The sequence below is a fragment of the Pseudomaricurvus alcaniphilus genome (assembly GCF_011440395.1).
Classification (GTDB): domain Bacteria; phylum Pseudomonadota; class Gammaproteobacteria; order Pseudomonadales; family Cellvibrionaceae; genus Pseudomaricurvus; species Pseudomaricurvus alcaniphilus.
The window spans coordinates 230,686-288,356 of the sequence record NZ_JAAOIX010000001.1 but is presented as its reverse complement, the minus strand read 5'-3'; the positions used below and the strand labels follow the sequence as shown (position 1 = coordinate 288,356).

Below are 57,671 nucleotides of genomic sequence, written 5' to 3'. Positions count from 1 at the left end.
ACGAGTGTGCCGGGGGCGTTGAGCCGCAATATCGACAGCACCGTGGGTGAGGATGAAACCGCCAATCCGGACTGGCCACCGGCGAACAAGTTTTAAAGGGCCGGTGATAAATGGTACGTACTTAAGCAAATGATCCAGCTTGTCGTTCCCGCGCAGGCGGCGGTCCGGCGTCCCGGAATCCAGGTGCTGCGTTGTAGTTCCCCAGAAACTGGATCCCCGCCTGCGCGGGGATGACAGGTTTATACGCGAGATCATCGCCCCTAGGCCTCTGGATCCCCACCTGCGCGGGGATGACAGCCTAAAGTAAGTGGCATTCGAGTCGGTGATTGGTTCGGATAGGCGTCATGACAGTGTTAATGATTAGGTTGCAAGGTTCAGCCCGGCTCAAGCCGGGTTAAGCCAGCATTACAGGCTGCCGGGTCCCCGGGAGTCGTCACAGGAGAAGATTGATGTTAAATAGCAAGGATTTACAGGATGTAAAAAGCCAGCAGCGCACACTGAAGCAGGCGAGCGGCCCTGAACCGGCACTAGGGCCGCTCGAGCACTTGCCAGGCACCTGGAAAAGCGACGGCATGGGCTGGAATATGATTGCGCTGCCGTTTGCTGCGGGCCCGCTCGGCTACCGCCTGTTGCTCAATCAATACAACGAGACCTTGGAGTTTACCTTGGTGGACAAGGGGGTACCGAATCGCGGCGTCGGCGCCAACGGGCAGACCGATCAATTGATCGCCACCCTGGACTACACCCAACAGATCGTCCAGGTTGCAGCGGTGGACTCGCCACTCAGCGGTGAAGCGGGTGGCGCGAACCTGGCCATTCACCATGAACCGGGGCTGTGGCTGCACATGTTGAACGAGACCCAGCCCCATGTGGATATCGCCCGCCTCAGTTCGATCCCCCACGGTGACTCCGTACTCGCGTTGGGCAGCAGCGAAGTGCAGCAGGGGGGCGTTGATATTCCTGAGGTCAACGGTCTCCCGGTCGGTGTCAGCCATGATCTGGCTTCCCCCTACCTGGCACCCTACAAGCAATTCAATGACGCGCCTTTCAAGGGTAATGTGACGGCAGCGGGCTTTCCCGGATTCAATCCGCTGCAGCCGAACGCATTGCTCAGCCTCGCCAACCAGGGCGTCGATATCGTTGAAACGACCACGCTCATTGTTGATTCAACGGTCGCCACGGCGGGGGTCACCAATATCCCGTTTATCGTCAAGCAGGCCAACGCCGACTCGATGAAGTCCACTTTCTGGATTCAACGGTTGGCCGACGGCAGCAGGCGTTTGCAGTATTCGCAGATTGTCATGCTCGATTTTTTCTCGAGAGGGGATGGATTGCCGGGGCGCATTCGCTGGCCCCATGTGAGTATTAATACGTTGACGAAAGAGTAGTTGGCAGGGTAGGGAGGATACAGCTAAGCAGTTCTGCCCGCTTATTAAATGCCTGGCCTTCAGTGAATGGCGGTTTATAATAGCAAAAATACGACATTTAAATTAAGTTAAAGTATAAAAAAGCTATATATATCAGGATATTAAACGATATTGGTGTCGTATTTATGTTCTTGAAATATGTGCCTGGGATAGTTTACTATGTAGTCAATTCTCAGGTGTCGGTGATATGAAAAACAGCCCCCTCAAACAAAAGCTTGCTCTCCGCCTAAAGCGTTCCAGGAAAGAGGTTTTTTTGCGCTCGGATTTTGCCGATTTAGGTGGTTACGACCAAGTGGGCCGAGCTCTGAAGCAGCTGGTGGATGCAGGGCAGTTGGTGCGAATCGGCAAGGGGCTGTATACTCGCGCCCGGCCGTCTGCGGTTACTGGTAAACCAACCATCGCTGTTCCCGGGGGGTTTAAGGCGGCTTCCCGCGCGGCCTTAAACCGTCTTGGTTATCAGTGGAAGCCTGATGTTGCCGAGCAGCGCTACAACCAGGGTGAAACAACCCAGGTCTCTGCATCAGCGGGGGTAATTGTTCAAGGTCGGCTAAACCGGAAAATCGGGTTTGGTAACCAGTCCCTCAAGTACCAGACCAAACCATAGCTAAGGAAAGCCTATGGAAGTGACGAGGGAGTTGGTGGAAGACGTTGCTGCCGAGTTGGGCATCAACGAACCCTCCCTGGTTGAAAAAGATTTTCATGTCGTTCAGGCCCTCTCGCTACTGGCGAATTACCACTCTCCCAATTTTGAGCTCGTTTTTGCTGGTGGTACTTGCCTTACCAAGATATTTATTGGTCTGCAGCGGATGTCGGAGGATGTTGACCTCAAAGTACTGCGAACTGAACAGGGGCGGGCGTTGGGTCGAAATGCGCTACGCAAGGAGTTAAGCGCACTTAAGCAGGATGTACGAGATATTTTTGAAGCTGCTGATTTCACCATTTCTGACGAATCGGCACGCAATGAAAACCACTTCATTGGTTTTGAGTTGGCGTACACGGCTATTTTCGATGTCATCGACGCTCTACGGCCCAATATCAGAATTGAGCTGACTCTCTGTGATTATGAATGTCTCCGTGAGGATCGGGCCATTGCTTCCCTGATTGGCCAGGCCATGGGTGAACCTCCTGAAATAGGAGCGCTTGCCTGTATTGATGTCGTTCATACCTCAGCTGAGAAGCTGGTATCCCTTTTGCGACGTACTGCTGCCGATTTGCGCGGCATAAAAGAATGGACGGATGACGCTCTGATTCGCCATGTTTATGATTTACACATCATCAACAGTAAGGCAGCCTTGGGAGCTGATTTCGTTCAATTGGTGCATCAGACTGTGACGGGTGATGCTGAACGGTTTGGCAGTAAGCACAAAGAATTTCTGGATGATGCCAAAGGCGAGCTAAAAGCGGCTCTGGCGGCGCTGAATTCACAAGCCATATATCGAGAGCAGTATACAAAGTTTCTGGGGCCACTAGTGTATGCGCAACACAAGCCGGATTTTGACCAAGGGCTGGCAACTCTCAACAAGCTGTCGGAGTTAGTATGGGGGGCTGATGTTGTGCCGGGTGGTGGATTTCTCGGCAGCATTGATAAAAAGCAGCTGGACTCCCTTGTAGATCCCAACCAGTTATAAGATAGGCGCTTCGAGTTGTAACCAGTAAGGTTGGTACTTTCTTTTGGCGGCTATTTTCTTTCGTCTTGTTAAGCGATGTTCGGCTATTGAGGTCAGCAAGGGTGCAGCGCTGCTCGTACCCAAAAAATAATCGCCTTCGCCAGTTCAATCCATAATAAATTAGAGCCCCATCCCCTTTTTCAATCCGGTGTACACTCACCCTTTTAAGGCCCGCTGGCAACCAGCGGCAGGGGAGGTGCATTGGACGTCGCGGTTTTTTCCATCGAGCTGTTGTTATTTTTATTTCTGGTTGCGGCCGTTGCCGGGTTTGTGGATACCCTGGCCGGCGGCGGCGGGCTGTTGTCGATTCCGGCGCTGATCTTGAGTGGTGTGCCGCCGTTGGCGGCGCTGGGCACCAATAAACTGCAGGGCAGTGTGGGTACGGCGACTGCAACCTTTATGATGCTCAAGAAGAAGCGGGTGGACTGGGGGAGTGTGAAGTATTTAATGCTGTCTGCCTTTATCGGCTCTGCACTTGGCACCGTGGCGGTACAGTTTATTGATACAAGTATTCTGTCGTTTATGATTCCGCTGGTGCTGGTGTTTATTGCTGTTTACATCCTGATCTCACCGAAGCCCGCAAATACTGCCGGTGAAGGGTTAATTTCAGCGGTGAAGTACCGGTATTTTGTTGTGCCCGGTATCGGTTGTTACGACGGTATGTTCGGGCCCGGCACCGGGTCGTTTTTCGCCTTGTCCGGGGTTTCTTGTCGCGGCTTTGATTTGATCTCCGCCACCGCGGTCGCCAAGCCGCTCAATTTTGCTACTAATATCGCGTCACTGATGGTGTTTCTGATGGCCGGCCAGGTGGTTTGGGTCATCGGGCTGTTGATGATGCTGGGGCAGGTGGTGGGTGCTTACCTGGGGTCACATTGTTTATTGGCAATCAAACCCGTTTATTTAAGGCGACTTATTGTGCTGATGTGCACGGGCATGCTGCTGAAGTACAGTCATTCCATGGGCTGGCTGACGTTTGGTTGAAGTGCCAGTCTCTTTCGGGAGGGATGGGTTAGGCAAAATTCCATTTCTGGACTAAATTGGCATATTGGTCTAATATGGGGCTTGAGTTGAATGATGCCATGAGGTGCAACCATGACCTTCGCTGCGCAAAAATTGCCTGAAATGGCGCCCGCCGTCGGTGCCAAGGGGCTGAAAGCGGTATTAAACATCCTCGACAAATGGAAATGCACGCCCGAACAGCAGTGGCGGATGCTGGGGATGAAGAAGTCCACTTATTATCGCTACCGGGAGGATCCGGGCCAGGCCCGTTTGAGCGGGGATCAGCTGGAGCGACTGAGCTACATTCTCAACATGCACGCCGCGCTGCGGGTTGTATTTGATAACCCGGAAAACGTGTATGGCTTTATGTCCATGCAAAACAATAACCCGTTCTTCAACGGTGCCAGCCCTCTGGAAATCGCCGCTACCGGGAGCTTTGGGTCGCTGTATGAAGTCTATAAGCGCGTGGATGCCCTGCGCGGGGCCGGGCTGTGAGCAACAGGATTGCTGACCTGGCTGCCTTCTCGGATGAGGAGGTGTCCGGTTACCGGCTGATCAATGCCAAATTTCCGCCAATTGATTTGTTTGACGATGTGGCCGATCCGGATGAATTCGAAGCCCTGTACGAGCTGCAGGCGCTAACCAATCCTCGCCTGCAGACTGAAATCGGAAACTTGCGCCTGCTGTCAATAAATGAAATCCCGTTCAGTATCCGCGGCTGCAGCTACGCCGCCGCTTCCTTTACCCACGTCAATCCTGACGGCAGCCGGTTTTCGGATGGCAGCTATGGCTTGATGTATATCGCAGAGAGTAGCGCCACGGCGATTGCCGAAGTCACCTATCACCAGCACAAGTACTGGCAGAATGTCACCGGCCTCCGCTACGACAGGTTTGTCTTCAAGGAGCTTGTTTGCACCTTTGGAGTTGGCTCGGGGCTCGATGCGACCAATCTGGCCATGGAGGATCCAATCTACGCTCCAGGGGATTATACGGCCTCCCGAGCCCTCGGCTGGGAAGTAAATAATGCCGCAAAATTCACCGCCCTGAAATATTCCTCGGTCAGGCGCAGTGGTGGTGTTTGCCACGCCTTGTTTACCCCCAGGGAGGTGCGGGATGTCATCCAGGCCCGGCATTTTGAGATGATCTGGGATGGGCAGGCGATAAAGTCAGTGAATAACGTCAGTTAATACAGTCACTTGTTGCTGTCATCTATCGCAGTGCTCTGGCTGGGGCTGGTTAAAAAATAATCCCTCCGTCCCCTTTTTAGGGTGAGTTGACAGTTGGATCGTCTATATATTTGCTGCTGCCAGGGAAGTGTTGGGCCCTTACTGGCGGTGATATCAAATCGTATTAATCAGTTTGCCGCTTGTCTTCTCGGGCTGCAGGCACTTTCGCTGGCATTTACGAGCCTGTTCGTGAAAGCAGGAAAGTGCAGGTTTTCAGCCGGACCGTCCATTCACTTGCGGCGGCGCTGCCAGCATACTCTGCGAATAATAAATCAATAGGGCTTTATGTATGAGTAACCTCGAGTTTACCCACAGACGACGCAACCAACTCACCGGTGACTGGGTACTGGTGTCGCCACACCGCAACAATCGACCCTGGAAGGGGGCTGCGGAAGCCAGTGCTGCTGCACCAACTGCAGATCACGATCCCAATTGCGCCCTGTGCCCCGGCAATACCCGGGCCAACGGTGAGCACAATCCTGATTATGCCGATACCTTTGTCTTTGCCAACGACTTCGGGGCCCTGATTCCAACCCAGTCAGACAGTGCCGAGATCAGCGCAGAGGAAGAGCTGTTTACCGCCGAGGTGGCCAACGGTGAATGTCGCGTGATCTGCTTTTCCCCTGTGCACAGCAAGACGCTGCCGGAAATGACCCAGGCTGAGATCGGCAAGGTGGTGGATACCTGGCAGCAGCACTACAGCGAGCTGTCTGCATCCTACAACTGCGTGCATATCTTCGAGAACAAAGGCGAGATCATGGGCTGTTCGCAGCCCCATCCTCACGGCCAGGTCTGGGCCCACGATCACTGGTCCAGTGAAATAGCGGCGGAAGACAGAAACCAGCAGCTGTATTTTGACAAGCACCAGTCAGCGCTGCTGGCGGATTACGTCGACCGGGAAATCGCCGAGCAGGTGCGGGTCGTCATCGACAGCGCGCACTGGTTGGTGGTGGTGCCTTTCTGGGCCGCGTGGCCGTTTGAAACCCTGCTGCTCAGCAAGGATCCGGTCGCCAGTATGGCGGATCTGGACGCCGGCCAGAAAGACGACCTGGCCGGGGTGATCAAGGAGCTGACCACGCGCTATGACAATGTTTTCAAGTGCAGTTTTCCCTATTCCATGGGCTGGCACAACGCCCCCAAAAACCTGGACAGTGACAGCCACTGGCGCTTGCACGCACACTTTTACCCGCCCCTGTTGCGCTCGGCTACGGTCAAGAAACATATGGTGGGCTACGAGATGCTCGCCGAAAGCCAGCGTGATTTGACCGCTGAAACCGCGGCCAAAATTTTGCGTGATGTCAGTGATATACACTATAAGAAAGGCTAAGCCGATGAACACCGATGAATTGAAATCCGAATTTGAGCGTATTTTCCAGCAGCCGGCACAGGGCTGCGCCCGGGCACCGGGCCGGGTAAACCTGATCGGCGAATTTACCGATTACAACCTCGGCTACGTGATGCCGGCGGCACTGGAGTTTTGCACCACGGTTCTCTATCGCAAGCGCGACGATAATCGGGTGGTAGTTTACTCCCACAACTATCCGGGCGAGAGTGATTCCTTCAGTGTCGGCACAGAGATTGTGGCCGGCGAGTCCCAGTGGGGCAATTACGTGCGCGGTTGTGCGGCGACCGTGCAGGCCGACGGTGGTGTGTTGGGCGGGCTGGATATACTGATTGCCAGCGATGTGCCCCAGGGGGCGGGACTGTCTTCCTCCGCGGCGCTGGAAGTGTCCGTGATCGGCGCTCTCAATCACGCCTTTGGACTCGGCTATTCACTGGAAAAAATTGCCACCTTGGGCCAGTCGGCCGAAAACGATTTTATGGGTTGCAGCTGTGGCATAATGGACCAGCTTATCTCTGCCAAGGGGCAAGCGGGTCACGCCTTGCTGATCGACTGCCGCAGCCTGGAATCCAATGCAGTGGCCATGCCGGATAACCTGGCGCTGGTGATCATCAACTCCAACTACCCGCGCAAGCTGGTAGACAGCGAGTACAACCAGCGTCGCCAGGACTGCGAAACCGCCGCCCAAAAGCTGGGGGTAGAGACCCTGCGGGATGCCGACCTGGCCACCCTGGAACAGGCCAAAGACTCACTCTCCGCCGACGAATACAAGCGGGCGCACCATATCATTACGGAAAATGCCCGGGTGCTGGCGACAGTCGGCGCGCTGCAATCTGGCGATATTAAAGCCCTGGCAGAATCGATGACCAGTTCCCACCAGTCGCTGCAGCGGGATTTTGAAGTTACTGTGCCGGCGACGGACACCCTGGTGGAGATTTGTAACTCTGTGCTGGGCGAACGCGGTGTCGCGCGGATGACCGGGGGCGGGTTTGGTGGTGCCATTGTCTGCTTTTGTCCGCCCGAGGATGTGGAGTTGGTTAAAATCGCGGTGGCTGAGCAGTATCCACAAAAATGTGGCCTTGAAGCCGATATCTATGTCTGTAAAACTGGCGCTGGCCTGCAGGTGGAAAGCCTTAAGGGTTGGTCAGGCCACGGCAACGGCTAACGGGCCAGGATTTGGTAGCGAAAGGGGTCGCTGATCTCCAGGGCGGCCGGTGAATCATTTCAGGGAATAAAGAATGAAAATTTTGGTAACAGGCGGGGCGGGCTATATAGGCTCGCATACGTGTATTGAATTGATCGCGGCAGGCCACGACGTGGTGGTAGTAGACAATCTCTGCAATGCCAGCGAAGAGGCGCTAAAGCGAGTCGGCGCCATCTGTGGTCAGGACATCGATTTTATCGAAGCCGATATTCGCGACTTCAACGCACTGGATGAGGTGTTTAGCAATCATGCAGTGGATGCGGTTATCCATTTTGCCGGCTTGAAAGCAGTGGGTGAATCGACCCGGATACCGCTGGCCTACTACGATAACAACGTCAATGGCTCCCGGGTGCTGTTGTCGGTTATGGAAAAGCACAAGGTCAACACCCTGGTGTTCAGCTCCTCGGCGACCGTCTATGGCGATCCGGCCAGTGTGCCGATTCGCGAAGACTTTCCCCTCAGCGCCACCAACCCCTACGGCCAGACCAAACTGGTGGTGGAGCAGATGTGCCGCGAGACTGTGGCCGCCAATCCGGACTTGTCGATCGTGCTGCTGCGCTATTTCAATCCGGTTGGCGCCCATGCCTCGGGGCAGATAGGCGAAGACCCCAAAGGGATTCCCAACAACCTGATGCCGTTTATCGCCCAGGTGGCGGTGGGCAAGCGCGAGTACTTGTCGGTGTTTGGCGACGACTACAACACCCCCGACGGCACTGGTGTGCGGGACTATATCCACGTGGTGGATTTGGCCCAGGGCCATGTGGCCGCCATCGAGAAGTCCCACGGCAAGGCGGGCTGTCACACCTATAACCTGGGTACCGGGCAGGGCTATTCGGTGCTGGATATGGTGAAGGCATTCGCACAGGCCAGCGGCAAGGAAATCCCCTACAAGATCGTGGCGCGTCGCCCCGGCGATATCGGCCAGTGCTACGCCGACCCGACACTGGCGAAAGAGAACCTCAACTGGGCTGCGAAGAAGTCCCTGCAGGAAATGGTAGAAGATACCTGGCGCTGGCAGTCCAATAACCCGCAGGGTTACAGCAGCTAAAATATGGGGGGGGCAGCAATATTTTCCTGCTTTTTGATACCTTTCAAATTTTTTGTATCCGCGTCCCGCGCATTTCTGTCCCTCAATCGTCTAGTAAGTGCGACCGTATCATTGGGTAATGGCTGGGTTGCGCCATGGATGGCGGCGCATTGGGTGCCCAGTGAGCGCAAAACGGCATCGGTAGAGGATTTGCGCCGTGCTCACCCTATCGGGAGGGGCATTTGAGTTGAGAGAATCTACAAGAGGCTTGGCCAGAGCGCCGGGCGGGTTGTGGCAGGAAACCGGTGGAACAGAAAGTGTAAAGATACGCGCGCCGGAGCCGGGCGAAAACCAGAGATTTGGTGTATGTAGAGGGTAAGGCAGCGAGGGACGTGGATGATCAAGAATAGTGCCGTTCCCCAGCTGCCGGGAACCTCAGCCCCGAGAGGGCAAGTTCGCGCCAATCTTTACATATGGAAAAATAGGGGATACCATTTTGCCTTTTACCTTTGCGCAATTTGCGGGTGTGACTTGAGCGAAAATAAGAAAAAAGATCGCGCGCGCAGGCAGCCGGAGTGCGATCCAGAGGGCTGGAGTTCGGAGGAGAGAAATCATAGCCAGAAGGAATCCGCACATATTGACTTCTTGTACAAGGAGAATTTCAAACCACTTTGTTGCTACCTGGTTGCAAAATTCAGAGTAGACCTAAGTGATGCTGAAGACGCTGTACACAATGCTATGCTGCGTTATTCCAAGCTCAGCTCACCGGAATCTGTACAAAACTTTCGCGCTTTTCTTTATAAAGTAAGTAGCAACATCATTTTAGATGCGAAACGCCACCAGGTAGTGAGAAACAAATTTGCTCAATCTGAAACTCTCTCAGTTGAGGAGAGTTCTACGGTCATCGGCCCTGAACGCATTCAAGAGTCTCGTCAACACCTGTCAATTCTAGCGCGGATATTGCGAGGGATGGCCTTGAAACGTCGTAAGCTGTTGCTGATGCATAGAATTGACGGGCTTTCCTACGCGGAGATTTCCCGGCGAGAAGGGCTCGCGGAATCCACCGTACGCGAGCATGTATTTAATGCCATCGAGGAGTGTCGTCTCAAAATGCTCGATCAATCAGCTCCTGAGGATGAGCAGCAATGACTGACGAAATTCCAATTGAAATTCGCAAGCTTGCGTGGGACTGGGTAGTTCGTATGCAATCGCAAACTTCAACTGAAGAAGACACGCAGGAGCTCACGAACTGGTTAAACGAAAACCCAGTTCATATGCGTGCCTATACTGAGTATCAAGAAGTTGCGTGGAGCCTCGACGATCTTGCGGCACTGCCTGAAAGCGCTGCAATATTCGACTGTGACTCGGAGACAACGGTCCCGAAGACGAGACCCACCAAAAGACTTGGCTTGAAAGAGAAAATAGTTGCCAGGCTGGGTTGGCTGTCAATACCTCAGGCCGGTTGGGCTCTGGCCAGTTTTACGGTGGTCGCGATTATGGCGATTTTTATTCTCGAGCCAGCCCCGACTGTGCACCGGTTGGACTACCAAACTCAAGTCGGTGAAATTCGTTCACTGACACTTGCCGATGGCAGCCAGGTTACGGTGGGGGCAGATTCACACATAGAGTCCGAAATCTCAGAAGCCGATCGATATGTGCGACTGCTGCAAGGCGAGGCATTTTTCGAAATCGTCAAAGCCGCCGGTGTACCGTTTTGGGTGGAGATTGATGACACGGTTGTGCAGGTTGTGGGCACCACGTTTAGTATCAACCGATCGAGCCAGCGTATCAAGGTTTCGGTTCTTGAGGGTGTGGTGCGGGTAGCTGCAGCCGCACCAACAGTGAATGACCCGTCTGCAAGCGAAGCGCGCCACATAGAGCTGCGGGAGGGGCAGCAGGTTCTGCGTACGGTTGGCGGTGAATTTGGTGAAATTATTGCGCTGCCCACGGCGGAGATGGAATCCTGGCGAACCGGTTGGCTTTCTTACAAATCCGAACCATTGATCGATGTAATTTCTGACGCCAATCGTTATTTTGAAGGTGAGATCGTCATTGGTGAAAACAGCCTTGACAAGGTGCTGGTTACTTTGTCGATTAGTACCTCAGATATCTCAATGTTGCCCGCTATGCTTACTGCATCCCTTCCCTTGGAAGTTGTTAAGGAAGGCGAGAATCGCTTTGTTTTGATGTCAAAATCATCGAAACAGAGTAATTAGCTGGCTTGCTTTGACAGCCTGCAACTATTGCAGGATGAGGATGAATTTTAGCGCTTGAAACCATTCGGCTTTGGCTTCAATATGGAGGCAGAATCAGGCCGTACCCATCGCTCTGTATAAACTACGGTTCCATTCGTGCATAAAGAATAAGTGAGGGCGGTAACGGATACACTAGTGTAATGACCCTCAAGATACCGCCCCAGTCGCTTGCAAGCGGCTCACGCTTTTGCCTTTTGATACCGGCTATGGTGCTACTCATTTCCGCGCTTGCGTCGGGTGCAACATTCTCTGATACCGCTTTTGATATACCGGCGCAGCCCATTGAAGATGCCTTGCTGCAGTTTTCACGCCAGACTGGTATTGGCATAGTCGCCGACCCTGACATTCTAAAATCCATCAACTCCTCAGTGCTGAAGGGTAATTTTACTCATTTTGCTGGGTTGAAGATTCTGCTAAAGGGTACCGGATTGTCCATTGAAGGTGGTGAGAATGACAGGTTTTGGGTGATTCGCAAGCATGCTGCACCAGAGCCCGAACCGGACAATTTAAGCGAGGATAGATTTCATCAAGCCCCGCTTCTTGAAGAGGTGGTAGTAATAGGTATCCGGGGCAGCCTGACCCGTGTCCTCAATACCAAAAGAGCGGCATCCATTGTGGTTGACTCTATTTCTGCAGAGGACATAGGTAAGTTTCCCGATCAAAACGTTGCCGAGTCGTTGCAGCGCGTAACGGGTGTGTCCATTGACCGAAGTGGCGGCGAAGGGCAGGCCGTAACAGTGCGTGGCCTCGGGCCACAGTTTAATACAGTGCTTGTCAATGGTCGACAACTAGCCACCGACAGCCGCGGTCGGGAATTCAACTTCGATGTGCTGGCTGCGGATTTGATCAGCGGCGCCGATGTTTACAAGAGTACCAACGCGGCTATGCAGGACGGTGGTATCGGGGCGACAATTAATATCTCCACGAGAAAGCCACTTGATCACCCCGGGCTGCGACTGGTTGGTTCTGTTGAAGGGATGTACGAAACCTTGTCGGAGAAAACTTCGCCATCCTACACCGGCTTGGTAAGCCAGACTTTTTTGGACGACACGCTGGGTGTACTTTTTGCCTATAGTCGTCAGGAACGTGAGTTGCAGAGTAATATTTTTCGAACAGCGACCTGGAGACCGGGTCTGACACTTTTTAATACCGGAGGGATTGTAGCAAACAACGCGACTATTCCCAGGAATTTCGCTCAAGTAGTTGATAATTCGGAACGAGCACGAGACAACGGCTCGCTGGTTTTCCAATTTGCGCTCAGCGAAAACCTCACGGCTACGGTAGATGGTTTTGTTTCCAGGTTTGTGGTCGATTCACTGGTGACCGACCTGTCTCAATGGTTTGAACCGGGACGTGTTGGCAGGGCCACGATCGATCCGGAGACGCGAACCGCTATTTTTTTTGATCAACGGGTGGGCATTGCTCAGGTAGGTGGCGACCCGCATATTGATTTTGTGGTTGATACAGGCGGCAGCCGGGACGTGACCAACAAAGGCTATGGGCTCAATCTCGAGTGGCAGATTAACGAGAAGCTCCGGTCAAACTGGGATATATCCAGATCGAACGCTGAAAACGATATGGCCGGCAAGGCACGCTTCAATGTCATCGGTATTATGGATAATTTCTCGCTCGATTCTTCTGGTCCTATACCCATACCTCAGTTTGATGGCTTGACCGGTGGCAATACTTTGTCCCCAGTTGATGCAAGAGCGCACTTTAATGACTTCAGGGGCGCCACTGATAAAGACGAAATTTCCGAGTTGCAGGCAGGCTTTGTCTATGAATCGGATTCCGATGTATTCAAGAAGTTCAGGTTTGGCGCTTATCACCAGGAACGTCAAAAAGAGTTTTTCGAAAAAGCCAATGGTGCACTATGCAACGTCTATTGTGGCTACAACGTTCCAGTGCCGGCGGAGCTGATGCAGTCGTTCAGTGTGAAAAATTTTTTTAGCGGTTTTCCCGAGGACTACTTTACCTATGATGGTGCAGCCTATGTCGCCTGGATGGTGTCCGATGCAGGAATGGCGGCAGCGGATGCGATACTGGGCAATCCTGCTGGCACCGCCCGCTCCATCCTTTACGATGCCAATGGAAACCTTACGGCTACCACTCCTATGCTGCTGAATAATCGTTACAAGATATCGGAAAAAATCGACAGCTTTTATCTTAATTTCGACTTCGAAACAGAACTGGGTAATATGCCCGTGCAGTTAAGCTTTGGCGCCCGATACTCCAAAACCAGGGTTGACGTCACCGCGATACAAAGTTTACTCAATGATATAGTGTTGACCGCGGACCCGACATTTTTCGCGACTGTGATTGCCGAGCCGACGCAGTTTAGCGACAAAGGGGAGTACGCTAATCTGCTGCCAAGCTTCAATATTAAAATGGATATTGAAGAAAATATGGTGCTGCGCTTTGCATGGTACGATTCGATTACCCGGCCCACCATGAGTCAGCTATCGCCGGCAACAAGCATTCCCAGTACTGTGCGCGCACAGGATCTGACGGCAAGCGGCGGCAATCCGGCGCTGAAACCTTTCAAGTCTGAAAATTGGGATGTATCCTATGAATGGTATTACGATGACGCAAGTTCATTAAGCGTTGCCTATTTCAATAAGGATATTGAAGATTTCATCATCAGGTTGTCAGGACCTGAGACCTTTTCCCTCAATCACAGGCTGTCCACCACAGGTAATGTTTGCGGCAACTGCGACGGAACGGAGACCGCGGAAGAACTGGCCGGTTCGACGGAAGTATTTACCGTTACTCGCCCCCAGAATGACGAAACCGCAAATGTCAGAGGATTTGAGATTGCTATTACTCATGCTTTTAAGAACGGCTTTGGCATTATCGCCAATGCCACGGTTGTGGATAGCAACGCCAGCCTCGGCAGTAAAACCAACAGGGCTTTTGCTCTGGAAGGACTGGGAGACTCTCGCAACCTGGTGCTCTTCTATGAGGCAGACAACTGGCAAGTTCGAGCGGCGTACAATAACCGTGAGGGATTTCTGCGCGTCCTCGATAATGGTAGCGGCGAGCCGATCAACACTGAAGCATTTAGTCAGTTGGATATCAGCGCGAGCTACGATATAAGTGAGAACTTCACAGTCTACTTTGAAGGGATAAATGTGACTGAAGAAGAGCTTTACCAGAGGGGGCGGTTTCTCGATCAGCTCTTCTCTGTAGAAGATAATGGTTCTCGATATTCGATCGGATTGCGTGGCAAGTTCTAGCGTAAAAAAACCGCTTTGATTGGATGTTGGCTCACTTTAATTCCTTTTAGAGGTTTCAATTAGGTAGCTCCACTGACGCGTTTTAGTGTGATTTAAAATACTTCTCCTTGCACTCCTTCAGAAACCGTACATCTCCTCGGCTGTGAATATATACAGCATACCGCAGCTTTAGAAAGCATTCGTCAAAAAAATCTGCTTTTTTTCCGCGGATTTCAATGTCCAGATCGTCTTCATTACGAACAGTCATGTTAGCTATCGAGGATTCTGCTTCAAGCCTGGAATTCTGAAAGTTGCATCCCGGTGGCAAGCAGAGCAAAAACCTTGAATGTTCAGTGTGACTGTGGAGTTGGTTGATTGTCTTCCCACGCTATTGGCGTGAATTGAGTTACTCGGAAAACATTAAAACAGGAAAATAATAAATGAATCTTGCCACTCTCGATGTCGTCGTGGTTGCTGCCTATTGCATAGGGTTGGTCACCATTGCCAGCCTGGTCTCTCGTGAAAAGAAGGGACATGAGAAGGATAGCCAGGACTACTTCCTCGCCGGACGCTCTCTGCCCTGGTGGGCCATCGGTGCCTCGCTGATCGCCGCCAACATCTCCGCAGAACAGATTATTGGCATGACCGGGTCCGGTTACGCCATCGGCCTGGCCATCGCGTCCTATGAGTGGACCGCCGCCATCGCGCTGCTGGTGATCGGCAAGTATTTTGTGCCGATTTACCTGGAAAAGAATATCTACACCATGCCGGAGTTTCTGGAAAAGCGCTACGATCACCGGGTACGAATACTGCTGGCGTTCTTCTGGGTTGGCGTCTATATCTTTGTCAACCTGACCTCGGTGCTCTATCTGGGGGCTCTGACGATCGAGATCGTGGCCGGTGTCGACATGCTCTATGGCATGCTGTTCCTGGCGGCGCTGTCGCTGGCTTATTCCCTCTATGGCGGTCTCAAGGCGGTAGCCTTTACGGATATTATCCAGGTCGCCATCCTGATTGTCGGTGGGATCGCGGTTACCTTTCTGTCGCTGGATAAACTCAGTGAGGGCGCTGGCGTTATTGCTGGATTTACCTATTTGTTGGACAACGCCCCGCAGAAATTTGACATGATTCTGGCGTCTGACCACCCGAGTTACATGGATCTGCCGGGTATCTCGGTGCTGGTCGGTGGGCTCTGGATTGCCCAGTTTTCCTACTGGGGCTTTAACCAGTACATCACCCAGCGGGCCCTGGCCGCCAAAAACCTGAGGGAGGCTCAAAAGGGCATTGCCCTGGCTGCATTTCTCAAGCTGTTCATGCCCTTTATCGTCGTCATTCCCGGTATTGCCGCTTTTCTGCTGGCACCCAACCTGGATGTGTCCGACAAGGCCTACCCGGAGTTGATGAAGCTGCTGCCGGCGGGTCTGTTTGGCCTGACCTTCGCGGCCCTGATCGCGGCCATTGTCTCCTCGCTCAGCTCCATGACCAATAGTATCTCCACCATCTTTACCATGGATATCTACCGCTCAACTTTCCAACACGTGGCAGTGAGCGAGAAGGGACTGGTGCGCATGGGCCGCTGCGCTGCTCTGGTCTCCCTCATCATCGCCATGCTGGTCGCCCGGCCACTGCTGGGCAATCTGGACCAGGCGTTTCAGTATATCCAGGAGTTCACCGGCTTTTTCTCCCCCGGCATCCTGGTGATTTTTCTTTTCGGCCTGTTCTGGGGCAAGGCCACAGCGCACTCCGCGCTGGCGGCGGCGATTGTCTCCGTGGTGGTTTCGCTGGCGTTCAAACTCTGGCTGACGCAGGTGCCGTTTCTGGATCGCATGGGGTTGGCGTTCCTGGTCTCGGCGATAGCAGCTATCGCCATTACCCTCTACGAGCACAAGGGCGATCACCCCAAGGCTGTTCGCCTGGAAGATTTTAATTTCAAGACCTCGGCCGGCTTCAACATCTCGTCGTTAGCCGTGGTGCTGATCCTGGTGGCGTTCTATAGCGCCTGGTGGTAATGGCGGAGACCCGCAAGCGCCACAATTGCTAAGTAGTACCACAATTACAATAAGGAGTTCAGGGTTCGTGAATACTCGTGAAACTGTTAAAACTGTCCTGGTGACTGGCGGCGCTGGCTATATCGGCAGCCATACCTGCGTCGAACTGTTACAGCAGGGGTATGAGGTGGTGGTGGTGGATAACCTGGTCAACGCGCAACAGGAGTCCCTTAACCGCGTCGCCAAAATCGCCGGCAAGGCACCGGTCTTTCTGCGGGTGGATCTGCTGGACGAAGTAGCCCTGGATGCAGTGTTTAGCCAATATTCCATCGATGCGGTCATTCATTTCGCCGCCCTCAAGGCGGTGGGCGAATCGGTGGCCAAGCCCCTCGCTTACTACCACAACAATATGACCGGCACCCTCAATTTGTTCCGGGTCATGGCGCAGCACCAGGTTTTCCAGCTGGTGTACAGTTCCTCGGCTACGGTCTATGGCGATAGCAACCCGATTCCCTACCGCGAGGATATGCCGCTGGCCTCCACCAGCCCCTACGGCCGCAGCAAGGTGATGGCTGAACAGATCATGATGGATCTGAGCGCCGCCGACGAGCGCTGGAATATTGCCTCACTGCGCTACTTCAATCCGGTGGGTGCTCATCCGAGCGGCCTGATAGGAGAGGATCCGACTGGCATCCCCAACAACCTGATGCCCTATATCAGCCAGGTTGCCGTCGGCCGTCGGGAACACCTGAGTATCTACGGCAATGACTACATGACCGCGGACGGCACCGGTGTGCGTGACTATATCCATGTTGTCGATCTGGCGAATGGCCATTTGCAGGCGCTGCAACTGCTGGCCCGAAAACACCAAAGGTTCAGCGCCTATAACCTGGGTGCGGGCAAGGGCTTCAGTGTGCTGGATGTGGTCAAGGCCTTTGAAAAGGCCTGCGGCCAATCCATTCCCTATAAATTCGAGCCGCGCCGTGCCGGTGATATTGGCGAGTTCTACGCCGACGCCAGCAAGGCCGCAACGGAACTGGATTGGCGTGCGGCGCGGAGCCTGGACAGCATGTGCGCGGACACCTGGAACTGGCAGAGTAAGAATCCTTCTGGTTACGGCCAAGTTTGAACGGCAACCACCCTACAGGTAAAGGTTATGTCAACAAATAACAGTTTGGTTCGCCAGGTTGAATTGGCACTGAACGAGAGCTTCGGTAGCAGCAGTGCGACGCCTCGCTACTTTTTCTCACCGGCACGGGTCAACCTGATCGGCGAGCATATCGATTACTGCGGTGGCCTGGTTATGCCGGCGGCGATCCAGTTTGGCACTTATATCCTGGCCCGGCCAAACGCTGTTGGCCGGGTGCGTATGGTATCGCTGAATCAGCCCGGCACAATTGAATTTGATCCCAACGCAGATGCCCAACGGCAAAATCCGCCGATCTGGGGGGATTACGTCAAAGGCGTTTTTGCCGAATACCGGGCGCGGGGCGAACGGCTCCCGGCGCTGGATATCGCCATCGGCGGTGATATTCCGGGCAACGGGCTGTCCTCTTCGGCCTCTCTGGAAGTGGGTATTGCCGTAATGATCGAAGCGCTGACCGGTTACCAGACGTCGCCGGAGCGGTTTGCCAACCGACAGGCCATCAGCTGGCTGAGCCAGCACGCCGAGAACCACTTTGTCGGCGTCAACTGCGGCATTATGGACCAGGGCGCCATCGCCCTGGGTATGGACCAACGCGCCATGCTGATGAACTGTAGTGACTTGTCCGTGGACTATGTCCCGGTGGAGCTGGGCGACTACTGCCTGATGATCGCCAACTCCTGTAAAGCCCGTATGCTGGCCGACTCCGCTTACAACCAGCGCCGTGCGGAAGTGGAGCAGGCCCTGGAGCTACTGGCCCCGGTTTTCCACATCGATAATCTGTGCCAGTTGCCCCTGGCATCCCTCCAGGCTGCCCTCGATCTGTTGCCCGATCCAATCATCCGCAGGCGCACCCGCCATGTAGTCTCGGAGCACCACAGGGTAATTGATTCTGGCGACAAACTGGCGGCCGCTGATATCGCCGGCTTCGGCCAGTTATTGAACCAGAGTCACGCCTCGCTGCAGCAGGATTACGAGGTTACCGGCAATGAGCTCGACACTTTGGTGGGGCTGGCCCAGGCGCAACCGGGTGTTCTCGGTGCACGCATGACCGGGGCCGGTTTTGGCGGCTGTAGCCTGGTGCTGTTACGACAGGATGCGGTAACAGAGTTTATCGAAAGGGTCGGCGCCGGTTATCGCGCTGCCATAGGCTATGACGCCGAGTTCTACCCGGTACAAATCGGCCCCGGCGCCGAAGAAATTCTTTCCAATACAATCCTTCCGGAGGCACTCTGATGAAGTTCAATCCAGATGATCACCCGCATCGCCGCTACAATCCTCTGCTGCAACAGTGGGTGCTGGTATCGCCGCACCGCACCAAACGCCCCTGGCAGGGCAAACAGGAAGAGGGTGAGCTGAATCAGCGGCCGGAATACGACCCCAAATGTTACCTCTGCCCGGGTAATACGCGTGCCAATGGTGAGGTCAACCCGGCCTATGGCGCGACCTACGCGTTTGACAATGACTTCGCCGCACTGCTGACCGAAGGGCCGGAGCCATCGATTATCAGCGCTGGAAATGGCCTGATGACGGCCCAAACAGTCACTGGCGAGTGTCGCGTCATCTGCTTTTCGCCGCGCCACGACCTGACGCTGCCGGAGATGGCCAGCGACGACATCCTCTCGGTGGTCAATCTCTGGTGCGAGCATTACCAAGAGCTGGTGCAACGCCACGCCTGGGTGCAGATATTCGAGAACAAGGGCGCGGTGATGGGTTGTTCCAACCCCCATCCTCACGGCCAGATCTGGGCCAGCAGCTACCTGCCCAGCGAACCGGCTCAGGTAGACAGCAGCCAACGGCTGTACTGGCATGAAAACGGTCGGCCGTTATTGCTGGACTACGCCAACGCGGAGCTGGCGGATGGCAGTCGCACGGTGGAAGAAAACGAACACTGGCTTGTGGTGGTTCCCTACTGGGCGCTTTGGCCTTACGAAACCCTGCTGCTGCCAAAGCGACATGTGCGCCACCTGGGTGAACTCAGCCGCGACGAGCGACGGTCTCTGGCCAATATTCTGAAATTGTTCCTGACCCGTTACGACAACCTGTTTGAAACCAGCTTTCCCTATTCCATGGGCTGGCACCAGGCTCCGGGAAATGTCGAAGGGCTCGACGACAATCGTGACCACTGGCAGTTACACGCCCACTTCTACCCGCCACTGCTGCGCTCGGCAAGCGTCAAGAAATTTATGGTGGGCTACGAGATGCTCGGCGAAGGCCAGCGCGACATCAGCGCGGAGCAGGCGGCAGAGCGATTGCGCCAGCTATCTGCAAACTTGCATTACCGGCAAAAAAACAAGTGACACCCCAGGTTCGAACTCAACAACTATCTGTATAAAACGGAGCGATTATTCAAATGAAAATTTCCCCCCACCTCTGGTACAACCTTAACGGTGCCTGCACTGGCCTGGTGATGTTACTGGCCAGTGCCCTGGCTCTGGCCAGTAATGACGAGCTGCAGCTGCTGTCACCTGACGGCACTATCAAAATAGAGGTAAACGTCAACAAGGCGGTTACCTACAGTGTCAGTGTTGATGACAAGCCGGTTCTGAGGCCGTCGAAGCTGTCACTGCAAATCGATAGAAAACTGGATTTGCAGCGCAACCCCAAAGTTGTTGGCGTGCAGCACCGCTCAGTGGACCAAATGCTGGAGCCAGAGGTGCGGGTGAAATCCGCCGTAATTCGCGATCATTTCAATGAAATGACCGTGGCATTTGACAACCAGTACTCGGTAGTATTCCGCGCCTATGACAACGGCGTCGCCTATCGCTTTGTCACGGCGCTGCCGGGTCAGGTCACGGTCAACTCCGAGCTGGTTGAGTTTGTGTTCAGTCCCGATAGCCATGTCTATTTCGCCGAAGAAGAGGGCTTTTACTCTCACAACGAACGCTCCTACATCTACCAGTCCATCGCAGACATAGGTAAGAAAAAACTCGCCAGCACACCGGCCCTGGTCGATGCGGCGGGTATAAAGCTGCTGATTACCGAGACCGATTTGCGTGACTATGCCGGCCTGTGGCTGGTGGGCAATGGCAAGGACCGGTTGCTGGGAACCTTGCCGGCATTTCCGCTGCTCAAGGAAACCCGCGATCCCAACACGCTGGAGCGTATCGAGGGCGATGGGCCAGGACCTGACCGCAACGAGCCGGTTATGAAGCGTGCCGATTATCTGGCGAAAACCGACGGCAGTCGCAGTTACCCCTGGCGTATTCTCGGTATTGCCAGGCAGGACGGCGACCTGATCACCAACCAGTTGAGTTACCAGTTGGCGTCTCCCAACCGGCTTCAGGATCTGTCCTGGATCAAGCCCGGCAAGGTGGCCTGGGATTGGTGGAATGCCAACAATCTATTCGGCGTCGACTTTGCCGCCGGGGTCAATACAGAAACCTACATGTACTACATCGACTTTGCCGCCGAGTACGGTCTCGAGTATGTAATCCTGGACGAGGGCTGGTACCCACTGAACGACCTGCTCGGTTCCGTGCCCCACATGGACGTGCCAGCGTTGATTGCCCACGCCAAGTCGAAGGGTGTCGGCATCATTCTCTGGGCCTCCTGGAAAACCCTGCGCGACCAGTTCGATGCCGCTATGGACCGCATTGCAGAACTGGGCGCCGTTGGCATCAAGCCCGACTTCTTCCAGCGCGACGACCAGGAGATGGTGAATTTCTACTGGCAGATCGCCGAGGAGTCCGCCGAGCGCAAATTGCTGGTGGATTTCCACGGCGCTTACAAACCGGCCGGTCTGCGCCGCACTTACCCCAATGTTATTACCCGTGAGGGGGTCAAGGGCCTGGAGTGGAACAAGTGGAGTTACGACAGCACTCCGGAACACAACACCACGCTGCCTTTTATCCGTATGGCAGCGGGCCCCATGGACTATACCCCGGGTGCAATGCGTAACGCCCACGGCCCGCAATCCTATGTGCCGGTCGATCCCAATGCCGGCGATACCCAGGATTTCAATATTCGCTTTGAGCGCCCCATGAGCCAGACGACCCGGGTGCACCAGATGGCGATGCTGACCGTGTTCGAAAGCCCACTGCAAATGCTGGCCGACACACCCACCAACTATCGCAGGGAAAACGAGTGCACCCGTTTTATGGCCAGTGTGCCTACCGTCTGGGATGAAACCCGGGTACTGGGCGGCAGCGTCGGCGACTACATTGCCGTAGCCCGTCGCTCCGGCGAGCAATGGTTTATCGGCGCCATGACCGATGAAAACGGTCGCGATCTCGATATCGACCTGTCGTTCCTCGGGAACGGCGACTACCAGATGGTGGTGTTTCAGGACGGTTTCAACTCCAACCGCTGGGCGGAGGACTACAGCACGGTGACCAGGACGGTGACCCGCGCTGACAAGTTCAGCGCCAGCCTGCACAAGGCCGGCGGATGGACTGCACGGCTAACACCAAAATAACTTAAAAACAGCCGTTTCTGCGCCCGGTTACCTATATCAACCGGGCAGATCTCCAAACCAATCAAAAACCTAAACCGTCGGTTGCGTCCGCAAAACACAACCGCTCGCTGGCTGTCGCCCTTAAGAAGCCAAAAGTACCCACTGTACAGGGTGGTTACTTATCGATTGCCAGCCTTCGCCGCCGATAAAAACAAGTTGTCGGAGCGAAAAAGAATTGCGTCGTTAACGTCGCACAGCAATTGGTAGTGCCGCCGTGCAATCTGGCGGTGGCTTTGCCAACCACGACGCAATGGCTAGGCCCCAACCCATAGTCATTGCGTCAAATCTTACTTTCGTTATTTCTTATGAGAGAGTACAACATGAAGACACAACCGAATGTTAAAAGAAACGCGCTGGCGTCTGCCGTGCGGCAGGCTGTTGTCGCCGCGTCTTTAGTCGCTGCGGCAACACCGTTATACACACAGGCTCAGCAACTCGAAGAGGTCGTGGTAACCGGTATCCGGGGGAGTTTGACTCGCGCCATGGACATCAAGCGCGAGGCATCGACTCTCGTCGATTCGATTTCAGCAGAAGATGTCGGTAAATTTCCCGACCTGAACGTTGCCGAATCATTACAGCGTGTGACCGGTGTTTCAATTGATCGCAGTGGCGGCGAAGGACAGGCAGTCACGGTGCGCGGTCTGGGGCCACAGTTCAACACCGTGCTGGTCAATGGCCGCCAACTGGCAACTGACAGCGGCGGGCGGGAGTTCAATTTTGATGTGCTGGCGGCCGACCTTATCAATGGCGCGGATGTTTACAAAAGCACCAACGCTACCATGCAGGATGGCGGAATCGGGGCCACCATAGATATCTCTACCAGAAGGCCTTTGGACCAACCCGGTCTGCAACTACTTGGCTCTGTCAAAGGCATGTACGAGACCCTGTCTGAGGAGACATCACCATCCTACACAGGCATGGTTAGCCAGACCTTTATGGACGACAAGTTTGGTGTGCTGTTCGCCTACAGTCATCAGGAGCGTAAACTGCAGAATAACATCTTCAGAACAGCGACCTGGAGGCCTGGCCTGACACTTTTCAACACCGGCGGGGTAGTCGCAAGCGATGCCACTATCCCAAGGAACTTCGCCCAGATTGTCGATAATGCCGAGCGCACCCGGGACAACGGTTCCCTGGTGTTCCAGTTTGCACCAAGCGAAGATGTCAGCATTACACTGGATGGGTTTGTATCCAAATTCGAAGTCGACTCGGTAGTGACCGACTTGTCGGCCTGGTTTGAACCCGGGCGAGTGGGCACGGCGACAATCGACCCGGCTACCCGTACAGCGCTGTTTTTCGATCAGCGTATCGGCATCGCTCAGGAAGGCGGTGACCCCCATATCGACTTTGTAGTCGATACCGGTGGCAGCCGCGACGTCAGTAACGAAGGCTACGGCCTCAACGTTGCATGGCAGATTAACGACAAGCTTCGTTCAAACTGGGATATTTCCAGGTCGACGGCCGAAAACGATATGGCCGGCAAGGCTCAGTTCAATGTCATCGGCATCAAGGACAATTTTTCGCTGGACTCCAATGGCGCCATTCCCCTGACGCGCTTTGACAGCCTGGTGGGCGGTAACAACCTGTCGGCAGCTGACGCGCGAGCACACTTCAACGATTTCAGGGGTGCCACAGACAAGGATGAAATTTCGGAATTCAGGGCAGATTTTGTCTATGAGTCAGACTCCGAGGTGTTCAGGCAATTCAGTTTTGGGGCTTATCACCAGGAGCGCGATAAAGAGTTCTTTGAAAAAACCAACAGTGCATTATGCGACGTTTACTGTGGTTACAATGTGCCGGTTCCTGCAGAATTGATGCAGTCATTTAGTGTGGATAATTTCTTCGGGGGCTTTCCAAAAGACTACTTTACCTATGACGGCAATGCCTATGTCGACTGGATGGTGTCCGATGCAGGAATGGCAGCGGCGGACCAGGCCTTGGGCAATCCCGCAGGCACAGCCCGGTCTGTGCTTTACGATGCCAATGGCAACCTGACGGCTACCACCCCGATGCTGCGCAATAACCGCTATCAAATAGCGGAGGAGATTGACAGCTTCTACATTAATTTTGACTTCGAAACGGCACTGGGTGATATGCCCGTATTTTTCAATATTGGTGCCCGTTATTCCACCACCAAGGTTGATGTCACGGCAGTACAAAGCTTTCTCAATGACATAGTACTGACAGCGGATCCTACCTTTTTCGCCACCAGAGTTACTCCCCCGACTGAATTTAGCGATGGTGGAGAGTACTCCAATCTGCTGCCAAGCTTTAACATTAAAATGGATATAGAAGAGGATATGGTACTGCGCTTTGCCATGTACGATTCGATCACCAGGCCTACCATGAGTCAGTTATCGCCGGCGACCAATATTCCCAATACAGTGCGTACCCAGGATCTCACGGCAAGCGGTGGCAACCCGGCGCTGAGACCTTTCAAGTCTGAAAACTGGGATGTGTCCTATGAGTGGTATTACGCTGACGCCAGTTCCTTTAGTGTTGCTTATTTCAACAAGGACATCGAAGATTTTATCATTCGGCTGTCCGGTCCGGAAACTTTCTCACTCAATGACAGGCTGAGTACCCCGGGAAATATTTGTGGTAACTGCGACGGATCAGAGACTGCGGAAGAGTTGGTCGGATCGACGGAAGTCTTTACCGTCACCCGCCCGCAGAATGGCGAAACCGCGAATGTCACCGGCTTTGAGGTTGCGCTTACCCATACCTTTGATAGCGGCTTTGGTATTATTGCCAATGCCACAGTTGTGGACAGCAATGCCAGTCTTGGCAGTGATACCAGCGTCAGCTTTGCCCTCGAGGGTCTGGGAGATTCCCAAAACCTGGTGCTTTTCTACGAGGCAGATAACTGGCAGGTACGGGCTGCGTACAATAACCGTGAGGGTTTCTTGAGAAATCTCGATAACGGTAACGGCGAGCCAATTAATGGTGAAAACTTTGGCCAACTGGATCTCAGCGCAAGCTATGATATCGATGACAATTTTACCATTTTCTTCGAAGGTATTAATGTTACCGAAGAAGAGCTTTACCAGACTGGCAGGTTTCCCAACCAGCTCTACTCTGTTGAAGATAACGGGTCTCGCTATGCGATCGGTATTCGTGGCAAGTTCTAGCCAATACCGCTGGTAAGGCTGTAAATTGACCGTCAGTCAGTAGCAGTTGGATACAGAATGTTGGCCCGCGCGCTCAAAGCGGGTCAACATTTTATTACTGGCCGTCACAAATTTAATTCCTGATATTTCTGCGTTATGAAAAAACCAAACTGGAAAATTGTAATAGTTGGAGGTGGCACGGCCGGCTGGCTGACCGCCGCTGTTATTGCCGCTCACCATCGAAGCCGGCTGCCAGGTGGCCCGCAAGTGATATTGGTCGAGGCCGCGGATATTCCCTCTGTGGGAGTAGGTGAGGGTACCTGGCCCACCATGAAAAATACGCTGCACAGTATTGGCCTCGATGAAAGCGAAGTCTTTCAACGTTGTCATGCGGCATTCAAGCAGGGCGGTAAATTCGTTAACTGGGTCAGCGGTGATGGTGATTTTTATTATCATCCTTTTACCGTTCCGCTGGGTTACGGCCGTATCGATTTGGCACCCTATGTAGCGTCAATTGAGAATTTCGCTACCGAGACCAATTTTCAGCAGAGCGTATGTGAGGCGGGCCTGGCTCCGCGAACATTGGCCGAGTCCGAGTACCAGGGAGCCTGCAATTACGCCTACCACCTGGACGCTGGCAAGTTTGCAGAATTACTGCAAGAGCACTGCAAGGAGCACCTCGGAGTACAACACATAATCGACACGGCAGAAGACGTTCGACTGTCTCCCGATGGCAACATTGACTCGGTTATGCTGCGCGATAATGGCGAACTGTCCGGTGACTTGTTTGTCGATTGTACCGGTTTTGCATCGCTGTTATTGGGCAAGGCCTTGAAAGTTCCGTTTACGGACGTCAGTCCCGTTCTTTTTAATGACCGTGCCCTGGCCATGCAAGTACCGTACGAGCATGATGATAGTGCGCTTGCCTGCCATACCATCGCTACTGCGCAAACCGCCGGTTGGATTTGGGATATAGGATTGACCAATAGGCGCGGCGTTGGCCACGTATACTCCAGTCGCCACCTCTCAGATGATGAGGCAGAGTCCAATCTGCGCAGCTATTTGGGTGCAAGTGCAGCGGGATTAACGCCGCGTAAAATTTCCTTCCGCTCAGGTCACCGTGCGGAATTCTGGAAGAAGAACTGTGTGGCTGTCGGTATGTCGGCGGGGTTTGTTGAGCCGCTGGAAGCGACAGCGATTATGTTGATCGAATTGTCGGCCCGATTTATCGCCGAAAATCTGCTGCCGGACAAATCTGTCCTGCAGGTAACCGCCAAACGTTTCAATGAACAAATGCATTACCGTTGGCGCCGAATTATCGACTTCCTCAAACTGCATTACATGCTTTCAACCCGCCGGGAACCCTACTGGAGGGCGCATACCGACTGTGACACCATACCAGAGAGCCTGCAGGAAGATTTGGCGATTTGGCGTTTTCGTGGCCCCATGGTTGAGGATTTTAAAAGTGCCTTTGAATTGTTCCCCGCGGCCAGTTACCAGTATGTAATGTACGGTATGGGGTTCAAGCCGGAATTCGAAACACTGGCCTATCTGCACGGCCGGCAGCTGGAGGCGAGAAAATTGATTCAGCGGAATCAGCAACTGACTGCGCAAATGCTGCAATCGTTGCCCCCGCATCGGAGTTACATAGATAAATGGCTTGGTAATAGCCAGCAAGGGTAGAGCTAATAATGACTGACTTGATTGAAATTGACGTTTCGCAGCACCGTGAGCTAAAAATAGCAGACGGAGCTTCGGTAGCCTACGCTGCCTCGCAGCATCTTATGAATATTCGAGTAACGGAAATCGACAAGGCAACCAGTTGTTTTCCAATTTTCTTTACCCGAAACCCCCATTCCGGGGGCTGGGCGATATCGGCCATGACCAGCTTTACCCCGGGCAGTAACCTCTTTGTAGCGGAGCAACAGTGGGACGCTACTTACACCCCTGCCAGTGTGCAAACATATCCGCTGTCTTTAGTGCGCTCCCAAAGCAACCCGAAAGGGTACGCCGTTGCGCTGGACCCGGAAAGTGACGCTTTTAGCAGAAAAGAGGGCGAATCGCTGTTTGAAGCAAACGGCAAGGCATCCCTGCATCTTGCCAGGATATCGGCACTACTGGAGTCCGATGCGCGCGACGAACTTCTGACCCGCCAGTTTTTGCAGGAAATGCAGGATCTGGGATTTATTAAGCCCGTGAATGTCGTTGTACGCTACAAGGATGGCGGTATTGAAACGATTAAAGGATTGCATACTGCCGACGAGGACAAGCTCAATGCGGTCGGCAAAGAAAGGCTTCAGGATTTATGTTCGCGAGGGTATCTGGTTCCGATTTACGCAATGCTGTTATCGATCTATCAACTCAATGGGCTGATAAAGCGGCACAATAGCAGCGCAAACAATAGTGCAATCGACAAAATCATTGTGGAGGTTTCAAGGCCGGTAAATTGATTTTCGGCTTGATCATGGGACTTAATTGGCCCTGAGAAATCTGTGGTTTCGGCGAAATAGTAGTAAAGCACGCGCAGTTATGACGCGCGTGCTTGCAAGGACATGTCTTTTTGCTCGGGCGCAGTAGAGTCAATATACTCCTGCAATTTCGCCTCTGCCTCATCACCAAATAAAATCTCGCAGGCCTCGCGTAAACCCGCTGCGTTGATGATGTCCTCGCGGCGCACCACCAAAGATATTTTTGAGCGCCGGCGCAAGAAGTCTTCCAGTTTGGTAATCATCTCCTGGCGCGCCGCCAGTTCGATTTCACAGCGCAGATACAGGGCATGTTCAATCACCAGATCGGCCTGACGGGCGTCTGCGCGGATGGCTTCCAGCAACTCAAAGGCGTGTTCGCTGTAGCGGCGCCACAGGCGAGTGCTCAAAGGCTCCCAGGAGGAGGGTTTGGTCAGGGCATCCAGATTCATCAGTTTGGCCTGGTGCAGGAATTCCTCCTTGGCGCTCGGGCCCGGCTCGCCGTACCAGACCTTGTCGGCGTAGGGCAGTTCGATGCCCAGGCCGGCGACAATCTCCGCCACTTCGTTGCCGACATTGATGCAGTCGGTGAGTTTGCCGCCAAAAATACTCAAGTGCTGGTGGTCCCGGTCCACGTCGATGGCGTGTTTGCGCGATAACTTGACCCAGTCGGCCACACCGACACGACCTTTGAGGGCCAGTGGGCGCACGCCGCAGCGCTCGGAAATGATATCCGCCCTGGTCAGGGGGCGCTCCAGCGCCAGCAGGGTATTGGCGTTGTTCAGCACGAAGTCACGGTCTTCGTCGGTGACCTCGACCTCGGGCTTCTCCGACTGGGTATCGGTGGTACCGATACAGGTTTTCGGGCCCATGGGGATGACAAAGAACAGGCGGCCATCACTGGCAAAAAAGGCCAGCACCCGATCCTGTTCAGTGACCCGGTCGACGATCAGGTGAATGCCCTTGGAAAACAGGTGGCGATGCTCGGTTTCTTCACCGGTCATTTCATTGTGCTTGTCCACGTAGGGGCCGCAGGCGTTGATCACCACTTTCGACTTGATGTTGAATTGCTCGCCGGAAATATTGTCGCGCGCGCGGGTGAGCCAGTGGCCTTGCTGGCGCTCGGAGCCCAGGGATTCCACATAGTTGGCGGCGATGCAGCCGTAGTTCATGGCCCGGCGAATAAAGTTAAAGACAAAGCGGGCATCGTTGTCGTACAGGTAGCAATCGGAGTACTCAAAACCGCCGCTGGCATTGCCGGTGTTGATTGCCGGCTCAGTCCGGGCCAGGGCCGAGGGGCTCAGGTAGCGCGGCGGCTGGGTAAAGAAGCGGCCAAACATCCAGTAGACGATGGTGCCCAGAAAGACAAAGAATGGCGGAAAGCGAAAGCCCTTCTGGATGGTGGTCAGGAAGCGGATTTCCTTGACCGTGGACGGGTAGCTGCGCATCAGGTGGTTGCGACTCTTGCACAACTTGTTGACCAGGAAGTATTCGTGACTCTCCAGGTACTTGATCCCGCCCCAGGCCAGGTTGGACGAATTGGAGCTGGTAAAGCCGGCAAAATCACCCTTGTCGATCAGGGCGACTTTGGCGCCTTTGGCGGCCAGTGAGGCAGCGGCGACCGCGCCATTAATGCCGCCGCCGAGGATAAGCACATCGTAGCTTTCGGAGGGCAGTTTTTTCAGGTTACTTTGGCGTAGTTTCATGGAGTTTCAGTCTTCAATGTTGGCAAAAAATTTAACCGCAAGCTGGGTCAGAGCTTGTCGGCGGGGGCGGTAACCCGGCGCACGGCGTCGTGCCAGCCGTGCAACAACTGGTCGCGTTCGGCCGCGGTAATATTGGGCTCAAAGCGGGCCGCCAGGCGCCACTGGGCGGTGAACTCGTCAAAGTCACCGTAGACCCCACACTGGCGCCCGGCTAGATACGCAGCGCCAAGGGCCGTGGTTTCCATAACTGCCGGGCGCGACACGGACAGGTCCAGTACATTGGCCAGGAATTGCAGCAGCCAGTCGTTGGCCACCATACCGCCATCGACCCGCAGGTCGGTGGGCTTGATGCCATCCTGGGCCAGGGCGGCGAACAGGTCACTGGTCAGGTAGCAGACCGATTCCAGCGTGGCCCGCACCAGTTCGGCCGGGCCGGTGGCGCGGGTCAGGCCAAAGATGGCGCCGCGCACGTCGGGGTTCCAGTAGGGTACACCCAGGCCAGTAAAGGCTGGCACCAGGTAAATACCGGAGTTGTTGGCGAGGCCGCTGGCGAGCTTTTCGGTATCTTTGGCGCTGGCAATAATGCCCAAACCATCGCGCAGCCACTGTACAGCGGCACCGGCGACAAAAATGGAGCCCTCGATGGCGTAGGTGGGTTTGCCATCCAATTGATAGGCGATGGTGGTCAGCAGTCGATTCTTTGAGGCCACCGGCTCACTGCCGGTGTTCATCACCACGAAACATCCGGTGCCGTAGGTGCTCTTGATCGAGCCGGGCTCGAAACAGCACTGGCCAATGGTGGCCGCTTGCTGGTCGCCGGCGACGCCGGTGATGGCGATGCTGTGGCCGAACAGGCCTGGCTCCGTTGCACCAAAATCGGCGCTGCAATCCTTGACCTCGGGCAGGAGTGCGGCAGGCACCTGGAAAATCTGCAGCAGCTCCGGGTCCCACTCGCCGGTATGAATGTTGTACAGGTTGGTGCGGCAGGCATTGGTGGGGTCGGTAACGTGGGCCTTGCCGCCGGTGAGACGCCAGATCAGGAAACTGTCGATGGTGCCGAACGCCAGTTCGCCGTTTTCCGCCCGCTGCCGGGCGCCGTCGACGTGATCCAGGATCCAGCTCACCTTGGTGGCGGAGAAGTAGGGGTCCAGCAGCAGGCCAGTGCGAGAGTTGACCTTGGTTTCGAGGTCCTGGGCTTTCAGGTCCGCACAGACCTTCGATGTGCGCCGGTCCTGCCAGACGATGGCGTTGTAGATGGGCTTGCCGGTGGCTTTATCCCACACCACCGAGGTCTCCCTCTGGTTGGTGATGCCGATGCCGACGACTTTCAGGCCCTGGCTCTCGGTAACCTCCAGCGCCTTCCGGGTGACCTCCAGGGTCGTGTTCCAGATGTCCTCCGGGTCGTGTTCTACCCAGCCCTCGTTAGGGTAGTGTTGCGGGAACTCCATCTGGGTCGAGGTCACGATTCTGGCGGTGCTGTCGAACACAATGGCGCGGGTGCTGGTGGTGCCCTGGTCGATGGCGAGGATGCAGTGTTTATCGGTCATTGTTTATGCTCCAGAAGGCGTTGTGTCTTATACGAGGTGTGGTTCGGCGTTGCGGCCGATGGCCAGGCTGGCCTGTTTGCCGAAGACGAAACGGCTGACCAGCAGGGCGGTTGCGACACAGCTTAACAGGGTGACAAACATCATGTGAATATAGTGCAGGGGTGCCCACACAAATGAGAAGAAGGCATACAGGCAAACGCCGAACACTACCGCGGTAATAGCGGCGCGCGAATCGACATTCTTAAACACCAGGCCGACGATAAAGCACGACAGAATAGGCATGCTGAGCAGGCCATTGAGTTGCTGCAGTATGTTGATAATGCTGGCGGCGCCGCTATAGACCGGTACCAGCAACAGCGCTATCACCACGAAAATCAGGGTAATAAAGCCGTTCAGGCGCGGAACGTTGGGGGCCTTGCCGATGTACTTTTCGTGGATGTCACAGACATACAAGGCGGTGGACGAATTGAGCACGCTGTTAAAGCTGGTCAGTACCGCCGCGGCTATGGCGGCGGCAAAGGCGCCGGACAACCACACGGGCAATACATCGCCGACAATACGGCCGTAGGCGGCGTCGCCAATATCGCCGTACGATTTGTAGGAAACAATGCCGGGGATAACGATCATGGGGGGCACGATCATTAGCCGTATCGCGGCTGCGGCATAGACACCCTTTTGTCCCTCTTTCAGGGTCGGGGAGGCCATGGCGCGCTGGGTAATGGTCTGGTTAGTACTCCAGTAGTAGGTCTGGATAAAGATCATGCCGGTAAACAGCGTGGTCCAGGGGATAGGAGAGTCCTTGTCGCCGATCAGGGTCAGGCGCTCGGGCGGAATGCCGCTGAAATCAAAATCGATGGTCTTCATTGCCAGGAACACGACCAGTATGCCGAGCCCCAATAACAGCACGCCGCTGTAGGTATCGGAAATCGCTACCGCACGCAGGCCACCCAGAATAGCGTAGGCGGCTCCGACCACGGCAAAGGCAATGGCCAGCACCATGATGGGTAGATCGACGCCGAACATGGTCTGCATAAACAGCGAGCCGCCGTAGAGCATGATGGGCAGGTAGATAAAGATATTACCTAACAGAAACAGGGTGCTGACCAGGGCGCGGATATGGTGGTCATTGTAGCGCCGCTCCAGCAGTTCGGTGGTGGTGGTGCACTGATACTTGTAATAGACCGGTAAAAATACCTTGGCCAGCACCAGCAAGCCGGCTACCGCGGCAAACTCCCACCACACCAGCAGGGCCATCTGGTTGCCGTTCATGCCCACCAGCTGATCGGTACTGAGGTTGGTCAGGGTGATGGAACCGGCGACAAATATCCAGGAGAGGCCACCGCCGGCCAGGAACACTTCCTTGTTCTCACTGGCAGTGGAATGGTCGGCGGATTTCTTTGCTGCGTGGCATTTGAGAAAGGTGATCAGGCCGATAAAGGCCGTCACCAGGAAAAATACGCCGATTTGCAGTGTTTGCAGTGCCATTAGATTTTCTCTCTTATTGTGTGCGGACGCTTTTGTCGTTATTCAAATCCAGGCTGGCCCCGGTGCATTCAAGTTCGAACGCACCGGGGGGCGTGCCGGAGTTTAGAAGTTGGCACGAATGCCGAGCACAAAGCGACGACCATTTTCTTCAAAGGTCTGCAATCGGGCGCGGTGTCCGGAGTAGACAAACAAGGGTTCGTCACCCAGGTTGATGGCATCGAAGAAGACCGTGGCGTTGTCAGTGATGTCGTAGCTGGCGGAGAAGTCGATCTGCTGGTAATCATCAACGATCTCGGTAAAGCCACTCTCACCAATGGTGGTCTGCACGTAGTCGCCGCGGTTGTTGACCGACAGGCGGGCAGAGAAGCCATGGTTTTCGTAAAAGCCGGACATATTCCAGGAAACATCGGAAATGTTTTCCAGGGTGGAAGACTGCTCGGTCAGGCCGTCGACACTGCTGTCAGCAAAGGTGATGTTCGCCAACAAGCCCCAGCCGCTGTCCCACAGGTACTGTCCCGCCAGTTCCAAACCGTAAACTTCGGCATTGTCGGAGTTGTCAGGCTTGGTGACATCAAAGTTGATGATGGTGTCAGTTTCTATCACATTGCCGCTGGTGTCGACACTGTCGCCCACATTGATGGGGGTATCCACGGTGATGTTGGAGATAAAGCCGTCGATGGTCTTGTGGAACACGGCCGCAGAGGCGTTGACCTTGTCACCAAAGTACTCCAGTGACAGGTCAAAGTTATTGGCCCGAACCGGGTCCAGTAACGGGTTGCCCTGGGCGATGGATTCCAGCCCGACGTTGGTCGAGGGAATGGAAAACGCCGTGGACAGATCCGTCAGTGTTGGGCGGGTCAGGGACTTGGCAAAAGCGGCGCGCAAGTACAGGTTGTCGGTCAGGCTGAAGCTGATGTTGAATGCGGGCAGGACATCGAAGTACTCGTTGTCGAACGAGACCGGAGTCGCTTCGCTGCGCAGGAAGGTCTGGTTGCCAGCGCCCTGGTCGATACGGCCGATGATCTGGTTTTGTGCCCCGGCAGATTCCGACTGGGTATAGGCAAAGCGCACACCGGCGTTACCGGTCCAGGGGAAGCCCGCCAGTTCACCGGCAAGGTTGGCCTGGATATAAGAACCGAACACCTGCTCGCTGACCACGGTCGACTCAGCCGGTCGGAACTGTGGCACTAACGCTTCCGCCGCACCAGGTATGGCACTGCCGGCGTAAAGCTCTTCGAGGAAATCCGCGCTGAAGGTGACGAAGCTGCGCGGCAGTTCGGCACTGGTGCCGTCGAGAATGTCATTGTCGGCATTGACCCGGGCGCCGTCGGCGAAGAAGGCGTCAAATACTGCGGGATTGACGTCGCGCAGGGAGGTGCCGTAACCGCAGAACTGGCAGAAGGTCGGGTTGTTGTTGACCGCGCGGTTGCCTTTTTCCCGATCGGTGTAGTCGACACCGAACTGGAGGGAGACATCTTCGTCGAATTCAAAGTTGCCATCGACCTTGAATGCGAAAATCTCATCGTCAATGACGAAACTGGAGTTCCTGGCAAAGTGGGCCCGATAGGTTGAGGGGTCCAGTTGATCCAGCGGTACCTGGTTGGAGGCGGCCAGGGAGGCGGCGTCGGTGACCAGGCGGTCGGGGCCAGTAAAGCCCAGGTTGGGTACTTCGTCACCAGGTGAATAGGTGGCCTCGGCACCGCGCACGCCAACCACAAAAAAGCGACCACTGCCGTCGTCCGAACCGGTGTTGTCCCGGGTGCCTTCGGCGTTGGACCAGGAGATGTCGCCGGTCAAAGAGAACTGGTCATTGATCTGGAAGCGTCCGTTCAAGCCAAAGGCGAGGGTGTCGGCGTCCGAATTGGTGGAGCGAACCAGGAAGTCGTTGACCAGGAAGGGGTCGAAATCGCTGTCGCTGCGATAGTTCGCATGAGTGACTACGCCGGCGTCATTGAATTGCAGGCTGCCGGGCTCCACCAGGTCGTTGCTAAAGGGGAAAATGGAATAGCCCACTGCCGAGGCCGGACTTTCGTAGTGTGAGTAGAGCACGTCGAAGTTGATATCCGTGTCGTCGTTTGGCTGCCACTGCAGGGCAATGGTACCGCTGTAGCGCTCACGCTCTTCCGGGTTGGAGAGTACGGATACCGCCGGGATGAAAACACCTTCACCACCCGGGGCAATCGGTACGGCGTCGTTGGGGTCATCGATGCTGCCGCTGGTGTCGACATTGACCGGGAAAAAGCCCAGCGCTTCGGCGACGTCCGAGCGCAGGTCACGCTTTTGGTAGGCAAAGGATACCAGGGCGCCAAAGGTGTCGTCGTTAAAGGAGTTGCTGATGATGCCGGACATTTTGGGTCCGTATTCATCGGACAGTTCGTCGTATTGCCCGGCGATGGAGCCGGCAATTTTCAAGCCGGGGCTGCTCAACGGGCGCGCGGTTTCGACATTGACGCGGCCGCCGATGCTGCCGTCGCCCTGGGAGGTGATGGCGGTTTTGTTGACCGTAGCGGTGTGGATCAGTTCGGAGGCGATAACGTCGAAGCTGAATTCACGCCCCGGGTTTTCAGTGGCCAGCAGGCGACCGTTAAAGGTCACCGCGTTGAACTCTTCGCCGAGGCCGCGAATGGTGACAAATTGCCCTTCGCCGCCGCGACCGCGAGTAATGGCAACACCGGTAATACGCTGCAGGGATTCGGCCACGTTGGCGTCGGGGAATTTGCCAATGTCCTCGGCGGATATGGCGTCAACCACACCCATCGCATTTTCTTTCATCGAGGCAGCGCTCTCGAGGCTGCTCCTGATGCCGCTGACCACGACTTCCTCGATGGCTTGCGCCAGTACCGTTGGAGACACCAGACAGGTTGCCATGGCCAGGGTGCCGCTGAATTTTTGCAGTGGTTTCATTATGTTATTCATAGAATTGCCTTTTTCTGCTTGTTTGGATTTATGTTTACTTTTTTGTTGCTTTATTACTTAACCTACAGGTTACTTACCGAACATTATTTAACCCGGTCGCAGTGACCGGCAGTTTTCAGTCATCGAGCCTCCTCAAGTCACTTTTTCCAGAACCAGGATGCAGGTGGAAAAATCACCTTTATCCATATACTCCAGCTCCGGGTTGTATTGCAGGACGTCGACCCAGGGCAGCGCCAGGCCGCTGTGCATCAGTGCGGCGCCGGTATACGTGCTGGCGGGGTTTTTTGTCAGTCGATACTCGGCGTTGGGGTCCAGGTCCCTGAGCAGGGCCTTTTTAAAGGGTAAGTTGGGGGCCGACAAAACGTGGTAGTAGCCCACATAAACGCTATTGCCGTCGGCTGATGTGAGCTGCCAACAGGTTTCGTTGGCGCGGTGAAATACCCGGTGGAAAGCGCCATTGACCACATCGTCGGCGGACTCGCGCAGAACGGCGAAACCCTCGCGAATTTCGTCAGCATCCCGGTCGAGGTCGGCCTCACTGAGAGAAATGCCTCGTGCAGCGCAGAAAAAGGCGGCATCGAAACGGGCTTGCAACGACGAATGACGACCGTTCTGGTGGTTGGGTGATGGTCCCACATAGGCCGCCAGGACAGAGGGCGGGAACAGATACGAAGCGCCGTTCAGAATCGACAGGCGACCAACCGGATCCACCATGTCACTGGGCCAGCCCTGGGACATATAGCGCAGCATACCGAGGTCGTAGCGATTGCCGCCCGAGGCACAATTTTCGAACAGCACGTCGGGGTACTTGGCGGTGATCCGTTGCACCAGGTTGTAGAGGCCGAGAATATAGCGATGTGGCGTTTCCAGCTGGCGCTCGGCGGGCAACAGTGCAGAGCCCGCCTCGGTCATAAGGCGGTTCATGTCCCACTTGATGTAGTCGATAGACCCGCAGCTCAGCAACTCATCGAGCTGGTTGAACATATGCTCGACCACGTCGGCGCGGGAGTAATCCAGCACGTACTGGTAGCGGCCGAGTGAAGGCTTGCGGTGCGGCACGTGCAGAATCCAGTCCGGGTGCTGCTGGTAGAGTTTGGATTTTTCGTTAACCATCTCCGGCTCGACCCAGATGCCGAATTTCAAGCCCCGCTGTTTTACCTGCTTGGCCAGCGCGGCAATTCCGGACGGAAACTTGCCCGGGTCCGGCTGCCAGTCACCGAGGGACGTGGTCTCACTGTCACGGCCCTCAAACCAGCCATCGTCCACCACCAGCATTTCCAGCCCCAGTTCTTTTGCCCGGTCGGCCAACCTCAGAATGGAGGTTTCATTGACATTGAAATAGGCCGCCTCCCAGGTATTGAAATAGGAGGGGCGCGCTGAATGGGCGAAACGCGGTTCGCTGATGCGGTCCTGGATAAAGCGGTGCCAGGTGCGACTCATGCTGGACAAGCCCCGGTCAGTGTAAACCTGCAGCACCTCCGGGGAGTTAAAGCTGGCACCGGGCTCCAGCTGCCAGCGAAAATTGAACGGATTGATGCCGGTCAATACCCGCACTTCCTCGAACTCGCCTTTCTCAATACTGATGGCAAAGCTGCCGCTGTACATCAGCGCGGTGCCGTAGACCCGGCCGCTGGTTTCGGTGGCGTCTTTTTCCATTACCGCCAGAAACGGGTTGTGGGCGGCGCTGCTGGTGCCGCGGGTGGACTCAATCACGCAGCGGGCGGTGGGCATGGCGATGCGCTCGGCATTGAATTCTCGTGCCCAGGTGCCGTGCAGGTGCAGCAGCTCGTAGTCGTCGGCGGGCAAGTCCAGGCAGGAGCTGGCGACATTGAGCAATTCGATGGTGTGTTGGCCATCATTGGTGATGGTGGTGGAGCGGCACACCACGTCGTAATCGCGGTAGATGGTGTAGTTCAAATCCACGGTCAGGCCGTAAACCGCATCCTTCAGGGTCACGACCAGGGTTTCGCTGTCGCCGCCTCGGGCTGAAGGCAGCCCCGGCAAAGCGGGTTTGTCACTGCTGATACGATGGCTGTCGTAGCGCAGGGTGAAAATACTGTTGCCGTCGGCGTTGACGCCGTGCAGCGCCGGGTGACGAAAATCACTGGTGCCGAACAGGGGGTATTCCTGCGGCGTGTCCGCCAGGTGGTAGTAGGGCACGCCTTCAAACTCGGCGGTGGTGGTGCGGTAGGTCTTGCGGATCGAAGCCGCCAGGCCGGCAGCGCCGGAGACGTGATTGCCAAAATACAAATGTTCCAGGATGCCCTGGGGCGAAGCCCGAAAGGCGTAGCTGATGCGCGCGTTGGAGAGCAGGAATTCGCGCTCGTCGGTGACCGAAATCATTGTGTTCATCAAGTTTTCCTTTAATTCCTTGTTACACCCTGTGGCGGTGTCTGTTTTGTGCAGGCGTAACCCGGCTGCCGGGAACCTGGGTTCCGGGGTCAATCTGTAAGGGGGTGCGATTTTTCCGCGTGGCTTACGCAGTGGCGTAGGCCATGGGAAATAGCCTGGATTATGTGGGGGAGAGCGCGACGCTAAAGTCGCCCGCGGCATCCCGAGTTGGGACGGCGCCGCTCCGGGTTAAGACGAATAATGCATCGCTACTTGTTGGATGTGCCATGAGCCTTCACCTGCTGGTCTGCTGATTTCGTGAATCAGGTTTATTGGTATGTGGGAGTATTCTGCGCCTGCTGAAGCAGAAAAAGAATGGACGGTCCGGCTGAATACCTGTACTTTTCTGCTATGGAAACGGGCGAATACAGACAGATACCGATCTACTCACGGGTCGTGGCCGGGCACAACCACTACGGCCCTGGCTATCATGTGCTGCGCGCATCCGGCACCAATGATTATGTCATGCAAGTGACGCTGGCGGGGTGCGGCTACTTTGCCGGCGCCGGTGCGCTCACGGCATTGCCCGCGGGCTCTGTAGCCATTATTCCGCCGTTGACAGCCCATGACTACGGCACCCACCCGGAGTCGCAGGAGTGGGATGTGGTGTGGATCCACTTCCACCACTGGAAGCACTGGGAGCCGTTGCTGGAAAGACCGCCGGAAAGCTCCGGTGTGATCCTGCTTGATATGGATGATTCCACTACCGCGGTGAAGGCGCGAAAGGCATTTTTGCGGGTGCTGCATCACTATCTGTCGAAATCGCCACAGCGTATCGCCTGGGCCATGAATGCACTGGAGCAGGGCTTGTTATATTGTGCTGAAATGGCGCCTATGGGCGCAGGGGGTAGTTTCGACGGGCGGCTTGATAAAGCCATCGAATTTATGCACGCGCACCTCGGCCAGAGCATGACGGTGGCGGATATGGCCGCAGTGGCCGGTCTCAGTCCGTCTTACTTTGCGCACCTGTTTCGCGCCAGCCTGAAGATGCCACCGCTGCGCTACCTGGAACAGCTGCGCCTCGATCGCGCCCGGGATTTATTGGCCCGCACCGGGCTGTCAATGGCGCAAATTGCCGATCAGTTGGGGTTTAGCGACCCGTTCTATTTCAGTCGGCGTTTCCAGAAAGCCAATGGCATGAGCCCGCGGGAATTTCGCCAGCGGGCTACCAGTTAGTACGTGAACGCTGCCACATAATCCGGGGCAGGCCCTGGTGTCGCAATTACTGCAACTCGATGACCTGGGGCCGTTCCAGTTGGACAAAATCCTTGTAATCCATGCGGATCAGTTGGCTGTGTGTACCGGCGTTAAAGGCGATCTGTGAATTTTCCGCCAGGTGGCTGGACACATAGACGTCCATTTTGTACATGCTGCCCAGGGGTGGCATGCCGCCCGTATCGCAGCCGGGGAACATATCACGGATCTCCGACTCGTCCGCCAACCTTACCTGGTTGGAGCCGGTAACGTCCTTCAAGCGTCCCAGTTGAACCCGTTCCGCGGCGGCCACCACCACCATTAGTGGCTGTTCATCCGCCATGACAATGACCGTTTTCGCCATTTCCTTGCCGGAGATATGGGCCGATTCGGCAATTTCCTGGGCGGTGTAGGCCGGTGAGTGGGTGATGGTAACGTATTTGATGCCGAGCTGGTCCAGGTGCTCACGTACTTTATTGCCAGCCATGACCGTGCCCTCCTTACGGGGTTAATCACTACCCTCTGCTGTTGTACCCAGAGGCCCCATTGGCGCACAATAAGCGCCGCTGGTTTTACCAGGTTGCATAGACTAAGACTGGCGAAAGACAGTGCCGTTCCACTTCGATACCGGGTTTTCGCTGCCTGGGCGTGGGTAAAATGGGCAGGCGCAAGGATTGACGAAAAAGTTGACGAAAAAGTACTGCAAAAAAAGTAATGCAAAAACAACAACCGCTTGAGAGCAGATTGAGGTACCAGTGAACACGCATGTCCACACCAGTGAGCCGCTGCCGGAGCTCAACGCCGGCGAGTTAGCCCGTTACAGCCGCCACCTTACCCTGCCGGAGTTTGGCAAGCTGGGGCAGCAAAAACTCAAGGCCGCTAAAGTGCTGGTGGTGGGTGCCGGGGGGCTGGGTTCGCCCCTGTGCCTGTATTTGGCTGCGGCCGGGGTCGGTACATTGGGTATTGTCGACCCCGACCGGGTCGACGAATCCAATTTGCAGCGCCAGGTCCTGTTTGGAGTGTCCGACATCGGCGAAAACAAGGCCGCGCGGGCGGCGCGGCGGTTGCAGGATTTGAACCCCAATACCCGCACCCGGGTTTACGACACCGCACTGACTGCCGCCAATGCCCTGGAAATTATCGGCGACTACGACCTGGTGATCGACGGTACGGATAATTTTCCCACCCGCTATTTGGTGAATGATGCCTGCGTCATTCTCGGCAAGCCCAATGTCTACGGCAGTATTTTCCGCTTTGAGGGCCAGGCCTCGGTTTTTCACCACCAGGGCGGGCCCTGTTATCGCTGCCTGTTTCCCCAGCCACCGCCGCCCGGTTCGGTACCTTCCTGTGCGGAGGGCGGGGTGTTGGGGGTCTTGCCGGCAATTATTGCCAGCATCCAGGCCACTGAAGCGGTGAAAATAATTACCGGGATGGGGACGTCTCTCAGCGGCCGGTTGTTGCTCTACGATGCGCTGGATATGAAATTCGAAGAGCTGCGCTTGCACCGAAATACCGATTGCCTGGTGTGTGGCGACAACCCGTCTTTGCGCCAGCTGATTGATTACCAGCAGTTCTGCGGTGTGCCCAGCCAGGCGCCAGCCGCGGCTTACCCGGAGATAAGTGTGCAGGTTTTAAAGCAGCGGTTGGAGGCGGGCGAGTCGCTGTTGATTGTCGATGTGCGGGAGAGTTACGAGCGCGACATCTGCAAGCTGCCCAACTCCGTTCATATCCCCATGCAGGCACTGGCAGAGCACCTGCCTGAATTGCCCCGTGAGCGGGAAATTATCGTGCACTGCAAGAGTGGCGGGCGCTCCGCCCTGGTGTGCGAACAGCTGTTGGCGGAGGGTTTTACTGCGCCCACCAACCTCAAGGGTGGCATTCTTGCCTGGGCCGATGAAATCGATAGCGATATGACCCGGTACTAGTGTAGTGCCTCGTATAACGTGTACATTCAGCAAGCCGCTAAAGGGCCAGATACGAGGCACTACACCAGGTGTTGTCGAATACTAAAGCGGGCGAACCCCGGCCGCTGCTAATAGCGGCCGGGGTGCTTAGCGGCTGGTGCAATACTGCTGTAGTGAGCGCCTGTCCTGTGCGGCTCGCCAATTCCTAAAAATGCCGTGAATTCCCAAAAGCGGTTTATTTGATATGGCCTGTTACTCCACATGGCCGGGTTACTCCAAATAGCCGGGTTACTCCAAATCGCCGGTTTATTCCGCATAGCCTGTTAACTCCACATAGCCCCGGCCTGCGACCCCGATGCCACCGCGGCTGCCAGTCACATCCACCGCCCCCTCCCAGTAGCGCACCGTGGTAAACAGCTCCTGCCCGTCGATCACGGGCGCAATCCGCAGGGACAGTTGCTGGCGCGGCACGCGGATGTGCCAGCCAGCCGGGTAGGTTCCGCCGGCCGGACTGGTCCAGTGACGGTTGACGTCAATACTGAACTGCTCCGCGGTCAGGTGTTGGCTGCGGCCATCGGCGCCGATCCAGGTGCCGGCGCTGTGGGAGTCGCGGCTGCCGTCGGTGCGGCGCAGGTTGTAAAGCATTAGCTCGCTGCCATCGGTCAGTTGCAGGGCGAACCAGTCCCAGCCCTGTTGCTCATCGCCGAGGGCGCTGCTGCTCCACTCCCGATCCAGCCACGACAGACCGCTGACGTTGTAATGGCGGGCGCCGATGCGCAGTTGGCCGCCGGTCTGCCAGCGGGTGATGGAGTAATAGTAAGAGGCATTGCCGGCCGCGGCGGATTTTTGTGACAGGCCGTCGACGCCGTTGAGCACAGGCGCCTTCTCGGCGCTAAGGCTGAGGTCGAGGCTGAAATGCTCGTCCCGGGCGCGCAGTTGCCACAGCTCCCTGGAGTCCGAACTGGTGTCTGTCTGTCGGGCAGCGTCCTGTCGGGCAGCGATCTGCCAGTCATCGATCCAGACTCGGAAGGGAGCGCTTTGCGCACCGGCCAGGCCGAGGGCACCGCGGGAATAGCGCTCGGCCACATAAAATTGCTGCCGGACTGCATCGGTGATGGCGAAATGGGCAATGTAGAGCTGATTGCTGCGCCAGGCGGAAAGGGATTGTGGCGTTGCGGGCGTCAGGGCAAAGCGAAAAATGGTCAGTTCAAAGCCAAACCGGTCGCCTGCGTCGCTGTCGAGATTGCCCGTCAGGTACCACCACTCGTTGCGAAATTGCGGGTGTGGACCGTGGTCCTCGGGAAAGCGAAAGGTGCGCGGCTGGTCAGCTTTGGCAAAACCCGCGTCGATGGGGCTGCTGAGCAGGGTCGACAGTTGCGAGCGCGGCATTGGTGCCTGGCTGGCACTGGCCTCGCCGCGCAGTTGATCCTGGTCGTCGCCGGGTGCTGCTTGCAGGGTTCGTAGCGGCGTTTCGCTCAGCCCTGTTGCTGCGGTCAGGCTCAAGGTCATAGCGAGCAGGCCAGCGCACAGGATTCGATAGCCACTCAGTACCGATTTCTCTCGCATGATTTATTCCGCGCCCATAGCTTATTTTTCCCTCATGGCTTATTCCTCTCGCATGGCCTATTCCTCTCGCATGGCCTATTCCTCTCGCATGGCTGTGGCCGGCTGGCTGCGGGCGGCGCGCCAGGCGGGATAGAGACCGGCCAGCAGCGCGGCCAGCAGCGCCAGCGCCAGCGCAGAGAGCAACAGCTGCGGGGCGAGGGAGAACTGGATGTGCCAGCCGAAGGCGCGCCGGTTGATTACCTCGATCAAGACATAGGCCATCACCAGGCCGAGGGGCAGGGCGGCCAACCCGGCCAGCAGGCCGATGCTGGCGCTTTGCAAACTGATCATCCGGCCGAGTTGAGCGGGTGTCATGCCTAGTGCTCGCAGCACCCCAAACTCCCGCGCTCGTTCCAACTGCAGGGCGAGCAGGGCACTGAATATGCCGATAACAGCGACTCCCAAGGCCAGCCAGTACAAAATGTCAGTGATGATAAACGTGCGATCGAAGACTTGCAGCGATTGGGTGCGAATGGCCTGGTTCGAGTTGATCAATAACTGCTGGCGCCCGCCACTGATGGCTTGCAGCTTTTCTGTAATCAGTTGCGGGTCGCTGTTCGCACGGAGGTAGAGACCGATGGAGTCGATTAGCGGATCGTCGAAGTGGCGGGAGTAGGTGGCGCGGCTCATCAGCACGGTGCCAGCGTCGACCCGGTAGCTTTGATAGGTGGCGGCGACCCGAAAGGCCATCTCACCGGCGGCAGTGGGCAGGCGCAACCGGTCACCCGCTGCCAGCTGCTGGCGCCAGGCGAAGGGCTCGGAAACCAGCAGCATATCCTGCTGCTCAAAATCGGCCCACACCGCTGCCGGGTCGGCGTCGAGCAGCACTGTGCCAGCATAACTGCCCGGCGCCATATCCAGTACCTGGATTTGCAGTTGTCCCCGCTCGGTCTCCAGCCGCACGCGACGGCTGCTGCTGATCGCCTCAACGGCGTCGAGCCCGGCGATCTCCTCGATCAATTGCGGCGCCAGCCCGCCGCCGCGCACGCCCAAATAAATATCGGCCTGCAAGGTCTGCAGCAGCCAGCGGTCTACCGAGCCGCGAAAACTGTGGACCATGACGCTGACCCCGACGCTGGCCGATACGGCCACCGCCAGGGCGACCGTGGCAACCCCTGTGCGGCTCAGGTTGGCACCGATACCCGCCAGCGCCAGCCGCGCCCAGACCCCGCCCAACCGCGCCGCCAGGGGCGCGAGCAGGGCCGAACTGCGCTGCACCAGCAGGGGAATGCAGAGGGCGAAGCCCAATACCAGCAGCAGCACCGCGGCGATGCCGGCGCCAAGGCTGCGCTGGGATAGCAGCACCACCGCGCCGGCCGCCAGCATGGCGCCAACACCGCCGGCGGCCAGTAGCGGTACCAGGCGCCTGGCTTGCTGCTCCAGGGTTGAGCGGGCCAGGGTCAGGCGCGGTGGGTAGGAGGCCGCCTCGAGCGCGGGCAGAAGGGCGGCCAGCAGGGTTGCTCCGAACCCCGCAGCCGCACCTTTCGCCAGGGTGCTGACTTGGATGGCCACCTCGGTGACCGCGACGCGATAGTAGAAATCATTGATCGAGCGGGTCACCAGTTGCAGCAGCTGTTCGCCCAGCCAGGCGCCGGCGAACAGCCCGCAAACCGTCGCCAGCAGGCCGATAATTGTCGCTTCGGCCAATATCAGCGCCAGGATCTGGCCGCGGGTCACACCCAGCGCCCGCAGCACGCCGATCAGTGGGCGCCGCTGCAGGACGGAAAAGCTGACGGCGTTGTATATCAGGAATACCCCGACCAGCAGGGCGAGCAGGCTCATGGCGTGCAAGTTGATCATAAACGCGGCACTCATCTCTGCGGTGGAGCGAGTTCGGCCCGCCGCCGACAGCAGGCGGGTGTCCGCCGGCAACCATTGTTGCAATTGCTGGAGGGTGGCGGGGTCATCCGGGTCGAGGCGGACGTCGATGCGAGACAGTCGCCCCGGCCGCTGCAACCATTCCTGGGCGGTGGCAATGTCGGTGCTGATTAAGTTGTCGAGACCGGCAGCGCTGTCGGCTTTGAAAGTGCCCAGCAAGTGGGCCGGGAAGCGCCGGCCGCCGGCGAGCAGCTCGAAATGGTCGCCCGGTTGTAACTGCAACAGGTTGGCGGTGCTGGCCGACATCAGCACGGCGCCGGGCACACTGAGCAGGTCCCGGAACAGGTTGCGGTTGGCGCCGGAAGTCGCTACCGCATCAACCTGGTGAGTAAAATCCCGTAGTTGTCGCTCGGCCAGTGGGTCGATGCCGAGCACTTGCAGCTCGTGCTCCCCAACGCTGACGCTGCCTTCCACCACCGGGGCGATGCCCTGCAGACCGTGCTCGACCCGCAGGGTCACATAGAATTGTTCGTCAATACCGGCGGGCCCGCCAATAAGCTGGTGGGTGGCCGCACCGCTAATGGCATCCATGGATAACAGGAACGACTGCTTGGCGCTGGCGTTGGCCAGGTCGATGGCGACGATCACCGCCACCCCGATCCCGACCCCGAGCAGTGACAGGGCCAGCTGCCAGGGGTGGCGCAGCAGGAAACCGATATTGGCGCGCAGCAGGGCGCTCACGGGGACGCGGGCTCGCTGCTGGCGACTGGTCGCAGGCGGCCTTGTTCCAGCTCCAGGGCGCGATCGCAGAACGACGAGATGCGCTCACTGTGGGTGGCGATCAGCAGGGTGGTGCCGGTGGTTTGGCGCAGGCTTTGGAGCAGCTCGAGCACTATTTTGGCGCTGTCGTCGTCCAGGTTGCCAGTGGGTTCGTCGGCCAGGAGCACGGCGGGCCGGTGGCTCAGCGCCCGGGCGATGGCGACTCGCTGTTGTTCGCCGCCAGAGAGCTGGTCCGGCAAGCTGCTGGCCCGATCGGCCAACCCCACTGCCGCCAGCAGCTCTTTGACTCGCAGGTTGGCCGACCGCGCCGCGACCCCGTTGAGTTCCAGCACCAGGCGGATATTGTCGCCAACATTGAGGGTCGGCAGCAGGTTGAAAGCCTGGTAGACGAAGCCGATGTGGCGGCGTCGAAACAGGGTGCGCTGCCGCTCTGGCAAGCCGCTGAGTTCCATGCCGGCAACACAGATCTCGCCGTTATCGGCAGCGTCAATAGCGCCGACCAGGTTGAGCAGGGTGGACTTGCCGGAGCCGCTGCGGCCGCGGATGGCGACGGATTCACCAGCGGCTATGTCGGCGCTGATGTGGTCGAGCACGCGGCGCAGCCGCTGGCCCTCACGAAATTCCCGGGTCAGGTTGCGCAGGCGGATGCTGTTAGCAAATGTTGACGTCATGGTTTGCGGCTGCCAGTTTGGGGGCGACTGTTGTTATTGGCGTCTGTATTTGTAAGTGCCTGTTGTTATTGGCGTATAGTGTCTTTGTGGGCATTGTAAGCCCATAGTATCCTGTCTCCGCCGGGGAGTCGCCGGGATAAGTTTGAAAACCCTTTGCCGGGAACGCTGCTCGAACTGCGATTGGCGGGGCTGGGGGGACAACTGCTAAAAATAGAAAGTTGCACTGAAACAAAAGTGGGGGCATGCTCCCCGGGTTTTTGGGCGAGAGCCAAGCGGGGTCGTGTTCGGTTGGCTAAATCATGTTATCTGTCGATCGGGAACTTTTGTCACTGCCGCTGCGCGCTCAATTGCCGCGATGGGGCCGATTGCGGCGCTTGTTGTGGTTGCTGCTGTAGTTGCAGCTGAAGGTGCTGCTGTAGTTGCTGCTGAAGTTGCTCAGCGACGATCGACTAACCTTATTGACATACGAACAGGCAAATATTTCCACTATGACACGTTATTTTGTTACAGGGTACGAGTTGGCGAAATGGACGTTTCTGAAGGAACTCGACTACACCACGGATCCACAGGACAACTTTGATATTGTTTGCCTGTTGCCGGGCACCAATATCAATCGCCTGGGCGAGCAGTTGCTGGACAACCGCCGCCTGTTGACACCCATCGCCAACTTTACCGGTCGACGCTGGCCGCGGGCGGATTTTCGCGCCAGCAAGCCGTCCCTGGAAGCATTCACCAGTGCCGCGCAAGCGCTGCAGCCTCTCTGCGTCGCTGTGGCCGCCATCGATATTCGCAACAGCTCCGACTACCCAAGCCTGGCGATTCTCGGCCTGGCCCACAGCCGCAATACCGGCTTAACCGCATCCCGGGCGCCGGCTTTGGCGGAGTTGGTCGAGTATCCACTGTTGGCAGCCATCCCCAAGCAGCGACGCTTGCTGGAAGACCTGGCCAGTGGCGGCCTGCTGGAGCGCCAGCATTTTGATCGTCTCTATTTTTGCGAAAACTGTGGCTCGTCGCGCATGCACGTGCGGGAAGAGTGCAGCAGTTGCCGCAGCAGTGACCTCAACGACGTCAGCCTGGTGCATCACTACCGCTGTGGTTACCAGGGCATCGAGACCGCGTTCCGCCAGCAAGATCACCTGGAATGTCCCAAGTGCCAGAAGGAATTGCGCCACTACGGTGTCGATTACGACAAGCCCAAAGCGGTGCACAGCTGTGGTGCTTGCGGTGAAGTATCCAACGACCCGGCCATTGGTTTTATTTGCAATGATTGTTCCCAGCATGCGGATGCGGCGAGCCTGGCCACGCGGGAGTGGTATAACTACGAACTCTCGCCCAGCGGTGTCGCGGCGTTGCAAGCGGGCCTGTTACCGCACAACTCGGTGCAAACCCTGTTGAGCAAAAGTGTCGGCATCTGCTCCATCGGCGAGTTTGTGGTGACCACCGCGCAGCTGCTGAAAATCGCCGAACGCTTTGAGCGGCCGCTGTGCGCTTGCGCCATACACATCAACAACTTCGAGGAGTTGCGTGACCGCTTCGGGGTGTCCAACCTGGCCAGTGCGTTTTTATTGTTGGGGGAAATCATCGCCCAGATAGTGCGCAATACCGATCTGGTCAGTGCCCGCGAGCAAACCATTTATTTATTGCTGGCCGAGACCGAAGCCGACAATTTGCAAATCGTCGAACAGCGCTTGCAGCAGGAAACCAGCAAGCGCATTTCCCTGCCGCTGGATTTAACCATTGAGCGCTACCCACGGGATAAGCTGGCGCAATTGCTGAGGACGCTGGGCTGATGCTGGCTGATATCGTCGATATTATCCAGCAACTGGATTTCGACTCCTTCTTCTACATGTTCTGGTACTTCATCATCTTCGACGTGCCGCGCTACCTGCTCAGCCTGCTGGCGATCATGATTTCGCTGGTGGTAGAGCGCAAGAACAAGTATCCGCCGCTGAACCTGCCGGTCAGTTTTCTGTTGGTCGGTCACAATGAAGCGGACGGCCTGCAGCGCAGTGTGATGTCACTGGCGGAGCAGACCCACAAGGGCGAGGTGCAAATCGTTGTGGTGGACGACGGCTCGGCCGATGACACCGCAGCGGTGGCCAAGCGCTTGCGCCAGCAGGGGTTAATCGACGTGTTTGTGTCCAGCGGTATTCGCGGCGGCAAGGCCGCGGCACTGAACCTGGGCCTCGGCTTCTGTAAAAACGAGATCGTTATTTGTGCGGATATGGACACCTCCTTTGATCGCGACGCGGTCGAGCGTTTGGTCAGCCGTTTTGCTGATCCCCAGACTGGTGCGGTGGCAGGTAATCTCTACCCGCGCAATGGTGAGTACAACCTGGTGACTCGGTTGCAGGCGATGGAATACCTGATGAGTATTTCCATGGGGCGGCGCTTTACCTCGATGATGGGCATCCTGACCATTGTGTCCGGTGCCTTCGGAGCTTTTCGCAAAGAGGCGCTGCTGGCGGTGGGTGGCTGGGACGTGGGCCCAGGTGACGACGGCAACGTCACCAACAAGTTGCGCCGTGCCGGTTGGCGTATCAATTTTGCCCACGACGCCTGGGCCGCCACCAAGGTGCCGGTGACCACTGCGGCTTATATCAAGCAGCGCATGCGCTGGAACCGCAGCGTAATCCGCTATAAATTGCGTAAGTTCCGCTCCGCTTACAATCCCGGCTGGGACGGTTTCAGGGGCAGGGATGTGATCGCGCTCAGCAATGTGCTGTTTTTCCAGGTGGTGTTGACCCTCAGCTTTTTCACTTACCTGTTCTGGTTGTTTTACCAGATGGGTGAGTCGGCATTCTATGTGGTGGGCACCATTACACTGGTCTATTTGATCGAAGACATGCTGACCTTTGCCCTGATGTGCCTCATTTACCGGGCCCGGGAGCCGGAAAGACTGGGGATCTATTTGCTCGCCAGCACGGTGTTTGAAAGCTATGTTGCCCGCGGCGTGAGATTTTTTGCCTACCTGGACGAGCTGATTTTCCGGCGCTCGTTCAAGGATACGTTTGTGCCGGTTAAAGTAAAACAAGTGTTGGAGCGGTTTTGATAAGCAGTCTGAGAAACAAGCAGCGGGTCGACAACCTGCAGTCGGAATCCCGCGGCAGTCGCGGTACCGTCGGTCGCTGGGTCTACCTGATTCTGGTGGGGTGTCTACTGCTGTGGCTGTTGGACACACTGTTCGGCAAGTATTTCTTTTTTCGCGCCGAAGGTATGGTCACGCGCGATGTGCACACCATGGCGGTGAGCTATACCGCGACCGTGGAAAACCTCAAGGTGGAAGTGGGAGACCAGCTGCAGGGTGGCGACCTGCTGGTGCAATTGAACTCCGTGGATGTGTTGCAAAACCTGGGTGACCTGTCGATCAAAAGCGCCGAGATCCGCAGCCGCATTGCCGAGTTGCAAAGTCGCCAGGCACAGCTGAAAACCGTGTTGCCGCTGGCGCAAGAGCGGGTCGAGAAGATGGGCCAGTTGCGCTCCACCGAAGAGCGGGCGGCGGCGCGTGGATTGGTGGATACACGCAAGATATCCGAATACCTGGAAGACGAATTTGATAGCCGCATGACCTATGAAAAGCTGCGCGGCGAAGGGGGCAATATCGCCCTGGAGACTCGTACCTTGCAGGCCATTGATGCCAACCTGCAGGAGAGCATGCAACGACTCAATGCCGCCTACGCCGATGGTGTGGTGCTGGCACCGGAGGCGGTGACTGTGTCCGAGGTACACGTCAACAAGGGCAGCGTGGTAAAAAGCGGCGAACCGCTGCTGGAGCTGCTGTCAGGAGGCCCCTACATTCTGGCCTATGTGACCCCGGGTTCGGTGTACGTGGCCGATGTGGGTGCTGAAGTCAGTATTAAATACGGCCTTAAAACCCTGCAGGGCAAGGTGGCACAGATATTCCCGATCTCGGCGCGCCTGCCGCTGGAATTCCAGCGCGCTTTTCGGCCCCAGGAACGATCGCAAGTGTTGCGAGTCGAAATTTTGCCCGACCAGGAAGTACCGGCTACCTACACCAAGGTCAAGGTTGTCGCCAAGGGTCTGGTGCCCAACTGGATTGGTAATATATTTAACTAGTGTTCATCCATAAACCGCAGGTTGCGCGAGCGTGGAATTGCAAACAGAAGCAAGGAGTGAGTTTATGCCGACCAACCTGAGTAGAGTACTGGTGTTATTGTTCTGTACCGGCATCGTTGCCAGTAGCCAGGCGGATGAATCCGCCCGGCGCGAGGCGGCTTTTGCGGCGCTGGCCAAGGACGATGCCAGTATGACCATCTACTTTCGCTCCGGTGCCAGCCACCAGATTCAGTATGATCGTCGCTATGGCAACCTGGAGCAATTAAAAACCGATTTCGCCTCAGATGGTGCGCAGGGCAAGCGCAAACTCTATACCTACCGGGGTACTAACACCCCTGAGGGCGCGGTCAGTGTTGACCTGTCCAAAGTCGAGGGAATTGGGATCGTCTACCGCTAGTGCAGCTGTCGTCGGTTTGCAGCCAGCGAACGGGTGGCGGCAGCAGTATTACTCTGGTTGGCCCACCTGCGGCGGCGCGGTGCGCGGTACCCACTCCCACCACTCGTGCTGGCCTTCCTGGCTGTTGTCCTGGGTTTGGTAGATGTCCCAGGTAACCAGGTAGTCCGGGTCGCGTATGTCCACCTGGGTGGCGGGGTTGCGGAAGTGGCCCTTGGGGGCGTGAAACCAGCAGCTCAGTGACGGCGGCAAGATAAATATGGCTGGTTTGCCATCCTCGCCCTTGCTGTCTGCGCCTGCGCTTTGCAGTTGTACCGAGATACCGTCTTCCTCGTTCGCCGCGACCACCACCCCCGCCAACTGTGATTGTTTCACCAGTTCTTCCTGCAAGTTGAAATAGGAGAGGCCGATCAGGCAGGTTTTGTCGATGATGTCCGTGAGAGTCATGGGCCAGAAGTACCGTTGCTGCAAGGTGATTTCAGATGTTGGTAGAGTGCAAAGAGTGCAATTAGAGTGTACTGACTGCAACTGTTTTTAACTGTTCACATTAACCGCTGACGTCAACTGTTAGGCATGACCAGTTGCTGCAGCTGCGTGTTTTCAGCCCTGGCCCCGACCACAAGTGTGATTGGGGCAAGGGCTGAGGTTTCAGTGCAGATCGGGCACGACACCCACCTGGGGCATATGCGCCAGGCCGATATCCCGGGCGTGTTCCTCGAAGCCCTTGTTCTTCCAGAAGAAGGCGCCGGGCATGGTGGTCGGGATCACCAGTACGTAGAACAGGGCGCGGCCAACGGTGCTGGTAAACACCAAAGTCAAGCCCACCAGCACCCAGCCGGCCAGGGCCAGCACACTGGCAGAGCCGCTCAGAAGCAGGGCCAGGGCCAGGCCCAGATTCGCCGCCATCAGTACATTGCGCAGGATATAGGTCTTGCCGAAGGTGGTGCGCTGCACGTAGTGGGAGGCTGCGCCCTCGTGTTCGGCGCGGCTCAGGTCGCGGTTGTGCATGATCAGGCCAAACCCTTCCAGGGCGATACCGGCCGCCATCAGTGCACCGCTGGTCAGCAGTGCCAACTGGTAATCGGCGCCGCTAATGGCGAGGCTGGCCACCATAGTGCCGCCGCCCAGCAGGGCGCCGAGGGCGATCACGTTACCCACAAAGGAGGTGCTGACCTGGTAGTGATTCCAGAAGGGGCGCGCCTTGATGCGGTAGCAGCGGGTCATGTAGTAGAGGCCAAACAAGGTGAAGGCGATGCACAGGTAGCCGAACACCGTGGCGATGGTGGCGCTGGTGGAGAGGCTGATCAGGGCGCTGATGTCGCTGCCGAACACACCACTATAGAGCGACTGCACCACCTCGTTGGCGGGCAGGGAAAATAAAGTGTGGAAACCGAGAGTCGCCATAAAGCCCGCCACCCCGAGGATCTCCCGGGACATGGGTGAGTGACGCAGGTTGTTGAAACCACGATAAAAGCGGTGCGGCTTGCCCAGGTGCATGGCAGACATAAAGTTACCCACGGCGCCGATGCCCAGACAGACGATCAACAGTGGCAGGTAGACGTTGCTGGCCGCGAACTCACTGAGTACGCCGATGCCCAATTGGTTACCGAGGAAAAACAGGGCAAAAGTGCCCATCACCGCCTGCATGGCCAGGGTGAAAATCACCAGCGGGTTTTCCCGGGAGCTGAGGCGAGCGAAATTCCAGTGTACTTCCTTGCCTTTTTTCTGGTCGATGACCGGCTTGTATTCTCCTTTGTTGTTCTTGTGATACTTGACCGGCATGGAGTCGGTGCGGGTCATTTCGATGGGCAGGACATTGGTCTGCTGGAAGCGAATATTGGGGTGGGTGATTTCCGGATCGGGAAAACCGGGAATGGACACTTTGGCTTGCTCGCGATTTTCCGGGATATTTTCCACTACACCGAAGTCCAGCGCATTGCCGACACAGGCCGAGACACAGGCGGGCTTGAGGCCCACTTCGAGGCGATCGACACACATATTGCACTTGGACACCTGGCCCTTGATCGGGTCCAGTTGCGGCGCGTTGTAGGGGCAGACCCAGGTGCAGTAGCCGCAGCCAAAGCAGGTTTCCGGGTCCTGCAGCACCGCACCGTATTCGACGTGCTTGGTGTAGGCGCGGGTGGGGCAGCCTTTCAGGCACACCGGGTCGTCGCAGTGATTGCAGGCCATGGAGATGTTCATGCGCTTGTAATCGGGGTAGCTGCCGCCTTCGACGTAACCGACCGAGCGAAACGCCAGGTGGGTCGGGTTGTCATTCTTTTCGCTGCAGGCCGCTTCACAGGCGTGGCAGCCGATGCAGTTGTCGGCGGTAAAGAAGAAGCCGTGTTGTTTGTTGCGGTTGGGGTTGATGCCCACGTCGGGGTTTTCATTGATAAACATGGAGCGACCGGCGGGTAAGCCAGTGAGGTCCACCAGGTCGATTTTCTGGCCGTAGCGGTTGGCATCATCGACCTTTTTATCGCTGAGAAAGGCGTAGGGTTGCTCCTGGGTGCGCAACTCCCAGTGGCTGGCCTTGGCGGCGTCCTCGGCCTTGACCACGGGTTTGATGTCGCGTGGATCGAAAATTTCGACGCTGGCGGCGCCCAGATCCCGGCCCAACTCGGGGCGGGCGGAATTCATGACTGTATTTTCCAAAGCGGGGTTCTCTGCAGTAGTCATCAGCGGTAATCCTGTGATTAAAAGGTGCGGCGTTCGGCGTTGAGACGGGCGGCTTCGCGCTGGTCTACTTTTTCAATGCGTGCGGCACACTGTTTAAAGGCCGGCTGGCGCGAGTAGGGGTCGAGCAGGCCGAGGGTGAGGCGATTGACGCAGTCGTAGAAGTGGAAGGGAATAAAGACCGCGTTGCGGGCCACCCGGTGGGTCAGCTGCACCATCACCACGGCGTCGCCGCGGCGGGAAGTCAAACGCACGTATTCCTGGTGCTTGACACCCAGCTCCTCGGCGGCATCCGGGTTCATCTCCATATAGGGCGTGGGGCTGAACTTGTTGCAGTTGCCGATTTTGCCGGTGCGGGTACGGGTGTGGAAGTGTTCCACTACCCGGCCGCTGTTGAGCCAGAACGGGTACTCTTCGCAGGGCTGCTCATTGTTGTTGATAAAGTCCACGCAGATCAGGTTGGCCTTGCCGTTGGGCGTCTGGAACTTGCCATCGGTGTACAGTCGCGGGTCGCCCTTGAGGCCGTTCTGGCCCTTGCGACCCTCTTCCGCCGCTCGGTAGGGCCACTGGATACCGCGGGCGGCCTCAATCTTGTCGTAGCTCATGCCGGAGATGTCGAGGGTGCGCTCACTGCCCACGGACAGCTGCTTCATCTCTTCGAATGCCCCTTCGGGAGTGTCCGGGAAGCGAATCAGTGCGCCGTGCTCGAAGCGCTTGGCCATCTGGTTGAAGATCCAGAAGTCCGGTTTGGCGTTGGCAAACGGCGGCAGGGCGTTGCGAATCAGGTTGACCCGGCGCTCGGTATTGGTGTGGCAACCCTCTTTCTCCGCCCAAACCGCGGCGGGGAAGTAGACGTGGGAGTACTGGTTGGTCTCCACGTCTTCGTAGCAGTCCTGCACCACCAGGAATTCCAGCTTTTCCATGGCCTTGCGAATGCGGGCGGTGTTGGGCATGGAGGTCATGGGGTTGGTGGCCACCAGCCACAGCCCCTTGATCTCCCCGGTTTCGATGGCGGGAAATATATCGGTCTGGGCCATGCCCCGCTGTTTGGGGAAAAACTCCGGGTCGATCCCCCAGAAATCGGCGATCTCCTGGCGGTGCTCTTCTTTTTCCAGCAGCCGGTAGCCGGGCAGGCCGGAGCAGGAAGACCACTCGCGGGTGCCCATGGCGTTGCACTGGCCGGTAATGGAGAGGCTGGTGCCGCCGGGCTTGCCGATATTGCCGGTCACCAGGTTGAGGTTGTTGATGTTGGCAACCCCGTCGGAACCGTGAGTCGACTGGTTGATACCCATGGTCCAGATGGCCATGGACGACTTGGCCCTGGCGTAGAGGCGCGCCACGGTGCGAATGCGGTCTTCATCGATGCCGCACTCGTGCTGGGCGATCTTGGGGTCGTACTTTTTCTGGCCCACCAGGGCTTCCAGTTCGGCCAGGTTGTTGGTGTGCGCTTCCAGGTAGGCCCGGTCTTCCAGCCCTTCCTTGAAAATGACGTGCAACATGCTGTTGATCAGCACACAGTCGGTACCGGGGGTAATGGGCAGGTGGATATCGGCAAACTGGGCCAGCATGGTGACCCGGGGATCGATCACGATCAGGGGAAAGCTGCGCTTTTCCTTGGCTTCTTTCAAGCGCCAGTAAATGATCGGGTGCTGTTCCGGCAAGTTGGAGCCAAAGGCCATCAGGCATTCGGTGTATTCGAAGTCTGCGTAGCAGCCGGGTGGGCCATCGGAGCCAAATGAACGCTTGTAACCGGATACGGCGGAAGCCATGCAGAGAGTGGTGTTGCCGTCGTAATTGTTGGTGCCAATACAGCCACGTACCAGCTTGCCGAGAGTGTAGAATTCTTCGGTCAGTAACTGTCCGGTCGACACCACGGCAAAGCTGTCGCGGCCGTATTTGTTCTGGATGTCCTTGATCTTCCCGGCGGTACGGTCAAATGCCGTGTCCCAGTCGGTAGGCTGGAACTGCTCGTGGAACTTGTTACGCATCAGGGGCTGGGTGCCGCGGCCCGGCGAGTTGAACAGTTCGTGTTCCAGCAAGCCTTTGATGCAGAGCTTGCCGCGGTTGACGTCGGCGCCGGCGTGGCCGCGGCTGGTGACGATGCGCTTGTTTTCATCCAGGCCGATTTCAATGGAACAGCCAGTCGAACAGTAGTTGCAGGTCGTGTATTTCCATTCAGCGACTTTTTTCTGGGGAATAACGATGGGCTTGCGTTTTCTGCGTCCGAATAACATGGGGTTCCCTTTAAGTCTGGATTGGTTGCCTTGCGGGTGCAAATACTTTTGAGCGGTTGTGCGCCTGATTGCCTGGTAACAATCAAGGGGCGACCGCAGTTGTTCCTGTCTGTTTCCGTTTGCTCTCCCAGTAAATCACTGCAATTATCAATCCAATTTAAATGCCTGGTTAACTATAATGTTTGGTCTAAATTAGTGCGTTATAAAATATGCTTAAAAAACAATTAGATAAAATTTATATTGAATGTCTTTTCGAGGATAATTCTTGCTGTCATCGGTTTTTAAATGGGGTTGCTTGGGATGGAAAATGGCTTTCTACGGGAAATTATGGTGCACGCTAGCTATATATTGGTGCGTTTTTCAGGCCGGGACGGCCAGGCGGTGTTTACAGGGGCGTGATGCTATACAACGGTAGCCCAGGATTTAGGTGTCCGGCTTTTTACTGTGTTTTCGGCAGAACTCTTAATGTCGCCATCCGGCAGCGGCGCCATATGAGGTTTGAGGGCACAGGCGGGAGCGGTGGTGTCGGCTCGCTGCAGGCCAGCGCCCAGGATTTGAAAAATCCGCAGCTTGCGAAATTTATACCTATAATCAAGGCAGTAGCGAGACGCGGTCTGGCAAGTTGCCGGGCTGCGTGTCTGCAATGGTCCTTTACTTTCTCCATTATTGGCGGGTCCTGGCAATGATTTCCTTCGGCAGCAAAAAATTAAAATCCAACAAGTCCGGGCTCGGCCCCAAGTCAGAGGCCGCCTTTCCTGCGCGGCAGCGGTTGCTGCAGCTGCAGCGCTTCGTCAGGGCAATCAGGATCGGCAGTCGCATTCGCTATCACCAGGAATATGAAGAAGGTTCCTCGCTGGAGACATTGGTGGTGGGTTACCAGGTCAATGGTCACCGGGTGTTTCGTCCAGGCGATATCCGGTTTGAGGCGGACGACCTGGGCATCAGGGTGGTGATCTGTGAAGGCGGGCAAGTGCATGATATTACCCGGATCGAGAGCTTTGCCCTGATAGTGCCCGATACCTCGGGGGAAGAGCGCCAGCTCGACTATGATTCCCGGGCACAACTCAGCAGGCTGGGGCCGCTCGGCCCACGCTCCCGTTTGGTCCTCATGTCCAGTGGCTTCGCCAGTGATGTTGAACATCTCAAGTGCGAGGCGGAAGTGTACCGGCGCTCCCAGCTCCAGGAGGGTGTTCACGCTCGCTTGCATGTGGTGTTGCTGACCGTGGCGCTGGGTTCACTGGAAGAGCATGAGCCGCGTAAAAGCAGCCGTTTGAGTACCGATTTGTGTGTCACAGTCTGCAAGAATGGTACTGACCAGGTCATGACCGCGTGGCTGAGGGATTTTTCCGAGGAGTCAATCCGGCTGGAGTTGGAGCACGAGGCGGACAGTTGGCCGTCATTTGGCAAGAAGGATTACCTGCTGGTGGGTTTGAAAGCGGCAGTGGACAAGCCGTTGCGCAAGCTGCGCTGTGAGTGTGTGGAGGAGCGGGGCGGCGCCCGAATTTTCAAGGTGACCCATATTTCCAGCCAGGGGCAACCCATACCCTACCAAAAGCTGGATGCGCTGGAGTTGAAAATTGATCTTATGGGGCTCGCTGAGGAATAGGGTGCCGGCGACGGCTTGCCGGTAACCTTGACCTGGGCGCGTTTCGACCAGGCAGGGTTAGAGTGGCAGCTCTATACCTTCATTTAGCAGCAGTGAGGTCAGGTCGATTAGCGGCAGGCCGATCAGGGCGCTGGGGTCGTCGCTGCGCAGGTATTCAAACAGGCAGATGCCCAGGCCTTCAGCCTTAAAGCTGCCGGCGCAATCGTAGGGTTGCTCCTGTCGCAAGTAGCGCTCGACCTGGTCTTCCTGCAGTTGGCGAAACTTTACCTCGGTGGTGGCCAGGCGATACTGCAGGCGATCGCTGGCGCTGTTGTAGAGGCAGAGGCCAGTGTGAAAACGCACCACCTTGCCGTTGCAGGCCAATAATTGCTGGCGCGCGCGGCTGTGATTGCCGGGTTTGGTGATCAGGCTGCCATCGAGTTCGGCCACCTGGTCCGAGCCGATGATCAAATGCTCTGGAAAGCGGCGCGCCAGGGCTTTCGCCTTGCTGGTGGAGAGGCGCTCGACCAGCTCCCGGGGGCTCTCTCCGGGCAGGGCGCTCTCGTCGATAGCCGGGCTTACGGATTCGGCGTTTATGCCCAATTTTTCAATCAGTTGGCGCCGGTAGGCAGAGCTGGATGCCAGGATTATCAGGGCCATAGTGTGTCTCTTTGGGGCTTTTTCGGGCCACGCAGGTTAGCGCTGCGCTGCAATAGATACAAATCCTTGAAATTCAGGCCAATTTCGGTGTATTTTCCTTTGACAGGCAAGGTCTCTATCCATAGAATTGCGCGCTTATGTCAAGATCAGCTACCAACCCGATTCTACCGCGTCTGATAGATCCGCGTAAATTTGCCCAACAGGGCTTGAATTTGAGTGGTGAAGTGAAGCTGTCCGAGCTGCAGAGAGTCTCTGCTCTGGTGCTCGACGACTCCTCCGGAGTGCGGGTGGTTCTGGAGTTTATAGTCGATGAGGAAAGGCATCGAATTATAAGCGGGTCAGCTGATTGTGTATTAAAGGTTACCTGCCAGCGCTGTCTGGAGCCGGTCGATGTGCCGGTCAGTGCCACGCTGAAGCTGGCAATCGTCTGGGATGAAGATGGTGCCAGGCAGTTGCCGAAAACCCTGGATCCATTGATCCTCGGTGAAGGCCAGGCTGATCTT

At 56.5% G+C, this 57,671-nt stretch carries 42 protein-coding genes (2 of these 42 only partly in view); 29 read left to right on the top strand and 13 right to left on the bottom strand.

What is annotated here, in order from left to right; all coding sequences use genetic code 11:
- From G8764_RS01250 to G8764_RS01150, 21 genes are all read left to right on the top strand, one after another.
- Positions 1-96: the 3' end of an alpha-keto acid decarboxylase family protein gene (locus G8764_RS01250; RefSeq protein ID WP_166161085.1), read on the top strand. The gene continues 1,671 nt to the left of window position 1, outside the view; only the last 96 of its 1,767 coding nucleotides appear in the window; its start codon lies off the left edge, out of view; it ends in the stop codon at positions 94-96.
- Between the two features lie 353 nt (positions 97-449).
- Positions 450-1,388 carry a heme-binding protein gene (locus G8764_RS01245; RefSeq protein ID WP_166161083.1) on the top strand — a complete coding sequence of 313 codons (939 nt, stop codon included), beginning with the start codon at positions 450-452 and terminating at the stop codon, positions 1,386-1,388.
- A 226-nt stretch (positions 1,389-1,614) separates the two neighbouring features.
- Positions 1,615-2,031: a type IV toxin-antitoxin system AbiEi family antitoxin domain-containing protein gene (locus tag G8764_RS01240; RefSeq protein WP_166161081.1), complete on the top strand. Its 417-nt coding sequence runs from the start codon at positions 1,615-1,617 to the stop codon at positions 2,029-2,031.
- Positions 2,032-2,044: 13 nt separating this feature from the next.
- Complete coding sequence (locus G8764_RS01235; RefSeq protein WP_166161079.1) at positions 2,045-3,055, top strand: nucleotidyl transferase AbiEii/AbiGii toxin family protein; 1,011 nt, start codon at positions 2,045-2,047, stop codon at positions 3,053-3,055.
- A 240-nt stretch (positions 3,056-3,295) separates the two neighbouring features.
- Entirely contained in the window at positions 3,296-4,075 is a 780-nt protein-coding gene (locus G8764_RS01230) for a TSUP family transporter (RefSeq protein WP_166161077.1), read from the top strand.
- A gap of 111 nt (positions 4,076-4,186) precedes the next feature.
- A complete protein-coding gene (locus G8764_RS01225) occupies positions 4,187-4,588 on the top strand; it encodes an MbcA/ParS/Xre antitoxin family protein (protein ID WP_166161075.1) in 402 nt (133 codons plus the stop codon).
- The gene (locus G8764_RS01220) at positions 4,585-5,280 is read left to right on the top strand and encodes an RES domain-containing protein (protein ID WP_166161073.1); all 696 of its coding nucleotides are present in this window, start codon (positions 4,585-4,587) and stop codon (positions 5,278-5,280) included. Before G8764_RS01225 ends, G8764_RS01220 begins: the two co-directional genes overlap by 4 nt.
- A 328-nt stretch (positions 5,281-5,608) precedes the next feature.
- Positions 5,609-6,646: a UDP-glucose--hexose-1-phosphate uridylyltransferase gene (locus G8764_RS01215; protein ID WP_166161071.1), complete on the top strand. Its 1,038-nt coding sequence runs from the start codon at positions 5,609-5,611 to the stop codon at positions 6,644-6,646.
- A gap of 4 nt (positions 6,647-6,650) precedes the next feature.
- A complete protein-coding gene (galK, locus tag G8764_RS01210) occupies positions 6,651-7,826 on the top strand; it encodes a galactokinase (RefSeq protein WP_166161069.1) in 1,176 nt (391 codons plus the stop codon).
- Between the two features lie 73 nt (positions 7,827-7,899).
- The gene (gene galE / locus G8764_RS01205; RefSeq protein ID WP_166161067.1) at positions 7,900-8,913 is read left to right on the top strand and encodes a UDP-glucose 4-epimerase GalE; all 1,014 of its coding nucleotides are present in this window, start codon (positions 7,900-7,902) and stop codon (positions 8,911-8,913) included.
- A gap of 375 nt (positions 8,914-9,288) precedes the next feature.
- Positions 9,289-10,041, top strand: coding sequence for an RNA polymerase sigma factor (locus G8764_RS01200; RefSeq protein ID WP_166161065.1), 753 nt, complete (start codon positions 9,289-9,291; stop codon positions 10,039-10,041).
- The gene (locus G8764_RS01195) at positions 10,038-11,108 is read left to right on the top strand and encodes a FecR family protein (RefSeq protein ID WP_166161063.1); all 1,071 of its coding nucleotides are present in this window, start codon (positions 10,038-10,040) and stop codon (positions 11,106-11,108) included. The genes G8764_RS01200 and G8764_RS01195 overlap by 4 nt, the downstream gene beginning before the upstream one ends.
- Positions 11,109-11,287: 179 nt before the next feature.
- A complete protein-coding gene (locus G8764_RS01190) occupies positions 11,288-14,383 on the top strand; it encodes a TonB-dependent receptor (protein ID WP_166161061.1) in 3,096 nt (1,031 codons plus the stop codon).
- Positions 14,384-14,802: 419 nt separating this feature from the next.
- Complete coding sequence (locus tag G8764_RS01185; RefSeq protein WP_166161059.1) at positions 14,803-16,371, top strand: sodium/sugar symporter; 1,569 nt, start codon at positions 14,803-14,805, stop codon at positions 16,369-16,371.
- A 67-nt stretch (positions 16,372-16,438) separates the two neighbouring features.
- Positions 16,439-17,479 (top strand): UDP-glucose 4-epimerase GalE, encoded by a 1,041-nt coding sequence (gene galE / locus G8764_RS01180; RefSeq protein WP_166161057.1) that lies wholly within the window; start codon positions 16,439-16,441, stop codon positions 17,477-17,479.
- A gap of 27 nt (positions 17,480-17,506) precedes the next feature.
- The gene (locus G8764_RS01175; protein ID WP_166161055.1) at positions 17,507-18,730 is read left to right on the top strand and encodes a galactokinase; all 1,224 of its coding nucleotides are present in this window, start codon (positions 17,507-17,509) and stop codon (positions 18,728-18,730) included.
- Positions 18,730-19,794: a UDP-glucose--hexose-1-phosphate uridylyltransferase gene (locus G8764_RS01170; protein WP_207951624.1), complete on the top strand. Its 1,065-nt coding sequence runs from the start codon at positions 18,730-18,732 to the stop codon at positions 19,792-19,794. Before G8764_RS01175 ends, G8764_RS01170 begins: the two co-directional genes overlap by 1 nt.
- 53 nt (positions 19,795-19,847) lie before the next feature.
- Positions 19,848-21,911, top strand: coding sequence for a glycoside hydrolase family 97 protein (locus G8764_RS01165; RefSeq protein WP_166161053.1), 2,064 nt, complete (start codon positions 19,848-19,850; stop codon positions 21,909-21,911).
- Positions 21,912-22,270: 359 nt separating this feature from the next.
- Positions 22,271-25,081: a TonB-dependent receptor gene (locus G8764_RS01160; protein WP_166161051.1), complete on the top strand. Its 2,811-nt coding sequence runs from the start codon at positions 22,271-22,273 to the stop codon at positions 25,079-25,081.
- Positions 25,082-25,216: 135 nt separating this feature from the next.
- Positions 25,217-26,743, top strand: a complete 1,527-nt coding sequence (locus tag G8764_RS01155; RefSeq protein WP_166161049.1) for a tryptophan halogenase family protein — start codon at positions 25,217-25,219, stop codon at positions 26,741-26,743.
- A gap of 8 nt (positions 26,744-26,751) precedes the next feature.
- Complete coding sequence (locus tag G8764_RS01150; protein ID WP_166161047.1) at positions 26,752-27,510, top strand: SapC family protein; 759 nt, start codon at positions 26,752-26,754, stop codon at positions 27,508-27,510.
- A gap of 77 nt (positions 27,511-27,587) precedes the next feature.
- On the opposite strand, the gene G8764_RS01145 is transcribed toward G8764_RS01150, so the two are convergent.
- From G8764_RS01145 to G8764_RS01125, 5 genes are all read right to left on the bottom strand, one after another.
- Positions 27,588-29,231: a glycerol-3-phosphate dehydrogenase/oxidase gene (locus G8764_RS01145; protein WP_166161045.1), complete on the bottom strand. Its 1,644-nt coding sequence runs from the start codon at positions 29,229-29,231 to the stop codon at positions 27,588-27,590.
- A 47-nt stretch (positions 29,232-29,278) separates the two neighbouring features.
- A complete protein-coding gene (gene glpK, locus G8764_RS01140) occupies positions 29,279-30,778 on the bottom strand; it encodes a glycerol kinase GlpK (protein WP_166161043.1) in 1,500 nt (499 codons plus the stop codon).
- Positions 30,779-30,805: 27 nt separating this feature from the next.
- Positions 30,806-32,263, bottom strand: a complete 1,458-nt coding sequence (locus tag G8764_RS01135) for an SLC5 family protein (protein ID WP_166161041.1) — start codon at positions 32,261-32,263, stop codon at positions 30,806-30,808.
- A gap of 102 nt (positions 32,264-32,365) precedes the next feature.
- On the bottom strand, positions 32,366-35,179 hold the full coding sequence (locus G8764_RS01130) for a TonB-dependent receptor (RefSeq protein WP_166161039.1): 2,814 nt from the start codon (positions 35,177-35,179) through the stop codon (positions 32,366-32,368).
- A gap of 132 nt (positions 35,180-35,311) precedes the next feature.
- Positions 35,312-37,531 carry an alpha-galactosidase gene (locus tag G8764_RS01125; protein ID WP_166161037.1) on the bottom strand — a complete coding sequence of 740 codons (2,220 nt, stop codon included), beginning with the start codon at positions 37,529-37,531 and terminating at the stop codon, positions 35,312-35,314.
- Positions 37,532-37,885: 354 nt separating this feature from the next.
- On the opposite strand from G8764_RS01125, the gene G8764_RS01120 reads away from it, so the two are divergent.
- Entirely contained in the window at positions 37,886-38,746 is an 861-nt protein-coding gene (locus G8764_RS01120) for a helix-turn-helix domain-containing protein (RefSeq protein ID WP_166161035.1), read from the top strand.
- Positions 38,747-38,792: 46 nt separating this feature from the next.
- Here G8764_RS01120 and G8764_RS01115 read toward each other — a convergent pair whose 3' ends face one another.
- Entirely contained in the window at positions 38,793-39,251 is a 459-nt protein-coding gene (locus G8764_RS01115; protein WP_166161033.1) for an aminoacyl-tRNA deacylase, read from the bottom strand.
- A gap of 268 nt (positions 39,252-39,519) precedes the next feature.
- Between G8764_RS01115 and moeB the strand changes: the two genes are divergently transcribed.
- Positions 39,520-40,689: a molybdopterin-synthase adenylyltransferase MoeB gene (gene moeB, locus G8764_RS01110; protein WP_341806263.1), complete on the top strand. Its 1,170-nt coding sequence runs from the start codon at positions 39,520-39,522 to the stop codon at positions 40,687-40,689.
- A gap of 285 nt (positions 40,690-40,974) precedes the next feature.
- Here moeB and G8764_RS01105 read toward each other — a convergent pair whose 3' ends face one another.
- From G8764_RS01105 to G8764_RS01095, 3 genes are all read right to left on the bottom strand, one after another.
- The gene (locus G8764_RS01105; protein ID WP_207951623.1) at positions 40,975-42,234 is read right to left on the bottom strand and encodes a lipocalin-like domain-containing protein; all 1,260 of its coding nucleotides are present in this window, start codon (positions 42,232-42,234) and stop codon (positions 40,975-40,977) included.
- A 75-nt stretch (positions 42,235-42,309) separates the two neighbouring features.
- Positions 42,310-44,832: an FtsX-like permease family protein gene (locus tag G8764_RS01100; protein WP_166161031.1), complete on the bottom strand. Its 2,523-nt coding sequence runs from the start codon at positions 44,830-44,832 to the stop codon at positions 42,310-42,312.
- On the bottom strand, positions 44,829-45,542 hold the full coding sequence (locus G8764_RS01095) for an ABC transporter ATP-binding protein (protein ID WP_166161029.1): 714 nt from the start codon (positions 45,540-45,542) through the stop codon (positions 44,829-44,831). Before G8764_RS01095 ends, G8764_RS01100 begins: the two co-directional genes overlap by 4 nt.
- A 488-nt stretch (positions 45,543-46,030) precedes the next feature.
- Here G8764_RS01095 and G8764_RS01090 point away from each other — a divergent pair, with 488 nt between their 5' ends.
- From G8764_RS01090 to G8764_RS01075, 4 genes are all read left to right on the top strand, one after another.
- Positions 46,031-47,332, top strand: a complete 1,302-nt coding sequence (locus G8764_RS01090; protein ID WP_166161027.1) for a TackOD1 domain-containing metal-binding protein — start codon at positions 46,031-46,033, stop codon at positions 47,330-47,332.
- The gene (locus tag G8764_RS01085; protein WP_166161025.1) at positions 47,332-48,594 is read left to right on the top strand and encodes a glycosyltransferase family 2 protein; all 1,263 of its coding nucleotides are present in this window, start codon (positions 47,332-47,334) and stop codon (positions 48,592-48,594) included. The genes G8764_RS01090 and G8764_RS01085 overlap by 1 nt, the downstream gene beginning before the upstream one ends.
- A complete protein-coding gene (locus G8764_RS01080; protein WP_166161024.1) occupies positions 48,591-49,619 on the top strand; it encodes an HlyD family secretion protein in 1,029 nt (342 codons plus the stop codon). The genes G8764_RS01085 and G8764_RS01080 overlap by 4 nt, the downstream gene beginning before the upstream one ends.
- A 64-nt stretch (positions 49,620-49,683) precedes the next feature.
- Positions 49,684-50,016 carry a hypothetical protein gene (locus G8764_RS01075; RefSeq protein WP_166161022.1) on the top strand — a complete coding sequence of 111 codons (333 nt, stop codon included), beginning with the start codon at positions 49,684-49,686 and terminating at the stop codon, positions 50,014-50,016.
- Positions 50,017-50,064: 48 nt separating this feature from the next.
- Here G8764_RS01075 and G8764_RS01070 read toward each other — a convergent pair whose 3' ends face one another.
- The 3 genes from G8764_RS01070 to G8764_RS01060 all read right to left on the bottom strand — a co-directional run bounded on the left by G8764_RS01070 (position 50,065) and on the right by G8764_RS01060 (position 54,923).
- Positions 50,065-50,460: a hypothetical protein gene (locus tag G8764_RS01070; RefSeq protein ID WP_166161020.1), complete on the bottom strand. Its 396-nt coding sequence runs from the start codon at positions 50,458-50,460 to the stop codon at positions 50,065-50,067.
- A gap of 201 nt (positions 50,461-50,661) precedes the next feature.
- Positions 50,662-52,692, bottom strand: a complete 2,031-nt coding sequence (locus G8764_RS01065) for a DmsC/YnfH family molybdoenzyme membrane anchor subunit (RefSeq protein WP_243748521.1) — start codon at positions 52,690-52,692, stop codon at positions 50,662-50,664.
- A gap of 17 nt (positions 52,693-52,709) precedes the next feature.
- Entirely contained in the window at positions 52,710-54,923 is a 2,214-nt protein-coding gene (locus tag G8764_RS01060) for a molybdopterin oxidoreductase family protein (RefSeq protein WP_166161018.1), read from the bottom strand.
- 682 nt (positions 54,924-55,605) lie between these two features.
- Here G8764_RS01060 and G8764_RS01055 point away from each other — a divergent pair.
- Positions 55,606-56,529 (top strand): hypothetical protein, encoded by a 924-nt coding sequence (locus tag G8764_RS01055; protein WP_166161016.1) that lies wholly within the window; start codon positions 55,606-55,608, stop codon positions 56,527-56,529.
- Between the two features lie 57 nt (positions 56,530-56,586).
- Here the strand turns inward: G8764_RS01055 and G8764_RS01050 are convergent, their stop codons facing one another.
- On the bottom strand, positions 56,587-57,168 hold the full coding sequence (locus G8764_RS01050; RefSeq protein WP_166161014.1) for a Maf family protein: 582 nt from the start codon (positions 57,166-57,168) through the stop codon (positions 56,587-56,589).
- Between the two features lie 137 nt (positions 57,169-57,305).
- On the opposite strand from G8764_RS01050, the gene G8764_RS01045 reads away from it, so the two are divergent.
- On the top strand, positions 57,306-57,671 hold the 5' portion of the coding sequence (locus G8764_RS01045) for a YceD family protein (protein WP_166161012.1). The gene runs 165 nt beyond the window's last position; the window shows 366 of its 531 coding nt (coding positions 1-366); the start codon lies at positions 57,306-57,308; its stop codon lies beyond the right edge, outside the window.

Coding starts and splice junctions, on each gene's coding strand:
- galE (WP_166161067.1), top strand. CDS start 7,900: ATGAAAATTTTGGTAACAGGCGGGGCGGGCTATATAGGCTCGCATACG.
- G8764_RS01135 (WP_166161041.1), bottom strand. CDS start 32,263: ATGGCACTGCAAACACTGCAAATCGGCGTATTTTTCCTGGTGACGGCC.
- G8764_RS01105 (WP_207951623.1), bottom strand. CDS start 42,234: ATGCGAGAGAAATCGGTACTGAGTGGCTATCGAATCCTGTGCGCTGGC.
- G8764_RS01090 (WP_166161027.1), top strand. CDS start 46,031: ATGACACGTTATTTTGTTACAGGGTACGAGTTGGCGAAATGGACGTTT.
- G8764_RS01170 (WP_207951624.1), top strand. CDS start 18,730: ATGAAGTTCAATCCAGATGATCACCCGCATCGCCGCTACAATCCTCTG.
- G8764_RS01120 (WP_166161035.1), top strand. CDS start 37,886: ATGGACGGTCCGGCTGAATACCTGTACTTTTCTGCTATGGAAACGGGC.
- G8764_RS01070 (WP_166161020.1), bottom strand. CDS start 50,460: ATGACTCTCACGGACATCATCGACAAAACCTGCCTGATCGGCCTCTCC.
- G8764_RS01095 (WP_166161029.1), bottom strand. CDS start 45,542: ATGACGTCAACATTTGCTAACAGCATCCGCCTGCGCAACCTGACCCGG.
- G8764_RS01075 (WP_166161022.1), top strand. CDS start 49,684: ATGCCGACCAACCTGAGTAGAGTACTGGTGTTATTGTTCTGTACCGGC.
- G8764_RS01085 (WP_166161025.1), top strand. CDS start 47,332: ATGCTGGCTGATATCGTCGATATTATCCAGCAACTGGATTTCGACTCC.
- glpK (WP_166161043.1), bottom strand. CDS start 30,778: ATGACCGATAAACACTGCATCCTCGCCATCGACCAGGGCACCACCAGC.
- galK (WP_166161069.1), top strand. CDS start 6,651: ATGAACACCGATGAATTGAAATCCGAATTTGAGCGTATTTTCCAGCAG.
- G8764_RS01165 (WP_166161053.1), top strand. CDS start 19,848: ATGAAAATTTCCCCCCACCTCTGGTACAACCTTAACGGTGCCTGCACT.
- G8764_RS01145 (WP_166161045.1), bottom strand. CDS start 29,231: ATGAAACTACGCCAAAGTAACCTGAAAAAACTGCCCTCCGAAAGCTAC.
- G8764_RS01115 (WP_166161033.1), bottom strand. CDS start 39,251: ATGGCTGGCAATAAAGTACGTGAGCACCTGGACCAGCTCGGCATCAAA.
- G8764_RS01130 (WP_166161039.1), bottom strand. CDS start 35,179: ATGAATAACATAATGAAACCACTGCAAAAATTCAGCGGCACCCTGGCC.
- G8764_RS01175 (WP_166161055.1), top strand. CDS start 17,507: ATGTCAACAAATAACAGTTTGGTTCGCCAGGTTGAATTGGCACTGAAC.
- G8764_RS01215 (WP_166161071.1), top strand. CDS start 5,609: ATGAGTAACCTCGAGTTTACCCACAGACGACGCAACCAACTCACCGGT.
- G8764_RS01155 (WP_166161049.1), top strand. CDS start 25,217: ATGAAAAAACCAAACTGGAAAATTGTAATAGTTGGAGGTGGCACGGCC.
- G8764_RS01125 (WP_166161037.1), bottom strand. CDS start 37,531: ATGAACACAATGATTTCGGTCACCGACGAGCGCGAATTCCTGCTCTCC.
- G8764_RS01160 (WP_166161051.1), top strand. CDS start 22,271: ATGAAGACACAACCGAATGTTAAAAGAAACGCGCTGGCGTCTGCCGTG.
- G8764_RS01060 (WP_166161018.1), bottom strand. CDS start 54,923: ATGTTATTCGGACGCAGAAAACGCAAGCCCATCGTTATTCCCCAGAAA.
- G8764_RS01055 (WP_166161016.1), top strand. CDS start 55,606: ATGATTTCCTTCGGCAGCAAAAAATTAAAATCCAACAAGTCCGGGCTC.
- G8764_RS01195 (WP_166161063.1), top strand. CDS start 10,038: ATGACTGACGAAATTCCAATTGAAATTCGCAAGCTTGCGTGGGACTGG.
- G8764_RS01245 (WP_166161083.1), top strand. CDS start 450: ATGTTAAATAGCAAGGATTTACAGGATGTAAAAAGCCAGCAGCGCACA.
- G8764_RS01200 (WP_166161065.1), top strand. CDS start 9,289: ATGATCAAGAATAGTGCCGTTCCCCAGCTGCCGGGAACCTCAGCCCCG.
- G8764_RS01185 (WP_166161059.1), top strand. CDS start 14,803: ATGAATCTTGCCACTCTCGATGTCGTCGTGGTTGCTGCCTATTGCATA.
- G8764_RS01240 (WP_166161081.1), top strand. CDS start 1,615: ATGAAAAACAGCCCCCTCAAACAAAAGCTTGCTCTCCGCCTAAAGCGT.
- G8764_RS01150 (WP_166161047.1), top strand. CDS start 26,752: ATGACTGACTTGATTGAAATTGACGTTTCGCAGCACCGTGAGCTAAAA.
- G8764_RS01050 (WP_166161014.1), bottom strand. CDS start 57,168: ATGGCCCTGATAATCCTGGCATCCAGCTCTGCCTACCGGCGCCAACTG.
- G8764_RS01235 (WP_166161079.1), top strand. CDS start 2,045: ATGGAAGTGACGAGGGAGTTGGTGGAAGACGTTGCTGCCGAGTTGGGC.
- G8764_RS01190 (WP_166161061.1), top strand. CDS start 11,288: ATGACCCTCAAGATACCGCCCCAGTCGCTTGCAAGCGGCTCACGCTTT.
- G8764_RS01065 (WP_243748521.1), bottom strand. CDS start 52,692: ATGACTACTGCAGAGAACCCCGCTTTGGAAAATACAGTCATGAATTCC.
- G8764_RS01225 (WP_166161075.1), top strand. CDS start 4,187: ATGACCTTCGCTGCGCAAAAATTGCCTGAAATGGCGCCCGCCGTCGGT.